This is a genomic window from Pseudomonas sp. TE31087, assembly GCF_057284075.1.
Genome location: NZ_JBXVNN010000001.1, coordinates 229,225 through 286,895 on the forward strand (window position 1 = coordinate 229,225; position 57,671 = coordinate 286,895).

The 57,671-nt window shown below is 65.4% G+C and carries 41 protein-coding genes and 2 pseudogenes (1 of these 43 running past the window's edge); 22 read left to right on the forward strand and 21 right to left on the reverse strand.

The features are described from left to right. Positions 1-58: 58 nt before the first annotated feature. The 10 genes from ACZ899_RS01010 to ccoN (ACZ899_RS01055) form a co-directional block, all read right to left on the reverse strand. A complete protein-coding gene (locus ACZ899_RS01010) occupies positions 59-586 on the reverse strand; it encodes a FixH family protein (RefSeq protein ID WP_069017296.1) in 528 nt (175 codons plus the stop codon). 15 nt (positions 587-601) lie between these two features. Continuing rightward, on the reverse strand, positions 602-2,017 hold the full coding sequence (gene ccoG / locus ACZ899_RS01015) for a cytochrome c oxidase accessory protein CcoG (RefSeq protein ID WP_234561729.1): 1,416 nt from the start codon (positions 2,015-2,017) through the stop codon (positions 602-604). 304 nt (positions 2,018-2,321) lie between these two features. Continuing rightward, on the reverse strand, positions 2,322-3,299 hold the full coding sequence (gene ccoP, locus ACZ899_RS01020; protein ID WP_203651767.1) for a cytochrome-c oxidase, cbb3-type subunit III: 978 nt from the start codon (positions 3,297-3,299) through the stop codon (positions 2,322-2,324). Next, a complete protein-coding gene (locus tag ACZ899_RS01025; RefSeq protein ID WP_186715629.1) occupies positions 3,296-3,487 on the reverse strand; it encodes a cbb3-type cytochrome oxidase subunit 3 in 192 nt (63 codons plus the stop codon). The genes ccoP (ACZ899_RS01020) and ACZ899_RS01025 overlap by 4 nt, the downstream gene beginning before the upstream one ends. A 5-nt stretch (positions 3,488-3,492) precedes the next feature. Then, entirely contained in the window at positions 3,493-4,101 is a 609-nt protein-coding gene (gene ccoO / locus ACZ899_RS01030; RefSeq protein WP_186715631.1) for a cytochrome-c oxidase, cbb3-type subunit II, read from the reverse strand. Next, the gene (ccoN, locus tag ACZ899_RS01035; protein WP_011533054.1) at positions 4,101-5,543 is read right to left on the reverse strand and encodes a cytochrome-c oxidase, cbb3-type subunit I; all 1,443 of its coding nucleotides are present in this window, start codon (positions 5,541-5,543) and stop codon (positions 4,101-4,103) included. Before ccoN (ACZ899_RS01035) ends, ccoO (ACZ899_RS01030) begins: the two co-directional genes overlap by 1 nt. Positions 5,544-6,102: 559 nt before the next feature. Continuing rightward, positions 6,103-7,044, reverse strand: a complete 942-nt coding sequence (gene ccoP, locus ACZ899_RS01040; RefSeq protein WP_234561744.1) for a cytochrome-c oxidase, cbb3-type subunit III — start codon at positions 7,042-7,044, stop codon at positions 6,103-6,105. Beyond that, a complete protein-coding gene (locus tag ACZ899_RS01045; protein WP_234561746.1) occupies positions 7,041-7,235 on the reverse strand; it encodes a cbb3-type cytochrome oxidase subunit 3 in 195 nt (64 codons plus the stop codon). The genes ccoP (ACZ899_RS01040) and ACZ899_RS01045 overlap by 4 nt, the downstream gene beginning before the upstream one ends. Positions 7,236-7,240: 5 nt before the next feature. Further along, the gene (ccoO, locus tag ACZ899_RS01050) at positions 7,241-7,849 is read right to left on the reverse strand and encodes a cytochrome-c oxidase, cbb3-type subunit II (protein ID WP_028692880.1); all 609 of its coding nucleotides are present in this window, start codon (positions 7,847-7,849) and stop codon (positions 7,241-7,243) included. A 13-nt stretch (positions 7,850-7,862) separates the two neighbouring features. Further along, positions 7,863-9,287: a cytochrome-c oxidase, cbb3-type subunit I gene (gene ccoN / locus ACZ899_RS01055; RefSeq protein ID WP_050706570.1), complete on the reverse strand. Its 1,425-nt coding sequence runs from the start codon at positions 9,285-9,287 to the stop codon at positions 7,863-7,865. A gap of 49 nt (positions 9,288-9,336) precedes the next feature. Between ccoN (ACZ899_RS01055) and ACZ899_RS01060 the strand changes: the two genes are divergently transcribed. Beyond that, positions 9,337-10,029 (forward strand): alpha/beta family hydrolase, encoded by a 693-nt coding sequence (locus tag ACZ899_RS01060; protein WP_234561748.1) that lies wholly within the window; start codon positions 9,337-9,339, stop codon positions 10,027-10,029. 102 nt (positions 10,030-10,131) lie between these two features. On the opposite strand, the gene ppnP is transcribed toward ACZ899_RS01060, so the two are convergent. Both ppnP and ACZ899_RS01070 read right to left on the reverse strand, forming a co-directional pair. Beyond that, positions 10,132-10,416 (reverse strand): pyrimidine/purine nucleoside phosphorylase, encoded by a 285-nt coding sequence (gene ppnP, locus ACZ899_RS01065; protein ID WP_038705716.1) that lies wholly within the window; start codon positions 10,414-10,416, stop codon positions 10,132-10,134. A 73-nt stretch (positions 10,417-10,489) separates the two neighbouring features. Further along, entirely contained in the window at positions 10,490-11,041 is a 552-nt protein-coding gene (locus ACZ899_RS01070; protein WP_234561750.1) for a 3'-5' exonuclease, read from the reverse strand. 188 nt (positions 11,042-11,229) lie between these two features. Here ACZ899_RS01070 and ACZ899_RS01075 point away from each other — a divergent pair, with 188 nt between their 5' ends. Continuing rightward, positions 11,230-12,030, forward strand: coding sequence for a substrate-binding periplasmic protein (locus ACZ899_RS01075; RefSeq protein WP_203651775.1), 801 nt, complete (start codon positions 11,230-11,232; stop codon positions 12,028-12,030). A gap of 187 nt (positions 12,031-12,217) precedes the next feature. Here the strand turns inward: ACZ899_RS01075 and ACZ899_RS01080 are convergent, their stop codons facing one another. Further along, complete coding sequence (locus tag ACZ899_RS01080) at positions 12,218-12,745, reverse strand: RNA polymerase factor sigma-70 (protein WP_203651777.1); 528 nt, start codon at positions 12,743-12,745, stop codon at positions 12,218-12,220. A 319-nt stretch (positions 12,746-13,064) separates the two neighbouring features. On the opposite strand from ACZ899_RS01080, the pseudogene ACZ899_RS01085 reads away from it, so the two are divergent. The 4 genes and pseudogenes from ACZ899_RS01085 to ACZ899_RS01100 form a co-directional block, all read left to right on the forward strand. Then, positions 13,065-26,014: pseudogene (locus tag ACZ899_RS01085) on the forward strand (non-ribosomal peptide synthetase). Positions 26,015-26,162: 148 nt separating this feature from the next. After that, positions 26,163-30,722 carry an RHS repeat-associated core domain-containing protein gene (locus ACZ899_RS01090; protein WP_234561755.1) on the forward strand — a complete coding sequence of 1,520 codons (4,560 nt, stop codon included), beginning with the start codon at positions 26,163-26,165 and terminating at the stop codon, positions 30,720-30,722. 11 nt (positions 30,723-30,733) lie between these two features. Beyond that, entirely contained in the window at positions 30,734-31,153 is a 420-nt protein-coding gene (locus ACZ899_RS01095; protein ID WP_203651781.1) for a hypothetical protein, read from the forward strand. An 86-nt stretch (positions 31,154-31,239) separates the two neighbouring features. Next, positions 31,240-31,374, forward strand: a pseudogene (locus ACZ899_RS01100) (IS5/IS1182 family transposase); the annotation flags it as partial. A 127-nt stretch (positions 31,375-31,501) separates the two neighbouring features. On the opposite strand, the gene dsbG reads toward ACZ899_RS01100, so the two are convergent. The 3 genes from dsbG to dsbD are packed head-to-tail and all read right to left on the reverse strand — an operon-like array spanning position 31,502 to position 34,810. Then, positions 31,502-32,260: a thiol:disulfide interchange protein DsbG gene (gene dsbG, locus ACZ899_RS01105; protein ID WP_234561757.1), complete on the reverse strand. Its 759-nt coding sequence runs from the start codon at positions 32,258-32,260 to the stop codon at positions 31,502-31,504. Between the two features lies 1 nt (position 32,261). Beyond that, positions 32,262-33,092: a TlpA family protein disulfide reductase gene (locus ACZ899_RS01110; protein ID WP_234561759.1), complete on the reverse strand. Its 831-nt coding sequence runs from the start codon at positions 33,090-33,092 to the stop codon at positions 32,262-32,264. After that, positions 33,092-34,810, reverse strand: a complete 1,719-nt coding sequence (gene dsbD / locus ACZ899_RS01115) for a protein-disulfide reductase DsbD (protein ID WP_234561761.1) — start codon at positions 34,808-34,810, stop codon at positions 33,092-33,094. The genes ACZ899_RS01110 and dsbD overlap by 1 nt, the downstream gene beginning before the upstream one ends. 291 nt (positions 34,811-35,101) lie before the next feature. On the opposite strand from dsbD, the gene ACZ899_RS01120 reads away from it, so the two are divergent. The 3 genes from ACZ899_RS01120 (at position 35,102) to ACZ899_RS01130 (ending at position 38,733) form a co-directional block, all read left to right on the forward strand. Beyond that, a complete protein-coding gene (locus ACZ899_RS01120; RefSeq protein ID WP_186732878.1) occupies positions 35,102-35,785 on the forward strand; it encodes a response regulator in 684 nt (227 codons plus the stop codon). Continuing rightward, the gene (locus ACZ899_RS01125; protein ID WP_232856752.1) at positions 35,782-37,104 is read left to right on the forward strand and encodes an ATP-binding protein; all 1,323 of its coding nucleotides are present in this window, start codon (positions 35,782-35,784) and stop codon (positions 37,102-37,104) included. The genes ACZ899_RS01120 and ACZ899_RS01125 overlap by 4 nt, the downstream gene beginning before the upstream one ends. A gap of 228 nt (positions 37,105-37,332) precedes the next feature. Next, entirely contained in the window at positions 37,333-38,733 is a 1,401-nt protein-coding gene (locus tag ACZ899_RS01130) for an aspartate aminotransferase family protein (protein ID WP_234561763.1), read from the forward strand. A gap of 178 nt (positions 38,734-38,911) precedes the next feature. On the opposite strand, the gene ACZ899_RS01135 is transcribed toward ACZ899_RS01130, so the two are convergent. Continuing rightward, positions 38,912-39,844 (reverse strand): siderophore-interacting protein, encoded by a 933-nt coding sequence (locus tag ACZ899_RS01135; protein ID WP_234561765.1) that lies wholly within the window; start codon positions 39,842-39,844, stop codon positions 38,912-38,914. A 135-nt stretch (positions 39,845-39,979) separates the two neighbouring features. On the opposite strand from ACZ899_RS01135, the gene pvdP reads away from it, so the two are divergent. Continuing rightward, complete coding sequence (gene pvdP, locus ACZ899_RS01140) at positions 39,980-41,602, forward strand: pyoverdine maturation tyrosinase PvdP (RefSeq protein WP_232856750.1); 1,623 nt, start codon at positions 39,980-39,982, stop codon at positions 41,600-41,602. Between the two features lie 92 nt (positions 41,603-41,694). On the opposite strand, the gene ACZ899_RS01145 is transcribed toward pvdP, so the two are convergent. From ACZ899_RS01145 to ACZ899_RS01155, 3 genes are read right to left on the reverse strand one after another with little or no spacing between them, the layout of a single operon-like run. Next, entirely contained in the window at positions 41,695-43,098 is a 1,404-nt protein-coding gene (locus tag ACZ899_RS01145) for an efflux transporter outer membrane subunit (protein ID WP_234561767.1), read from the reverse strand. A 3-nt stretch (positions 43,099-43,101) separates the two neighbouring features. Continuing rightward, positions 43,102-45,063, reverse strand: a complete 1,962-nt coding sequence (locus tag ACZ899_RS01150; protein ID WP_234561769.1) for a MacB family efflux pump subunit — start codon at positions 45,061-45,063, stop codon at positions 43,102-43,104. A gap of 1 nt (position 45,064) precedes the next feature. Continuing rightward, a complete protein-coding gene (locus ACZ899_RS01155) occupies positions 45,065-46,243 on the reverse strand; it encodes an efflux RND transporter periplasmic adaptor subunit (RefSeq protein ID WP_234561770.1) in 1,179 nt (392 codons plus the stop codon). A gap of 216 nt (positions 46,244-46,459) precedes the next feature. Here ACZ899_RS01155 and ACZ899_RS01160 point away from each other — a divergent pair, with 216 nt between their 5' ends. The 6 genes from ACZ899_RS01160 to ACZ899_RS01185 all read left to right on the forward strand — a co-directional run bounded on the left by ACZ899_RS01160 (position 46,460) and on the right by ACZ899_RS01185 (position 51,566). Further along, the gene (locus ACZ899_RS01160) at positions 46,460-46,936 is read left to right on the forward strand and encodes a sigma-70 family RNA polymerase sigma factor (RefSeq protein ID WP_186732870.1); all 477 of its coding nucleotides are present in this window, start codon (positions 46,460-46,462) and stop codon (positions 46,934-46,936) included. A gap of 172 nt (positions 46,937-47,108) precedes the next feature. Then, complete coding sequence (locus ACZ899_RS01165; RefSeq protein ID WP_232856744.1) at positions 47,109-47,594, forward strand: histidine kinase; 486 nt, start codon at positions 47,109-47,111, stop codon at positions 47,592-47,594. A gap of 53 nt (positions 47,595-47,647) precedes the next feature. Beyond that, positions 47,648-48,973 (forward strand): MFS transporter, encoded by a 1,326-nt coding sequence (locus ACZ899_RS01170; RefSeq protein WP_232856743.1) that lies wholly within the window; start codon positions 47,648-47,650, stop codon positions 48,971-48,973. A gap of 94 nt (positions 48,974-49,067) precedes the next feature. After that, positions 49,068-49,364: a type II toxin-antitoxin system MqsR family toxin gene (locus ACZ899_RS01175; protein ID WP_203651799.1), complete on the forward strand. Its 297-nt coding sequence runs from the start codon at positions 49,068-49,070 to the stop codon at positions 49,362-49,364. Position 49,365: 1 nt separating this feature from the next. Beyond that, the gene (locus ACZ899_RS01180) at positions 49,366-49,767 is read left to right on the forward strand and encodes a type II toxin-antitoxin system MqsA family antitoxin (RefSeq protein ID WP_203651800.1); all 402 of its coding nucleotides are present in this window, start codon (positions 49,366-49,368) and stop codon (positions 49,765-49,767) included. Between the two features lie 149 nt (positions 49,768-49,916). After that, complete coding sequence (locus ACZ899_RS01185; RefSeq protein WP_234561773.1) at positions 49,917-51,566, forward strand: hypothetical protein; 1,650 nt, start codon at positions 49,917-49,919, stop codon at positions 51,564-51,566. Positions 51,567-51,629: 63 nt separating this feature from the next. Here the strand turns inward: ACZ899_RS01185 and ACZ899_RS01190 are convergent, their stop codons facing one another. After that, entirely contained in the window at positions 51,630-53,294 is a 1,665-nt protein-coding gene (locus ACZ899_RS01190) for an electron transfer flavoprotein-ubiquinone oxidoreductase (RefSeq protein ID WP_203651802.1), read from the reverse strand. A 542-nt stretch (positions 53,295-53,836) separates the two neighbouring features. Here ACZ899_RS01190 and ACZ899_RS01195 point away from each other — a divergent pair. From ACZ899_RS01195 to ACZ899_RS01220, 6 genes are all read left to right on the forward strand, one after another. After that, positions 53,837-54,586 (forward strand): electron transfer flavoprotein subunit beta/FixA family protein, encoded by a 750-nt coding sequence (locus ACZ899_RS01195; protein ID WP_028692905.1) that lies wholly within the window; start codon positions 53,837-53,839, stop codon positions 54,584-54,586. Next, complete coding sequence (locus ACZ899_RS01200; protein WP_028692906.1) at positions 54,587-55,516, forward strand: electron transfer flavoprotein subunit alpha/FixB family protein; 930 nt, start codon at positions 54,587-54,589, stop codon at positions 55,514-55,516. A gap of 87 nt (positions 55,517-55,603) precedes the next feature. Next, positions 55,604-56,425, forward strand: coding sequence for a substrate-binding periplasmic protein (locus tag ACZ899_RS01205; protein WP_234561775.1), 822 nt, complete (start codon positions 55,604-55,606; stop codon positions 56,423-56,425). A 9-nt stretch (positions 56,426-56,434) separates the two neighbouring features. After that, positions 56,435-56,788 (forward strand): DUF4398 domain-containing protein, encoded by a 354-nt coding sequence (locus tag ACZ899_RS01210; protein WP_203651804.1) that lies wholly within the window; start codon positions 56,435-56,437, stop codon positions 56,786-56,788. Next, positions 56,785-57,594: an OmpA family protein gene (locus ACZ899_RS01215; RefSeq protein ID WP_203651805.1), complete on the forward strand. Its 810-nt coding sequence runs from the start codon at positions 56,785-56,787 to the stop codon at positions 57,592-57,594. Before ACZ899_RS01210 ends, ACZ899_RS01215 begins: the two co-directional genes overlap by 4 nt. Before the next feature lie 65 nt (positions 57,595-57,659). After that, on the forward strand, positions 57,660-57,671 hold the start of the coding sequence (locus ACZ899_RS01220) for a hypothetical protein (RefSeq protein ID WP_485627182.1). Its footprint extends 378 nt past the window's final position; 12 of the gene's 390 nt are visible here — the first part of the coding sequence; the start codon lies at positions 57,660-57,662; its stop codon lies beyond the right edge, outside the window.

A 57,671-nucleotide genomic window follows, 5' to 3' on the forward strand; every position in this document is an offset into this window, starting at 1 on the left:
TCAGGCCCAGCCCCATCGCGGGGCAAGCCCGCTCCCACGAAGTGTGGTGATATCGCCGTTACTGGTGCTCGGCACCTTGCAGCGCCTCGTCCCCCAGCTGCAAGGTCACCCCATGCTCGACCTTCTCTTCCTCGAACAGTCGCCACACATGCTCATCCTGGCTGCCCAGCAGCTCGACGAAGCGCCGCCCCTGGACCTTGTCGTCGAGCTGGCCGACATAGCGGCCCTGTTCGGCGCGGATCAGCGGCACCTTGCGGTCCTTGTCCGGCTGGGTCGGCGAGATCAGGTTCAGCTCCAGCGTCTGCGGGTCGCTGTTGCCGGTCAGGCGTACTTCCACTTCGCCGGTCAGCTCGTCCAGGTGCACGCTGGCCTTGAGGTTGAGGGTCTGGGCCAGCAGTTCGCGGTCCAGCGAGCGGTTGATGCCCTTGCCGGCCTCGTAGTAGTTGTCGTTGACCAGGTTGTCCGGGTTGCGCACGGCGATGCTGACCATGGTCAGGCTCAGGCACACCGAGGTGGCCAGGATGCCGATGATGATCCAGGGCCAGAGGTGCTTGTACCAGGGGCTGGCGGCGGTGGCTGCAGGCATTGTTGGTGTTCTCTCTCAGCGGATCTGTGGGCCGATGAAACGGCTCTTGGCTTCAACCTGGCTGGCGCTGTCGTCGGCGTCCTTGAGGATGAAGGTGATTTCGTTGGTGGTCGAGGGCAGTTGTTCCGGGGCAACCGACAACTGCACCGGCAGGTTGACGATGTCGCCGGCGCTCACGCGGATCTCACGCTGGCCTTCGAGCTTGAGGTCGGGCAGGCCGGTGGCGTCGAGCACGTAGACGTGGTCGCGCTGGTCCTTGTTCATCACCTTCAGGCTGTAGACGTTCTCGATCCGGCCCTGGGCGTTCTCGCGGTACAGCACGCGGTCCTTGGCCACGTCGAAACCGATCAGCGAACGGGTGGCGAAGGCGGTGGCCAGGGCGCCGATCATCACCAGCAGCACCAGGGCATAGCCGATCAGGCGCGGGCGCAGCATGTGGGTCTTCTGCCCGGACAGGTTGTGCTCGGTGGTGTAGCTGATCAGGCCCTTGGGATAGTTCATCTTGTCCATGATGCTGTCGCAGGCGTCGATACAGGCGGCGCAGCCGATGCACTCGATCTGCAGGCCGTCACGGATGTCGATGCCGGTGGGGCAGACCTGCACGCACATGGTGCAGTCGATGCAGTCGCCCAGGCCCTTGGCCTTGTAGTCGATGTCTTTCTTGCGCGGGCCGCGGGTCTCGCCGCGGCGCGGGTCGTAGGAGACGATCAGGGTGTCCTTGTCGAACATCACGCTTTGGAAGCGCGCGTACGGGCACATGTAGATGCACACCTGCTCGCGCAGCCAGCCGGCGTTGCCGTAGGTAGCGAGGGTGAAGAAGCCGACCCAGAAGTAGGCCCAGCCATCGGCTTGACCGGTAAAGAACTCGATGGCCAGCTCGCGGATCGGCGAGAAGTAGCCGACGAAGGTCATGCCGGTGACGAAGCCGATCAGCAGCCACAGGCCGTGCTTGGCCAGCTTGCGCAGGAACTTGTTGGCGCTCATGGGCGCCTTGTCCAGTTTCATGCGTTGGTTGCGATCACCCTCGGTGACTTTCTCGCACCACATGAACACCCAGGTCCACACGCTCTGCGGGCAGGTATAGCCGCACCAGACCCGCCCGGCGTATACGGTGATGAAGAACAGGCCGAAGGCGGCGACGATCAGGATGCCCGAGAGCAGGATGAAGTCCTGGGGCCAAATGGTGGCGCCGAAGATGTAGAACTTGCGTTCCGGCAGGTTCCACCAGACGGCCTGGTGGCCGCCCCAGTTCAGCCAGACGGTACCGAAGTACAGCAGGAACAGCACCGCGCCACCGACCATCCGCAGCCTGCGGAAGATGCCGGTGAAGGCGCGGGTGTAGATTTTTTCGCGCGAGGCGTAGAGGTCGACGGAATCCTTCCCTTTGCTGGCAGGCGGGGTGACGTCATGTACCGGAATTTGCTTGCTCATCATCAAGTCCCACGGCAGTGGAGAAATGCCGCGGCCAGTGCGTGCCGGCCGCAGTCTCGCGCGTTCTGCTAGCGCTCTGCGGCCCATGATACGCCTGAGATGGCGCGTGCGGGGCGCGCTGCGACCTTTAGTCGCGTTGGGTTCGTGGTGTGAATCGTGTTATGGCGGGTGTCAATTGATTCAGGTCATGAGGCCTGCAGGAATTGTGCTGTCAGTGCCGGCCTCTTCGCGGGTAAACCCGCTCCCACAGGTTCAGTGAAGTACCTGTGGGAGCGGGTTTACCCGCGAAGAGGCCAGGCCTGCCTTACTCGGTCTTGGCCGGTTCCGCCTGATGCGACAAGCTGTACACATAAGCGGCCAGCAAGTGCACCTTGTCATTACCCTGCATCTGCGCCTGGGCCGGCATCTGCCCCTGGCGGCCATAGCGGATGGTCTGCTGCAACTGGGCGAAGCTCGAGCCGTAGATGAATGCCTGCGGATGGGTCAGGTTAGGCGCGCCCATGGCCGGGGTGCCCTTGCCTTCAGGCCCGTGGCAGGCCACGCAGTTGGTGGCGAAGATCTGCTGGCCCTTGGCCGGGTCGGCCTTGGCGTCCTCGGGCAGCTTGCGCCCGTCAAGGTTGGTCAGCACGAAGGCCGCCACATCCGCCACGCCCTGCTCGCCGATCACCGTGGCCCAGCCCGGCATCACGCCGTGGCGACCGTTCATGATGGTGGTCTTGATGGTCTCCGGCTCACCGCCCCAGCGCCAGTCGCTGTCGGTCAGGTTGGGGAAGCCGTAGGCGCCGCGGGCGTCGGAACCGTGGCATACCGAGCAGTTGGAGGCGAACAGGCGCGCGCCCATCTTCAGGGCCTGCGGGTCCTTGGCCACATCCTCCAGCGGCATGGCGGCGAACTTGGCGAAGATCGGCCCGAAACGGGCGTCGGCCTTGGCCATTTCCTTTTCCCACTCGTGCACGCCGGTCCAGCCGGCCTGGCCGTTGGAGAACTCGGTCTTCTTGTCGTTGTCGACGTAGGCGTAGCCCGGCAGGATGCCTTTCCAGTTGCCCAGGCCGGGGTACAGCACCAGGTAGCCGAGAGCGAAGACGACGGTGCCGACGAACAGCCAGAACCACCATTTCGGCAGCGGGTTGTCGTACTCCTCGATGCCGTCGAAGGCGTGGCCGACGACTTCGTCGGTAATCTCTTCGCGCTGGCCCTTGCGGGTCGACAGCAGCAGCCAGGTCAAGGCGAAAATGGTGCCCAGGGTCAGGACGGTGACGTACAGACTCCAGAAGGTTGTCATTGTTGTTTGCTCCTAGAAGCTTTTGCTTGCTCGACGTGCCGGGTGGCGTCTGGATCGTCCGCGAACGGCAATTGCGTCGCTTCGTCGAATTCCTGCTTGCGCCGCGGGCTGAACACCCACAGCGCCAGGCCCACGAAGGCCACCAGCACCACGACGGTGCCCAGGCCGCGAATCATCCCGATATCCATCAGCGTCACCGTTTGCTTTTGATGAGGGTGCCAAGGCCTTGCAGGTACGCGACGATGGCGTCCATCTCGGTCTTGCCCTTGACCGCGTCGCGGGCGCCGGCGATGTCTTCGTCGGTATACGGCGTGCCCAGGGTGCGCAGCACTTCCATCTTCTTGGCGGTGTCCTTGCCGTCGAGCTTGTTCTCCACCAGCCACGGGTACGACGGCATCTTCGATTCCGGTACCACGTTGCGCGGGTTGTACAGGTGGGCGCGGTGCCAGTCGTCCGAGTAGCGGCCGCCGACCCGGGCCAGGTCCGGGCCGGTGCGCTTGGAGCCCCACAGGAACGGGTGGTCCCACACGCTTTCGCCGGCCACCGAGTAGTGGCCATAGCGTTCGGTCTCGGCGCGGAACGGCCGGATCATCTGCGAGTGGCAGCCCACGCAGCCTTCGCGGATGTAGATGTCGCGGCCTTCGAGCTCCAGCGCGGTACGCGGCTTCATGCCCTCGACCGGCTTGTTGGTGACGTCCTGGAAGAACAGCGGGACGATCTGGGTGAGGCCACCGACGCTGACGGCGATGACCATGAAGAAGGCCATCAGGCCGATATTCTTCTCGACTGCTTCATGCTTCATCAGTGGGCTCCCACGACGACGATCTTGGCGGCTTCCTCAGCCTGAACCGGGTTGGCGGCGCGCACGGTACGGAACACGTTGTAGGCCATCAGCAGCATGCCGGAGGCGAAGAACGCACCGCCCAGGGCGCGGACGATGAAGCCCGGGTGGCTGGCCTGCAGGGCTTCGACGAAGGAGTAGGTGAGGGTGCCGTCGTCGTTGATGGCGCGCCACATCAGGCCCTGGGTGATGCCGTTGACCCACATCGAGGCGATGTACAGCACGGTGCCGATGGTGGCCAGCCAGAAGTGCGCGTTGATCAGGCCGACGCTGTGCATCTGCTCGCGGCCGTAGAGTTTCGGGATCATGTGGTAGACCGCGCCGATGGAAATCATCGCCACCCAGCCGAGGGCGCCGGCGTGGACGTGGCCGATGGTCCAGTCGGTGTAGTGCGACAGCGAGTTGACCGTCTTGATGGCCATCATCGGGCCTTCGAAGGTGGACATGCCGTAGAACGCCAGCGACACCACCAAAAAGCGCAGGATCGGGTCGGTGCGCAGCTTATGCCAGGCGCCCGACAGGGTCATCATGCCGTTGATCATGCCGCCCCAGCTCGGCGCCAGGAGGATGATCGACATCACCATGCCCAGCGACTGCGCCCAGTCCGGCAGCGCGGTGTAGTGCAGGTGGTGCGGGCCGGCCCAGATGTACAGGGTGATCAGCGCCCAGAAGTGCACGATCGACAGGCGATAGGAGTAGATCGGGCGTTCGGCCTGCTTGGGCACGAAGTAGTACATCATCCCGAGGAAACCGGTGGTGAGGAAGAAGCCCACGGCGTTGTGCCCGTACCACCACTGGATCATCGCGTCGGTGGCGCCGGCGTAGGCCGAGTAGGACTTGAACAGGCTCACCGGCAGCGAGATGTGGTTGACGATGTGCAGCATCGCGGTGACCACGATGAAGGCGCCGTAGAACCAGTTGCCGACGTAGATGTGCTTGGTCTTGCGCTTGACGATGGTGCCGAAGAACACCAGGGCGTAGGTGACCCAGACGATGGCCAGCAGGATCGCCAGCGGCCACTCGAGCTCGGCGTATTCCTTGGTGGTGGTGAAGCCCATCGGCAGGGTGATCAGCGCGCCGACGATCACCGCCTGCCAGCCCCAGAAGGTGAAGGCAGCCATGCTGTCGGAGATCAGCCGGGTCTGGCAGGTGCGCTGCACCACGTAGTAGCTGGTGCCGAACAGGGCACAGCCACCGAAGGCGAAGATCACCAGGTTGGTGTGCAGTGGGCGCAGGCGGCCGAAGCTCGTCCATGGCAGGTCCAGGTTGAGCTGGGGCCATACCAGTTGCGAGGCGATGAAGACGCCGAGCCCCATGCCAAGGATCCCCCAGACCACCGTCATGATGGCGAACTGGCGGACGACCTTATAGTTATAAGCAGTCGGACTGATTGCAGTGCTCATTCTAAGGTTCCACGGTTTGGGTGTTCTTGTTGGTTGGTAAATCGGCGCCAGTATCGATAACCACCAGGGTTATGGCAACGCAAGGAAACCTGCGCCGACCCGTGTCCAGACCCTTTTCACCGCCGTCCCGCGGCTCTTGGGCTGGATGATTGTACACAAATAAATATTTGTAATGTGTACCGTTTTCCATGTTTTTCTGATCGTTCGGTCAAGCTTTTTAATCGGGGACGGGCACGCAAGGCGTCATCCCAAAGCCGCAGGCTCGTGAGCGTGGAGTCGATGCGTGATGTCAGGCTGTGCACCACGTCTGTTCCGGTCGCTGCGAGCGGAGCCACTGTGGCAACAAGCTTAGTTGTGTTCGGAGGGGGTGCAAGGCGGGGAGGGGAGAGGGGGAGGTCTGTAGGAGATCACCAAACCCTTTGGGGCTGCACTCTCGCACAGGGAGCGGAGTTGCAGGCTTTTACAGCGTGGGAGCGGGCTTGCCCCGCGATGGCGTCGGTTCCGGCGATGAGGTCGTCAGGTTTGGCGCCATCGCGGGGCAAGCCCGCTCCCACGAGTGTTACTTGGCAGTCACTGTTTCAGCGGCCTGCTCCTGCGACAGGCTATACACATAGGCCGCCAGCAGGTGGACCTTGTCGTTGCCCTGGATGTCGTGCTGCGCCGGCATCTGGCCCTGACGGCCATAACGGATGGTCTGCTGCAGCTGGGCGAAGCTCGAGCCGTAGATGAACGCCTGCGGGTGGGTCAGGTTCGGCGCGCCCATGGCCGGGGTGCCCTTGCCTTCAGGCCCGTGGCAGGCCACGCAGTTGGTGGCGAACAGCTCCTTGCCCTTGGCCGGGTCGGCCTTGGCATCAGCCGGCAGGGTGCGACCGTCGAGATTGGTCAGCACGAAGGCCGCCACATCGGCCACGCCCTGCTCGCCGATCACCGTGGCCCAGCCCGGCATGATGCCGTGGCGGCCGTTCATGATCGAGGCCTTGATGGTCTCCGGCTCGCCGCCCCAGCGCCAGTCGCTGTCGGTCAGGTTGGGGAAGCCGTAGGAGCCCTTGGCGTCGGAGCCGTGGCACACCGAGCAGTTGGAGGCGAACAGCCGGCTGCCCATCTTCAGCGCTTGCGGATCCTTGGCCACCTCTTCCACCGGCATGGCGGCATACTTGGCGAAGATCGGGCCGAACTTGGCGTCGGCCTTGTCCATCTCTTTCTGCCACTCGTCCACTTGGGTCCAGCCATTCTCGTAGCCGGGCAGGATGCCTTTCCAGTTGCCCAGGCCCGGGTAGAGGATCAGGTAGCCGACCGAGAACACCAGGGTGCCGACGAACAGCCAGAACCACCATTTCGGCAGCGGGTTGTCGTACTCCTCGATGCCGTCGAAGCTGTGGCCCATGGTCTGGTCGGTGGTGTCGCTGCTCTGGCCCTTGCGGGTGGCGAGCAGCAGCCAGGTCAGGCCGATCAGGCTGCCGATGGTCAGTACGCTGATGTACGTACTCCAGAAGGTGGTCATTGCCGGGTACTCCTCATTGCAGCAGGTTCCTGCCCGGCGGGGGGCAGGCGGTCGTCGACGAAGGGCAGCAGGCGCGCTTCGGCGAAATCACGGTCGCGGCGACGGTTGAACACCCAGAGCGACAGGCCGATGAAGGCGATCATCACCACCAGGGTGCCCAGGCCGCGGATCATGCCGATGTCTATTTCCATCGCACTCACCTCTTGTTCTTGATCGCGGTGCCGAGCACCTGCAGGTAGGCGACCAGCGCGTCCATCTCGGTCTTGCCCTTGACCGCGTCCTTGGCGCCGGCGATGTCGTCGTCGCTGTAGGGCACGCCGAGGCCGCGCAGGACGCGCATCTTGACGTCGGTGTGGCTGTTGTCGACCTGCGCGGCCACCAGCCACGGATACGACGGCATCTTCGACTCCGGCACCACGTTGCGCGGGTTGTACAGGTGCGCGCGGTGCCAGTCGTCCGAGTAGCGGCCGCCGACCCGGGCCAGGTCCGGGCCGGTACGCTTGGAGCCCCACAGGAACGGGTGGTCCCACACGCTCTCGCCGGCCACCGAGTAGTGGCCGTAGCGCTCGGTCTCGGCGCGGAACGGCCGGACCATCTGCGAGTGGCAGCCCACGCAACCTTCGCGGATGTAGATGTCGCGGCCTTCGAGCTGCAGGGCGGTGTAGGGCTTCATGCCCTCGACCGGCTTGTTGGTGACGTCCTGGAAGAACAGCGGGACGATCTGGGTCAGGCCGCCGATGCTGACGGCGAACACCATCAGCAGGGCCATCAGGCCTATGTTTTTCTCAACGACTTCATGGTTCATCAGGCTCTACTCCTCAAGCCAGCTGGGCGTTGGCGGTGGCTTGCTCGGCGGCCGGGGCGCGCACGGTGCGCCAGGTGTTCCAGGCCATCAGGAACATGCCGCTGAGGAAGATCACGCCGCCGACGAAGCGCACGACGAAGCCTGGGTGGCTGGCCACCAGGGTTTCGACGAACGAGTAGGTCAGCGTGCCGTCGCTGTTGACCGCGCGCCACATCAGGCCCTGGGCGATGCCGTTGACCCACATCGAGGCGATGTAGAGCACGGTGCCGATGGTGGCCAGCCAGAAGTGCGCGTTGATCAGCCCGAGGCTGTACATGCGCTCCTTGCCGAACACTTTCGGGATGGTGTGGTACAGCGCGCCGATCGAGATCATCGCCACCCAGCCGAGGGCGCCGGCGTGGACGTGGCCGATGGTCCAGTCGGTGTAGTGGGACAGGGCGTTGACCGTCTTGATGGCCATCATCGGGCCTTCGAAGGTGGACATGCCGTAGAACGCCAGAGAGACGACCAGGAAGCGCAGGATCGGGTCGCTGCGCAGCTTATGCCAGGCGCCCGAGAGGGTCATCATGCCGTTGATCATGCCACCCCAGCTCGGGGCCAGCAGGATCAGCGACATGATCATGCCCAGCGACTGCGCCCAGTCCGGCAGCGCGGTGTAGTGCAGGTGGTGCGGGCCGGCCCAGATGTACAGGGTGATCAGCGCCCAGAAGTGCACGATCGACAGGCGATACGAGTACACCGGACGTTCGGCCTGCTTGGGCACGTAGTAGTACATCATCCCCAGGAAGCCGGCGGTCAGGAAGAAGCCCACGGCGTTATGGCCGTACCACCACTGCACCATGGCATCGGTGGCGCCGGCATACAGCGAGTAGGACTTGGTCAGGCTGACCGGCACTTCCAGGTTGTTGACGATGTGCAGGATCGCCACGGTGAGGATGAAGGCGCCGAAGAACCAGTTGCCCACGTAGATGTGCTTGGTGTTGCGCTTCATCAGCGTGCCGAAGAACACCACGGCATAGGCCACCCAGACGATGGTGATCAGGATGTCGATCGGCCATTCCAGTTCGGCGTATTCCTTGGTGCTGGTGTAGCCCAGCGGCAGGCTGATCGCCGCCAGCAGGATCACCAGCTGCCAGCCCCAGAAGGTAAACGCGGCCAGGCGTGGCGCGAACAGGGTGGTCTGGCAGGTGCGTTGCACCGAATAATAGGAGGTGGCGAACAGGGCACAGCCGCCGAAGGCGAAGATCACCGCGTTGGTGTGCAAGGGTCGCAGGCGGCCGAAGCTGGTCCACGGCAGGTCGAGGTTGAAGGCGGGCCAGGCGAGCTGGGCGGCAATGAAGACGCCGAGCCCCATCCCGACGATGCCCCACACCACCGTCATGATGGCGAATTGGCGGACCACCTGGTAGTTGTAGGCGGTACTGCTGGTTGTGTTCATGTATGGGTTCCCATCCACGGTTATAGGCAGGCTAAACAGCGAGGCAAGCATGATTAATGGGCAAAGTGCCGGTATTGACGGGGATCAATGGGCGAAGATCGGAAATGTCCCAGGCTTGCGCTGCGATCCTCCGAAAATGGCGGAGGATCGCGGCATTTCCAGCTGCCTGATCCTGGCCCATGGCGCCGGTGCGCCAATGGACAGCGGGTTCATGGAGGACATGGCGCAAAGGCTGGCGGGGCAAGGGGTAGGGGTGGTGCGCTTCGAGTTTCCGTACATGGCCGAGCGGCGCCTGAACGGTGGCAAGCGACCGCCCAATCCGCAGAAGGTGTTGCTCGAATGCTGGCGGAATGTATACGACCAGCTGCGACCATTGGTCGCAGGGCGGTTGGCCGTTGGCGGCAAGTCCATGGGCGGGCGCATGGCCAGCCTGCTGGCGGATGAACTGGGCGCCGATGCGCTGGTCTGCCTGGGGTATCCGTTCTATGCCGTGGGCAAGCCTGAGAAGCCACGGGTGGAGCACCTGGCCGGGCTACGCACGCGCACGCTGATCGTGCAGGGCGAGCGGGATGCCCTGGGCAATCGTGAGGCGGTGCAAGGATATGAGCTATCGCCGGCGATCGAGGTGAGCTGGCTGGTGGCGGCCGATCATGACCTCAAGCCGTTGAAGGCGTCGGGGTTCAGCCATGAGCAGCACATGCAGGCGGCGGCGCAGCGGGTGGCGGCTTTCCTGAAAGATTGATGCAGCCTTCTTCGCGGGTAAACCCGCTCCCACAGGGACGGTGCAATGCTCGAACCCTGTGGGAGCGGGTTTACCCGCGAAGAGGCCGGTGCAGGCTATCGCTTAGTCGCGGTACTCGCACAGGTAAGCGGTATCCACGGCGACCTTCAGCTGGAACTTGCTGTCGGCGGCCACGTTGAACTTGTCGCCAGCATTGAAGGTTTCCCAGTTGTCGCTGCCCGGTAGCTTCACGCTCAGGGCGCCGGAGACCACGTGCATGATCTCGCGCTTGGCGGTGCCGAACTCGTATTCGCCCGGGGCCATCACGCCCACGGTGGCCGGACCTTCCTTGCCTTCGAAGGCGATCGACTTGACGGTGCCATCGAAGTACTCATTGACCTTGAACATCGGGCGACTCCTGAAAAAGGACTGAAAAAAGGGCTGGCCAGTATGCCCAAGGCCCGCCCCTGCGTCATCTGTTTCAGGCGCTGCCCGGCGGCAGGCTCAGGGGCAGCAGGCGTGCGGTGTTGCGGGCGTCTTCCAGGGCCCGGTGCTGTTGCCCGGAAAACTGCAGGCCGGCCAGTTGCAGGGCGCTGTTCAGGCCTGCCGGGCGCTGCAGGTGGCGGGCCTTGGCGAAGCGTTGCTTGAGGTTGATGTGCGGCAGTTGCTCGAGCAGGCTGCGCACATGGTGCGCCTGCCATTCCTGCAGCAGCTGCTTGCGATCGTAGTCGCCCCAGCTGACCCAGGCCTGCAAGTGTGCCTGGTGATGGCCCAGCCAGCGTTCGAACGCGGCCCAGACCTCGGGGAAGGGCGCAGCCGCATCGACCTCGGCCTGGCCGATGTGGGTCAGCTCGCAGCAGAAGGGGGTCAGCTGCGGCCGCCGCCGGGGCCGTACGAAGCGCTGGAAGTGGTCGACCTCGCGCCCATCGCGGGTGACCAGGCTTGCGCCGATTTCAATGATTTCCATCTCCGTGACCGGCCAGCCGCCGTCGTCGGTGGTGGCTTCCAGGTCGATCACCAACCAATGGCCCATGCCAGGCTCCCTATCAATGCAGAAAAGCCTGCGCGCTCGCCGGGGCGCGTGCGCAGGCCAGTAGAGCGTAGCCAAACTCGAGGCCCACGACATCCCCTGGCACTTTGGCATATTCGGCGGTTGTGCCTGTGCGGGAAAACGCCTAGCTTAGGCGCATTCAGGCCTTTACCCGTGATGAGTGTCCCGACTTGACTCCACTGCCCAATGCCAAGCTGTCGTCCGCCCTGTTGCTGTTCGCGACGGTTTTGCTGAGTGCTGCGGCGCAGGCCGAGGTGGTGCGGGAAGTGAAGATCGGGGCGGCGCATTTCCCGCCCTACACCGTGCGCCCGGAGCAGGGTGCCGATACCGGCCTGCTGCCGCAGCTGGTGGAATCGCTCAATCGCTCGCAGTCCCTGTATCGTTTCGTCCTGGTGCCCACCTCGATTCCCCGGCGTTTCGGCGATTTCCAGCAGGGCCGCACCGACATGGCGATCTTCGAGAATCCGCAGTGGGGTTGGCAGGAGATCGAGCACAAGGCGGTGGACATGGGCCTGGAGGATGCCGAGATCTTCGTCAGCCGCCAGCAGGCCGGGCGTGACCAGCATTACTTCGACGACCTCGAGGGCAAGCGCCTGGCGCTGTTCAATGGCTACCACTACGCCTTCGCCGATTTCAACGCGGACCCGGCCTGGCTGAAGAAGCGCTACCGCGCCACGCTGACCTATTCCCACGACAGCAACCTGAACATGGTCGAGCGCGGGCGTGCCGACATTGCCCTGGTCACCCGCTCGTACCTGAGCGACTTCCTCCAGCGCAACCCGGACAGCGCCGGCCAGTTGCTGGCGTCGCAACGGGTCGATCAGGTCTACCATCACTACGCGCTGCTGCGCCCGGGTGCGGCCATCAGCCCCGAGGCCTTCGCCAGCCTGTTGCGCCAGCTGCGGGAAAATGGCGAACTGCTGCGCATCTTCAAGCCCTACAAGATCACCGTCGAAGCGCCGCACGACTAAATTTCGGCGAAGTTGCCGCGTATTCAGTAATGAGCGTGCAGGATTCTGCAGTGCCCGAGGCAAACGCGTGCTCCTGTGGGAGCGGCTTCAGCCGCGAACACCGGCGCAGCCGGTGCCAGGCGCCGCGTTGGATTCTTCGCGGGTAAACCCGCTCCCACAGGGTCCAGCAGAATCGATGGAGAACAGCTCAGCCCAGGCGACTGCTCTTGCGGCAATGGATCAGCGCATCGCGGATCATGAAGTTGACCAGCGTCGGCGACACCCCCAGCTCCTTGGCGATGTCCTTCTGTGGCACGCCATGCAGGCGGTACATCTCGAAGGCGTAGCGGGTGCGCTTGGGCAGTTCGTCGAGGGCGTCGGCGATGTGCTCCAGGGCGGCGAGATTGATGTGGGTGGCTTCAGGCGAGGCGTTCTGGATGACCACGTTCATCCCTTCCTCTTCGCTGCCGGTGTATTTCAGCTCCATGGCCTGCTTGCGGTAGTGATCGATGGCCAGGTTGCGCACGATCTGGAACAGGTAGCTGAGCTGGGCCTTGAATGAAGAGGTGATCTGCGGGGCGGCGCTGAGCCTGAAGAAGGCGTCCTGCACCACATCCTCGGCGCGGGAGCGGCAACCGGTGATGCGCGCCGCGATCTTCACCAGGATGCTGCGGTTGTCGACGAATGCCTGGAGTAATGGTGAATCGCACTTACTTGTGGATAGTTGTTCCGCCATGGAAATCACCTTGTCTCGAAGAGGAGTGGGAGCGCACCCCTGAGGGAGGCTTCCTACGACGTGCGACAAACTATTCGTAATGATAATGATTGTCAAATACGAAAGTTAATGAGTTTTGATCCATTTTAGTTCTAAGCTCCAGGCTGTGAACGGCTTCACTCCATCCCTCTGCGCCCGGCCTTCCCGGGCCGTCCGACGGGCCTAATTTCTTCCCAGGCCCATCCGTTCCCCTGTGTACATCTCGGCTGCCGAACACTGCCCGCCTGTCGTGCGCGGGCCAGTCAGGCGCGACTCACCCAGACACTGGCAGGAACATTCCATGACGGACGCCTTCGAACTCCCGCACTCGCTGGTCCAGGCCCTGGCGCAGCGCGCCGCCCAGACCCCTGAGCGCATTGCCTTGCGCTTCCTGGCCGACGCGCCCGGCGAGCAGGCGGTGCTCAGCTACCGGGACCTCGACCAGCGCGCGCGGACCATCGCCGCGGCGTTGCAGGCCCGGGCCGGGTTCGGCGAGCGCGCCGTGCTGCTGTTCCCCAGCGGCCCGGACTATGTCGCGGCCTTCTTCGGCTGCCTGTATGCCGGGGTGATCGCCGTGCCGGCGTATCCGCCGGAGTCTTCGCGTCAGCATCACCAGGAGCGCCTGCTGTCGATCATCGACGACGCCGAGCCGCGCCTGCTGCTGACGGTAGAAGCGCTGTGTGACAGTTTGCAGGGCCTCGAAGCCCTGGCAGGGGCCAACGCCCCGGGCCTGCTGGCCGTGGATCGTCTGGACCCGCAGTTGGCCGGGCAGTGGCGCGAGCCTGAGCTCAAAGGCAATGACATCGCCTTCCTGCAGTACACCTCCGGCTCCACCGCGCTGCCCAAGGGCGTGCAGGTCAGCCATGGCAACCTGGTGGCCAACGAGCAACTGATCCGCCAGGGCTTCGGCATCGACCTGAACCCGGACGACGTGATCGTCAGCTGGCTGCCGCTGTACCACGACATGGGCCTGATCGGCGGCCTGTTGCAGCCGATCTTCAGTGGCGTGCCCTGCGTGCTGATGTCGCCGGGCTACTTCCTCGCCCGGCCGCTGCGCTGGCTGCAGGCGATCAGCGAATACGGCGGCACCATCAGCGGCGGCCCGGACTTCGCCTACCGCCTGTGCAGCGAGCGGGTCAGCGAGGCCGCAATCGCCGGCCTGGACCTGAGCCGCTGGCGCGTGGCCTATTCCGGTTCCGAGCCGATCCGCCAGGACAGCCTCGACACCTTCGCCGAAAAATTTGCCGCCTGTGGCTTCGACGCCAGCAGTTTCTTCGCCAGCTACGGCCTGGCCGAGGCCACCCTGTTCGTCAGCGGCAGCCGCCGTGGCCAGGGCATCGGCGCCCTGGAACTGGATGCCGAGGCCTTCGCCGCCAACCGTGCCGAGCTGGGCAAGGGCAGCGTGCTGATGAGCTGCGGCTATCCGCAGCCGGGCCACGCGGTGCGCATCGTCGAGCCGCAACAGCTGCAGGTGCTGGCTGACAACCAGGTGGGCGAGATCTGGGCCGGCGGCCCGAGCATCGCCCTGGGCTACTGGCGCAACCCCGAGGCCAGCGCCCGCACTTTCGTCGAGATGGACGGCCAGACCTGGCTGCGCACCGGCGACCTGGGCTTCATGCGCGATGGCGAGGTGTTCGTCACCGGGCGCCTGAAGGACATGCTCATCGTCCGTGGTCAGAACATCTACCCGCAGGACCTGGAAAAGACCCTGGAGCGTGAGGTCGAGGTGCTGCGCAGGGGCCGGGTGGCGGTATTCGCCGTCGACGACCAGGGCGAGGAAGGCATCGGCGTGGCGGTGGAGATCAGCCGCAACGTGCAGAAGGCGCACACGCCCGAGGCGCTGATCAACACCCTGCGCCGGGTCATCGCCGACGCCTGCCGCCAGGCGCCGGCCGTGGTCCTGCTGCTCAACCCCGGCGCGCTGCCCAAGACCTCCAGCGGCAAGCTGCAGCGCTCGGCCTGCCGCCTGCGCATGAACGACGGCAGCCTGGATATCTATGCGCGGTTCCCGACGGCGCAAACGGAGCAAGGTAATGGCGTGGCGGGTGACGACCTGCAGGTACGGATCGCCGGTATCTGGCGTGAGCTGCTCAAGGTCGAATCGGTGGCGGCGGACGATCACTTCCTGCTGCTGGGCGGCAACTCCATCGCCGCCACCCAGGTGACCGCGCGCCTGGGCGACGAGCTGGGCCTGCAACTGAGCCTGCGCACCCTGTTCGAAGCGCCGACCCTGGCCGAGTACAGCGCCGCCGTGGCGGCCATTGTCGCCGAAGGCGGCAGCGCAGCCGGCGTGATCCGCAACCAGGACCGCGACCAGGCATTGCCGCAGTCCCTGGCGCAGAATCGCCTGTGGCTGTTGTGGCAACTGGAGCCGCAGTCCGCCGCCTACAACATCCCCGCCGGCCTGCACCTGCGCGGCGAGCTGGACGAAGCGGCGCTTCAGGCAAGCTTCCAGGCCCTGGTCGCCCGCCATGAATCCTTGCGCACGCTGTTCGACGAGGTTGACGGCCAGGCCGTGCAGCGCATCCTGCCGGACCAGTCGTTCAGCCTGCGTCATCTGGACCTCGAAGGGCTGTCGCCCGCCGAGGTGGCCGCGCGCCGCGAGGACGAGGCGCAGCAGCCGTTCGACCTGCGCCAGGGCCCGCTGCTGCGGGTGACCTTGGCCCGCCTGGACGACGAAGAGCACCAGCTGTGGGTGACCCTGCACCACATCGTCGCTGACGGCTGGTCGCTGAATATCCTGCTGGATGAGTTCGCCCGCCTGTACGCCGCCCAGGGTCAGGCCGTGCAACTGCCTGAACTGACACTGGGCTACGCCGACTACGGCCAGTGGCAGCGCCATTGGCTGGCCGACGGCGAGAGCGCCCGTCAGCTCGACTACTGGAAGAACACGCTGGGTGATGAACTGCCGGTGCTCGACCTGTGCACCGACCAGCCCCGCGCCAGCCAACAGCACACCCGCGCCGCGCGCCACAGCCTCAAGGTGCCAGCGGCGCTGACCAGCGCCCTCAAGGACCTGGCCCGCGACCAGCAGGCCAGCCTGTTCATGGTCCTGCTGGCCGGCTGGCAGGCCCTGCTGCACCGCTACAGCGGCCAGGGCGACATCCGCGTCGGCGTGCCCAACGCCAATCGTCCGCGCCTGGAAACCCAGGGCATGGTCGGCTTCTTCATCAACACCCAGGTGCTGCGCGCCGAGCTCGACGGCCGCCTGCCGTTCGCCGGGCTGCTGGCCCAGGCGCGCCAGGCCACCCTGGAGGCCCAGGCCCATCAGGACCTGCCGTTCGAACAACTGCTCGAAGCGCTGCCGCAGGCCCGTGAACAGGGCCTGTTCCAGGTCATGTTCAACCACCAGCAGCGCGACCTGTCGGCCCTGCGCCGCCTCCCCGGGCTGCTGGCCGAAGAGTTGCCGTGGCACAGCCGCGAGGCCAAGTTCGACCTGCAGCTGCACAGCGAGGAAGACCACCAGGGCCGCCTGACGCTGGCCTTCGACTACGCCGCCGGGTTGTTCGAGGCGGCCACCGTCAAGCGCCTGGCCAGCCATCTGCTGGCCTTGCTCGAGCAGGTCTGCGCCGAGCCGCAACTGGCCCTCGGTGAGGTGCGCCTGCTCGATGAACAAGGCCGCGCGCAACTGCTCGGTTGGGGGCAGGCACCGATGGCGAGCGCGCCGCGGCTGCTGGTCGAGCAACTCAATGAACAGGCCCGCCTGACCCCCGAGCACACCGCGCTGGTGTGGGAGGGCGGCCAGCTCAGCCATGCCGAGTTGCACCAGCAGGCCAACCGCCTGGCCCACTACCTGCGCGACAAGGGCGTCGGCCCGGACACCTGCGTGGCCATTGCCCTCGAGCGTTCGCCGCAGTTGCTGGTCGGTCTGCTGGCCATTCTCAAGGCCGGCGCCGCCTATGTGCCGCTGGACACCGACTACCCGGCCGAGCGCCTGGCCTACATGCTGGCCGACTGCAAGGCCGGCCTGCTGCTCAGCCACGCCAGCCTGCTCGACAAGCTGCCGCAGGTGGACGGCGTCAGCGCCATCGCCCTTGATCAGCTGCACCTGGACAGCTGGCCGAGCCAGGCCCCGGGCCTGCACCTGCACGGCGACAACCTTGCCTACGTGATCTACACCTCCGGCTCCACCGGCCAGCCCAAGGGCGTGGGCAACACCCACGCGGCCTTGGCCGAACGCTTGCAGTGGATGCAGCAAACCTACGCGCTGGACGCCAGCGACGTGCTGATGCAGAAGGCACCGATCAGCTTCGACGTGTCGGTGTGGGAGTGCTTCTGGCCGCTGGTCACCGGTTGCCAGCTGGTGCTGGCCGGCCCCGGCGAGCACCGTGACCCGCAGCGCATCGCCCAGCTGATCCAGCAACACGGGGTGACCACGCTGCACTTCGTGCCGCCGCTGTTGCAGGTGTTTGTCCAGGAGCCGCTGGCCGCTGGCTGCACCAGCCTGCGCCGGCTGTTCTCCGGTGGCGAGGCGCTGTCCGCGGCCTTGCGTGACCGCGTGCTGCAACTGCTGCCGCAAGTGCAACTGCACAACCGCTACGGCCCGACCGAAACCGCCATCAACGTCACTCATTGGCACTGCCAGGCAAGTGATCGCGAACGCTCGCCGATCGGCCGCCCGCTGGGCAACGTGCTGTGCCGGGTGCTGGACGACGAGTTTGAGCTGAGCGCGCCTGGCGTGCCCGGCGAGCTGTGCCTGGGAGGCGCGGGCCTGGCCCGTGGCTACCTCGGCCGCCCGGGGCTGACCGCCGAACGTTTCGTGCCTCAGCCCGATGGCGACGGCGCGCGCCTGTACCGCAGTGGCGACCGCGCCCGCTGGCATGTGCAGAGCCAGGCCCTGGAGTACCTGGGCCGCCTCGACCAGCAGGTGAAGGTGCGCGGTTTCCGCGTCGAGCCCGAGGAAGTGCAGGCGGTGCTGCTGGCCCAGCCGGGTGTTGCCCAGGCCCTGGTGCTGATTCACCAGGACGCCGTTGGCGCCCAGCTGGTGGGGTACTACAGTGGCATCGAGCAGAGCGACGCGCTGCTGGTCGCGCTGGCCGAGCGCCTGCCGGCCTACATGGTGCCGGCGCAGCTCATCCACCTGGCGCAGATGCCCCTGGGGCCGAGCGGCAAGGTCGACCGCAAGGCGCTGCCGGCGCCAGTCTGGCAGCAACGTGAACACGTCGAGCCGCAGAGCGCGCTGCAGCAGCAGGTCGCGGCGATCTGGCGCGAAGTGCTGAACCTGCCGCAGGTCGGCCTGCAGGACGATTTCTTCGCCCTCGGCGGCCACTCGCTGCTGGCCACCCAGATCGTCTCGCGCACCCGCCAGGCGCTGGATGTCGAGCTGCCGCTCAAGGCCCTGTTCGACGCCAGCGAACTGGGCGCGTTCTGCGCCGAAATCGCCCGCCTGCAGGGCAGCGGCGAGCGTAACCGGCAAGGCGTCATCGCCCGTGTCGACCGCCGCCAGGCCGTGCCACTGTCGTACTCGCAGCAGCGCATGTGGTTCCTCTGGCAGATGGACCCGCACAGCCCCGCCTACAACGTCGGCGGCATGGCCCGCTTCCAGGGACCGCTGCATGTGGACGCCTTCGAGCGTGCCCTGCAGGCGCTGATCGTGCGCCATGAAACCCTGCGCACCACCTTCCCCAGCATCGACGGCAAGCCGTACCAGTGCGTTGCCGACGACAGCCACCTGCAACTGCACTGGCACGACTTCAGCGCGCTGGCCGACGAAGCCCGCCAGCAACGCCTGCAGCAACTGGCCGACGACCAGGCGCACCAGCCGTTCGACCTGGAGCGCGGCCCGCTGCTGCGCGCCTGTCTGGTCAAGGCCGGCGAGCGCGAGCACTACTTCGTCCTGACCCTGCACCACATCGTCACCGAAGGCTGGGCCATGGACATCTTCGCCCGTGAACTGGGCGAGCTGTACGAGGCCTTCGTCGACGAGCGCGAGTCGCCGCTGGCGCCGCTGCCGGTGCAGTACCTCGACTACAGCGTCTGGCAGCGCCAGTGGCTGGAAGGCGGCGAGGGCGCCCGTCAGCTGGCCTACTGGAAAGACCGTCTGGGCGAGGAGCATCCGGTGCTGGCGCTGCCGGCCGACCGTCCGCGCCCGGCAGTGCAGAGCCACCGCGGCGAGCTCTACCGCTTCGACCTGGATCCGGCGCTGGTCAAGCGCGTGCATGCCTTCAACAGCCAGCGCGGCCTGACCCTGTTCATGACCATGACCGCCACCCTGGCCGCGCTGCTGCACCGCTACAGCGGCCAGCGCGACCTGCGCATCGGCGCGCCGGTGGCCAACCGCATCCGTCCGGAAAGCGAAGGGCTGATCGGCGCCTTCCTCAACACCCAGGTGCTGCGCTGCGAGCTGGACGGGCAGATGAGCGCCGGCGCGTTGCTCGACCAGTTGCGCCAGACCATCATCGACGGCCAGTCGCATCAGGACCTGCCGTTCGAGCAACTGGTCGAGGCCCTGCAGCCGCCGCGTTCGAGCGCCTACAACCCGCTGTTCCAGGTGATGTGCAACGTGCAGCGCTGGGCCTTCCAGCAGAGCCGTGAGCTGGTGGGCATGCAGGTGGACTACCTGGTCAACGACGCCAGCGCCACCAAGTTCGACCTGTACCTGGAGGTCACCGACCTCGATGGCCGCCTGGGCTGCTGCTTCACCTACAGCCGCGACCTGTTCGACGAACCGCGTATCGCCCGCATGGCCGAGCACTGGCAGCAACTGCTGGTGGCGTTGATCGACGACCCGCAACAGCGCCTGTGCGAACTGCCGATGCTGGCCGAGGCCGAACAGCAGGTGCTGATCGGTCAGCTCCAGGGCGAGCAGGACTTCGAGCTGAACCAGACGCTGCACGGGTTGTTCGCCGCCCAGGCCGAGCGTACCCCGCATGCCCTGGCCCTGACCTTTGCCGGCAAGCACCTGAGCTATGCCGAGCTCGACCAGCAGGCCAACCGCCTGGCCCGCGCCCTGCGCGAGCGCGGCGTAGGCCCGCAGGTGCGGGTGGGCCTGGCGCTGGAGCGCTCGCTGGAGATGGTGGGTGGGCCTGCTGGCCATTCTCAAGGCCGGTGGCGCCTACGTGCCGCTGGATCCGGAATACCCGCTCGACCGCCTGCGCTACATGATCGAGGACAGCCGCCTTGGCCTGCTGATCGGCCAGCGGGCGCTGCTCGACACCCTGGGCGAACTGCCGCCAGGTGTCGCGCGCTGGAGCCTGGAGGACGATGCCGCGAGCCTGTCCGCCTACAGCGACGCCGCCCTGGACAACCTCAACCTGACGCAGCACCAGGCTTATCTGATCTACACCTCCGGCTCCACCGGCAAGCCCAAGGGCGTGGTGGTCAGCCACGGTGAAATCGCCATGCACTGCAAGGCGGTGATCGCCGAGTTCGGCATGCGCAGCGACGACTGCGAGCTGCATTTCTATTCGATCAACTTCGACGCCGCCAGCGAACGCCTGCTGGTACCGCTGCTGTGCGGCGCCCGCGTGGTGCTGCGCGCCCAGGGCCAATGGGGCGCCGAGGAAATCTGCCAGCTGGTACGTGAACAGCAGGTCAGCGTGCTCGGCTTCACCCCGAGCTACGGCAGCCAGCTGGCCCAGTACCTGGCCGGGCAGGGCGAGCAGTTGCCGGTGCGCCTGGTGATCACCGGTGGCGAGGCGCTGACCGGCGAACACCTGCTGCGCATCCGCCAGGCTTTTGCCCCGCAACAGTTCTTCAACGCCTATGGCCCGACCGAGACCGTGGTCATGCCGCTGGCGTGCCTGGCGCCGGACACGCTGCCCGTCGATGCCGGCAGCGTGCCGATCGGCCGGGTGATCGGCGCCCGCACCGCCTATATCCTCGACGACGACCTGGCCCTGTTGCCGCAGGGTGGCATCGGTGAGCTGTACGTGGGCGGCGCGGGCCTGGCCCAGGGGTATCACGACCGCCCAGGCCTGAGCGCCGAGCGCTTCGTCGCCGACCCGTTCAGCCATGACGGTGGCCGCCTGTATCGCACCGGCGACCTGGTGCGCCTGCGCGCCGATGGCCTGGTGGAATATGTCGGGCGTGCCGACCAGCAGGTGAAGATCCGCGGCTTCCGTATCGAGCTGGGCGAGATCGAGAGCCGCCTGCAGGAGCACGCCGACGTCGAGGAGGCGGTGGTCCTGGCCCTCGACCTGCCGGGCGGCAAGCAGCTGGTGGGCTACCTGGTGTGCCCGCAGGCCGGCGCCGACGCCGAGGCCCAGGCCCTGCTGCGCGAGGCGGTCAAGGCCGATGCCCGCCAGCATCTGCCGGACTACATGGTGCCGGCGCACCTGGTGCTGCTCGACAGCTTGCCACTGATGGGCAACGGCAAGCTCGACCGCCGCGCGCTGCCGGCGCCGGACCTGGAGCAGGCGCGCCAGCACTACCAGGCCCCGGCCAACGAGCTGGAAAGCCAGCTGGCGCAGGCCTGGCGCGAAGTGCTCAACCAGTCGCGCATCGGCGTGCAGGACAATTTCTTCGAACTGGGCGGCGACTCGATCCTGTCGATCCAGGTAGTCAGCCGGGCCCGCCAGCTGGGGTTGCAGTTCACCCCGCGCGACCTGTTCCAGCACCAGACCATCCAGACCCTGGCGGCCGTGGTGACCCGCAGCGAGGCGCCGAGCAGCATCGAGCAGGGCGCGCGCGAGGGCCACAGCGGCCTGACGCCGATCCAGCACTGGTTCTTCGACAGCGAAGTGCCGCAACCGCAGCACTGGAACCAGGCGGTGCTGCTGCAGGTGCGCCAGCCGCTGCAGGCCGAGACGCTGGAGCAGGCCCTGGCCGCGCTGGTCGAACACCACGACAGCCTGCGCCTGCGCTTCGGCCAGGCCAGCGGCCGCTGGCAGGCCGAGTACGCCCAGCCGAGCACCCAGCCGTTGCTGTGGACCGCGACCGTGAGTGATTTCGAGGACTGCCAGGCACTCTATACCGATGTGCAGCGCAGCCTCGACCTTGCCGAGGGGCCGCTGCTGCGCGCCTTGCTGGTCAGCGACGAGCAGGGCGCCCAGCGCCTGTTGCTGGCGATCCATCACCTGGTGGTCGATGGCGTGTCCTGGCGCGTCCTGCTGGAAGACCTGCAGGCGCTGTACCGCGGTGAAACGCTGGCCGCCAAGACCCATGCCATGGGCGATTGGGCGGCGCGCCTGGCCAGCTATGCCGGCAGTGATTCACTGCGCGACGAGCTGGACTGGTGGCAAGCGCAACTGGGCAACGCCCGTCGCGAACTGCCCTGTGACCATCCCCAGGGCGGCAACCTGCACCGCCATGCCCGCAGCATCGCCATCGAGCTGGACGTCGAGCAGACCCGCCAGCTGCTGCAACAGGCGCCGGCGGCCTACCACACCCAGGTCAACGACCTGCTGCTGACCGCCCTGGCGCGCACCCTGTGCCAGTGGAGCGGCGACCAACAGGTGTTGGTGCAACTGGAGGGCCATGGCCGCGACGGCTTGTTCGAGGACATGGACCTGACCCGCAGCGTCGGCTGGTTCACCAATGCCTACCCGCTGAGCTTGAGCCCGGAGATGGGCGAGGGCGAATCGGCCCGTGCCGGCTCGATCAAGCGCATCAAGGAGCAGTTGCGCCAGGTGCCGCACAAGGGGTTGGGTTATGGCGTGCTGCGCTACCTGGCCGACGAGGCCGGGCGCGAACGCATGGCCGCGCTGCCCCAGGCGCGCATCACCTTCAACTACCTGGGCCAGTTCGACCAGCAGTTCGACCAGGCGGCGTTGTTCCAGCCGCTGGACGCTCCCGCAGGCCTGGCCCATGACCTCGACGCGCCGCTGCCGAACTGGCTGAGCGTCGATGGCCAGGTATACGGCGGCGCGCTGCAACTCCGCTGGAGCTTCAGCGCCGAGCGCTACGACGAAGCGACCATTGCCCGCCTGGCCGAAGCCTACCGCCAGGAGCTGCTGGCCCTGGTCGGCCACTGCCTGGCGGACGGCAACGGCAGCTTCACGCCGTCGGACTTCCCGCTGGCGCAACTGACCCAGGAGCAGATCGACGCGCTGCCGATCCCGGCCGCCGAGATCGAGGACGTCTACCCGCTGACGCCGATGCAGGAAGGCCTGCTGCTGCACACCCTGCTCGAGCCGGGCACCGGCATCTACTACATGCAGGACCGCTACCGCATCAACAGCGCCCTCGACCCCGAGCGCTTCGCCCAGGCCTGGCAGGCCGTGGTGGCGCGCCACGAGGCGTTGCGCGCATCGTTCAGCTGGAACGCCGGCGAAGCGATGCTGCAGATCATCCACAAGCCCGGCAAGACCCCGGTGGACTACCAGGACTGGCGCGGCCTCGACGAGACCGCCCAGGAGGAGCGTCTGCAGGCTCTGCACAAACAGGAGCGCGAGGCCGGCTTCGAACTGCTGCGCGAAGCGCCGTTCCACCTGCGCCTGGTGCGCGTCGACGACGCGCGCTACTGGTTCATGATGAGCAACCACCACATCCTCATCGATGCCTGGTGCCGCTCGCTGCTGATGAACGACTTCTTCGAGATCTACCAGGCCCTGGGCGAAGGGCGCCAGGCCCAGCTGCCGGTGCCGCCGCGCTACCGCGACTACATCGGCTGGCTGCAGCGCCAGGACCTCGACGAGGCGCGCCAGTGGTGGCAGGCCAACCTGGCCGGCTTCGAACGGGCCACGGCGATCCCCAGCGATCGGCCGCTGCGCCACGATCACGCCGGTGACGGCATGGTGGTGGGTGATTGCTACACCCGCCTCGAGGTGAGCGAGGGCGCTCGCCTACGCGAACTGGCCCAGGCCCACCAGCTGACGGTCAATACCTTCGCCCAGGCGGCCTGGGCCCTGACCCTGGCCCGTTACAGCGGCGACCGCGACGTGGTGTTCGGCGTCACCGTGGCCGGGCGCCCGGTGAGCCTGCCGCAGATGCAGCGCACGGTCGGCCTGTTCATCAACAGCATCGCCCTGCGCGTGCAGATGCCGCAGCCCGGCGAGCGGCGCAGCGTGCGTGACTGGCTGCAAGGCCTGCTCGACCGCAACATGCAGTTGCGCGAGTACGAGTACCTGCCGCTGGTGGCGATCCAGGAATGCAGCGAACTGCCCAAGGGCCAGCCGCTGTTCGACAGCCTGTTCGTGTTCGAGAACGCCCCGGTGGAAACCGCCGTGCTCGACCATGCCCAGCACCTGGATGCCAGTTCCGACTCGGGCCGCACCCACACCAACTTCCCGCTGACTGCGGTGTGCTACCCGGGCGACGACCTGGGCCTGCACCTGTCGTTCGACCAGCGTTACTTCGACTACCCGACCGTCGAGCGCCTGCTCGCCGAGTTCAAGCGCCTGCTGCTGGCGCTGGTCGAAGGCTTCGACGGCGAGGTGGATGAACTGGCATTGCTGGGCGCCGACGAGCAGCGCTTCCTGCTCGACGACTGCAACCGCACCGAGCACAGCTACGCCCTGGAGCAGAGCTACGTCGAGCTGTTCGAGGCGCGGGTCGCCGCGCACCCGCAGCGCACCGTCGCCCGTTGCCTGGAGGCGTCCTACGACTATGCCGGGCTGAACGTGGCGGCCAACCGCCTCGGCCATGCCCTGGTCGCGGCCGGCGTGGCCATCGACCAACCGGTGGCGCTGCTGGCTGAGCGCGGCCTGGCGCTGCTGGGCATGATCGTCGGCAGCTTCAAGGCCGGCGCCGGCTACCTGCCGCTGGACCCGGGCCTGCCGTCGGCGCGCCTGCAACGCATCGTCGAGCTCAGCCGCACGCCGGTGCTGGTGTGCAGCGCGGCCTGCGCCGAGCAGGCGCGCCAATTGCTCGACGAAGTGGCGGGCGCTGCACGGCCGAAGCTGCTGGTCTGGGAAGAGCTGCAGGCGAGCAACGTGGCCAGCCACAATCCGGGCATCCACAGCGCGCCGGACAACCTCGCCTACGTGATCTACACCTCCGGCTCCACCGGCCTGCCCAAGGGCGTGATGGTCGAGCAGCGCGGCATGCTCAACAACCAGCTGAGCAAGGTGCCGTACCTGGCCCTGGACGAGCAGGACGTGATCGCCCAGACCGCCTCGCAGAGCTTCGACATCTCGGTGTGGCAGTTCCTCGCCGCGCCGCTGTTCGGGGCCAAGGTGCAGATCGTGCCGAACGCCATCGCCCATGACCCGCAGGGCCTGCTGAGCCATGTGCAGGCCACCGGCATCACCGTGCTGGAGAGCGTGCCGTCGCTGATCCAGGGCATGCTGGCCAACGACCACCAGGCCCTCGATGGCCTGCGCTGGATGCTGCCGACCGGCGAGGCCATGCCGCCCGAGCTGGCCGCCCAGTGGCTGCAGCGCTACCCGGCCATCGGCCTGGTCAACGCCTATGGCCCGGCGGAGTGTTCGGATGACGTGGCGTTCTTCCGCGTCGATGCCGCCTCGACCCAGGGCAGCTACCTGCCGATCGGCACGCCGACCGACAACAACCGCCTGTACCTGCTCGGCGAGGACCAGACCCTGGTGCCGCTGGGCGCGGTGGGCGAGCTGTGCGTCGCCGGTACCGGCGTGGGCCGTGGCTATGTCGGCGATCCGCTGCGCACCGCCCAGGCTTTCATTCCGCATCCGTACGGTGCACCGGGCGAGCGCCTGTACCGCACCGGCGACCTGGCCCGCCGCCGTCCCGATGGCGTGCTGGAGTACGTCGGGCGTATCGACCACCAGGTGAAGATCCGCGGCTACCGCATCGAACTGGGCGAGATCGAGGCACGCCTGCACGAGCAAGCCGAGCTGCGTGATGCCGCGGTGGGCGTGCAGGAAGGCGTCAACGGCAAGCACCTGGTCGGCTACCTGGTGGCGCACCAGGGCGTCGCCGCCGACGCCGCGCTGCTCGACCAGCTCAAGCAGCGCCTGCGCGCCGAGCTGCCGGAGTACATGGTGCCGCTGCACTGGGGCTGGTTCGACAGCCTGCCGCACAACGCCAACGGCAAGCTCGACCGCAAGGCGCTGCCGGCCATCGAGATCGGTGGCCAGCACAGCCAGGCTTACCTGGCGCCGCGCGACGAGCTGGAGCAGACCCTCGCCGGCATCTGGGCCGATGTGCTCAAGGCCGAACGGGGTGGGCGTGCGCGACAACTTCTTCGAGCTGGGCGGGCATTCGCTGCTGGCGACACAGATCGCCTCGCGGGTGCAGAAGGCCCTGCAGTTGAACGTGCCGCTGCGGGCGATGTTCGAGTGCAGCACGGTGGAAGAGCTGGCGGACTATGTGCGCGGGCTGCAGGACAGCGCGCTGGATGACGCCAAGGTCGATCGGTTGAGCGACCTGATGGCGGAGCTGGAGGCGTTGTAACTGCATTGCCTTCAGCGCGGGGCGTGCCTGTTCCCACAGGATCAGGCAGGCCCCGCGCTGACGCGCCGATGTGGCGTATGGCCACCCTGTAATCCTCACCCTTGCCGGTGCTACGCTGCACACAGTGCGCAAGGATTTCACGGGTTTCATGGACGATAGCCTGCATGCCGCCCGCATGGGCGATCTCATACTTCATCCCCCGCTGATGGCCGAGCTGGTCAGTGGCCTGGTCGAGGCCGCCGTCTATGCGGCGGCGGTCGCCGCGGTCGGTGCCGCCATTGGTGGCGCGGTGGTCGCGGTGGTCGGTACCGGCGGTGCCGCCGCCGTGCTCACGCCGTTGATCGCCGGGGTCATGGTCAGTGCTGCCGCCATGCTGCCGGCCGGTGAAGACAAGAGCATTGGCGACCATATCAGCGACTTCAGCAACTGGGTCGGCAATTCGCTGTTTCCGCCCGAGCCGTACGGCTCGATCAGCAGTGGCTCGCACAATACCCGCATCAACGGCATCCTCGCGGCGCGCGCCGCCGGGGTGAGTGGTGGCCCGGTCGAGGCGCCGGGCCCAGCCGATGAACCGTCGATCCTCGAAAACATCGGGGCCTACGCCATGGTCGGCGCCTCGATGGTATTGCCGGTGATCGGCTTGGCGCAGGAGATCAACAGCATCTTCAACCCGCCGGTGACCACGCCGGCCGCGCCCGGATCGATTCCCAAGCCCGAGGACAAGGCGGTCTGCAGCAAGCATCCTCCAATGCCCGAACAGTTCGTTGCCCAAGGCTCGGACAAGGTGTTCATCAATGGCCAGCCGGCAGCGCGGGTCGGAGACAAGACCACCTGCGACGGGCCGATCGGCATGACCTATTCGCCCAATGTGCGCATCGGTGGCGGCACCACCACCGTGCGCGACATCCACGACGGCAAGAGCGCTGCGGCGAAAATCATTGGTCTGATTGCCGGGATGCTCATCAGTCGCCGGGGCATGCTCAAGGGTCGCCGCTGCGGGGTGGGCAACCCGGTGGCTCCAGCCATGGGCAGCAAATTCCAGGATGGCCCCGAGGATGTGGATTTCAAACTCGCGGCGCTGGTCCCGATCACTTGGGCGCGGCGCTATGACAGCAACGACCGACGTAGCGATGGCCTGTTCGGCATAGGTTGGAGTGTGCCCTACGAAGTGCGCCTGGAGCGTGTCGCGCACCCTGAGGGGGGCGAGTTGTGGATCTACGTCGATGATGAGGGCGCCAGGCTGGAGCTCGGGCGTCTGCAGGTCGGCAGTGCCTTCGTCAGCATTCTCGATGGCCTGGCGTTTTTTCATCAGGACAACGGCTTCACCATCGTCGAGGACATCAACAGCGGGTTGTACCAGGTGTTCCATACCGATCCATTGGACAGTCGGCGGTCGCGCCTGGTCAAGGTCGGTGATCGTAACCTCAATTGCCTGGAGCTGTTCTACGACGAACAAGGCCGATTGCAGTTCCTCGGCGACAGCTCGGCCCGGATCTTCATCGAACTGCGCTTTGCCGACGGGCAACCGCGCCGGGTAGCCGAGATACACAGATTGTACTTGCGGGCCGGTCGGGCCTTTGCCGTCGAGCAGCGCGAATGCCTGGTGCAGTATCGCTACACCTCGGCAGGGCAATTGGAGGTTGTCGCCGATGCCGAAGGGCAATTGCTGAGGCAGTTTACCTACACCGACCAAGGGTTGCTGGCCAGCCATACGCTGCCCATGGGGGCTACGCGGTACTACGAGTGGGCCCGCTTCACGCCACCGCCGGCGCGCCAACCGTGCAGTCTGGATGGCACGCCTTACGCCATGCCCGCGCTGTTGGAGCTACAGCCCGAGCATGAATGGCGCGTGGTTCGGCACTGGGGCAGCGACGGCGAGGACTATCGCTTCATCTATGACCTGGAGCATGGCCATACCCAGGTCATCGATGGCCTGGGGCGTGAGGAGCACTATCACTGGGGCGCGCTGAACGAGGTCCACACCTACATCGATGCGCTGGGATATTGCTGGCGGCACGACTATGTCGATGGCCTGTTGCGGCGCACCCTCGATCCACAAGGTGGCGAGTGGTCCTATAGCTACGATGCGCTCGGGCGCGTGGTTGCCACTGCCGACCCGTTGGGGCGTCGTGAAAGCATCGGTTACACCGAACATTGGGCCTTGCCCACCCGTATCGTCGACGGAGCAGGGCATGAGCGTCGTTATACCTATGATGCTCGGGGCAACCTGTTGTCCGAGGTCGATCCGCTCGGGCAACTGACACGTTACGACCACGATCGTCAGGGACGTATGGTGCGTATTGTCGATGCCATAGGCAAGGAACGTTCGTTCAAGTGGAACGGGCGTGGCCAGCTGACTGCCTCACGCGATTGCTCGGGGCAACAGACTCACTATCGTTACGACCTGCGTGGGCACCTGAGCGAGGTGCACAATGCCGAGGGCGGCGCCACGCGCTATCGTTTCAATGTGCGTGGCCATCTGCAGCAGCGCGAATTGGCCGATGGCCGGGTCGAGCACTATCAGATCGATGCTGCCGGTCAGTTGGCCCGCCATGTCGACCCAGCGCAGCGCATGACCCAATGGCAATATGACGGCAGCGGTCGGCTGCTGCAGCGTACTGATGCACTGGGGCACACTGTGCGGTTGCACTGGGATGCCTACGGCCGCTTGCAGCAGTTGGAAAACGAGAACGGCGAGCACTATCGCTTCCAGTGGGATGCGCTAGACCGGTTGGTTGGTCAGCGTAACCTCGATGGTGGCGGTTTCAGTCTGCTTTATGATGCCCTGGATGCGATCACCCAACGCACCGTGCATCCATGCCGCGAAGCGGAGCCCGTGTTGCCGGGCAGCCCGGATGAGCCCGAAGTGTTTGCACAGGTTCACCACCATGAACACGATGCGGTCGGTCGTCTGCTGTGCAAGCGGACCGACGATGGCGAGACGACCTACCGCTACGATGCTGCTGACAATCTGCTGGCGATCCATTTCACTCACCGTAGTGGGCAGGTCCAGCAGTTGGACTTCACCTACGACGCCATGGGGCGATTGCTGAGCGAAAGCCAGGGTCCAGGGCAACTCGGTTACACCTATGATCCCCTAGGTAACTTGCAGACCTTGACGCTGCCTGACTCCCGCCGGATCAACTACCTGTGCTATGGCAGCGGACATCTGCACCAGATCAATCTCGACGGGCGGGTGATCAGCGACTTCGAGCGCGATGCGTTACACGACGAGGTCTTGCGCAGCCAGGGTGCATTGCTTACCAGAACCCGTTATGACAGTACGCGGCGCCTGCTGCGCAAGGCTGTGGAATATCAGGATGGCGAGCGCACCCGCATGCCCTTGCTGCAGAAGGACTATGAGTACGATGCGGCGGACAACCTTGTCGGCGAGGTACTGACCCAGACCCAGCGCGCTGGTAGCGGGCTGGGGGTGGAGCTTGAGCATCTGGTCGGTCGTTTCCAGGCCGGTGCCGGTGGGCGTGGCAGCTACCAGGGGCGCATTGGTTATGACTACGGGCCCACCGAGCGAATCCATGGCGCGTCACGCCAGTTGCCTCAGCAACAGCCGATGGTCGAGCACTTTGGCTACGACCTTGCCGGCAACCTGCTGGAGGGATATCAGGTCAACGGTCGGGTACGGCACAACCGGGTCAAGGTGTTCCAAGATAGACGCTATCGCTACGACCGCTTTGGTCGGCTCGAGGAGAAGCGCTCCGGCAATCGTCTGCTCCAGCGCTTTGAATACGATGCAGAGCATCGGCTGGTCTGTATCCGCCAGCGGCGTGGGCCGCTTCGCGAACGGATCGAGTTTGCTTACGACCCCTTGGGCAGGCGCATCGACAAACGAGTCTACCGTGACGACCTGGACGCGCCGGTCAGTCGAACCGAGTTTCAGTGGCAAGGCCTGCGTCTGTTGCGAGAAGTTCAGGACGGCAAACCGAGTCTCTATCTGTACGCAGACGCGGCGGGACATGAGCCGCTGGCCAGGGTAGATGGGGTGCCTGGGCATGAGCAGGTTTTCCACTTCCATTCGAATCTGGTCGGCCTGGTAGAGCAACTGACCGACGAACACGGGATAACTGCCTGGCAAGGGCAGCACCAGGTATGGGGCAACAACTGCGAGGAATGGCATGCGCCGGAGCAGGTCAGTCGGCAGAATGTGCGTTTTCAGGGGCAGTATCTGGATCGGGAAACTGGGCTGCACTACAACACATTCAGATTTTATGACCCGGATATCGGGCGATTTACCCAGCAAGACCCGATAGGCTTGAGGGGTGGGATCAACCTCTATCAATATGCGCCCAATCCTCTGTCATGGATCGATCCGTTAGGCTTGGAGGTGGTGCGTGTTTATCATTACACGAGCAAGGAAGGTTATAAGGGAATCATGGGGACAGGCGTGATTAATCAAAGTGACCCTGGCGCCAGGGGGCGAGGCGCTATTCAAGGCAAGCCCAAAGGTGTCTACGTGACGACACTAACGCCTGAGGAAATGGAGAGCACCAATGTAAGAGGTAAAATGGGGCTGACCAAAGAGAAAAGTACCCATTTTGTTTCATTTGAAGTTGATAGCGGGAAAGTTAAAAAAGTGGATCGGCAGAATGCTTATCTAAGGCTCTACATACAAGAAGATATTCAGCTCCGGGACGCTAATAGAAGACTTCGTGCTGATGTCAGTCACGGTGCTTCCGGATGCAAGCTATAGGAGACAGTGGGATGGCTGATTGGTCGGGTGTCATGTATGGCTTCTATACCGATACGTCGCTGGAACTGGGGCTCGCGGCATTGATGGAAAAAGCAGCACGTCTGGGGTTTCAGTCACAGCAGGAGTGCATTCGGGGAGAGGAGTTTGTTCTTTTCTATAAAGATGAGGGGATGCTGAAGGCCCACCTTGAGCAAGGTTACAACCTGGGGGCGACGGGCGAGGGGTGCTTTGGCGTTGAGGCAAAGCCAGCAGCGTTGAACGGGATCGCTACGCTATTCGAGTTTGAAGGTGATTCGGATTTCGAACCCTACGATATCAATTTGCGCTTCAATCGAATTTTTTACTATGTATTGGTGTTGCCGGACAGTGTCGATGAATCAGATTTCTGCCGGCGTATACACACTATGTTTTCCGAGACCTTGATGGATTGAGCCACGCTCAAGGTCGAGGGTGAAGCGGGCGTATCAATGAGCCTGAAAAGGACGGCTCCGGCCTGGCGACCGTAACTCCTTGTCCACGACTGTTTGGTTGGCTGAAGGAGAACCGCCGCCTGGATACACGCTACTGCAAGCTGGCGGAAAGCTCTGCTGCAATGGTCATGCGGGCTTGCTGGCGGCGGTGTCTACGACATGACTTTGCGTACAGTGCCTAAGCGAACGCAAAGCGCTCTGCGACCCGTCAGGATCGCTGGGCTTGAAGCGCTATCTGCTGGTTGGTTACGACAGCCATGTCGAGGTATTCGCCAAAGGCTATCGTTGCACCTTCAGATAGACTGCGGTTTAACGCTTGCCGAGTATCTTCCCCAGCATCTCCGGCCGCGGCGCGCCTTGCTGGTTCTGCAACTGCCCCTGCTCATCCTGATAGAAGATCGCCGGGGTTGCGGCCAGGCCCAGTTCTTCCATCAGCGCCAGATTCGCCTCGAGCTTCTTCTGTACCGCTTCCGGCACCTTGTCCAGCGCCTTGAGCGTGCTGGCCTTGCCGGCCTTCTCATGTTCCTGCAAGGCCTTGGCAGGGTCCTTGGCGGCGAGCAGCGCGGCGGACTTGCCCGGGCTGTCCTCGCGGATGATGCCGACCATGATGTGTCGCAGTTGCACCTTGCCCGACTCGACCCAGGGCCGGGCCTGCTGCCAGAACATGTTGCAGTAGGGGCAGTTGGGATCGCTGAACAGGTAGACGGTGCGTGGTGCGTCCACCTTGCCGTCCTGGATCCAGGCGGATTTTTCCATCTTCGCCCAGACAGCCTTGCTCATCGGTGCGTACACCAGTTTTTCCAGTGGTTCGGCGCTGAGATCTTTGCCTTGCTCGTCGAACAGGCTGCCCACCAGCACATGCTTGCCGTCGGGCGTCAGGTACAGGGCGATGCCATTGTTGTGGTACTCGGCGGCATAGCCGCGCAGGCCGTTGGGAGCGTCGAAGCTACCCTTGATCACGGCGCCCTTGGCCTGCAGTTGCTGGATCGGCTTGGGGAGCTCTTCGGCGTGCAACAGCGGGGCGGCGAGCAAGGTGAGGGTCAGGGGCAGCAGCGCATTCAGTCGCATGTCAGTTTCCTTGTGGGGCGGGCGCCTCGGCGCGTTCGAAGGGTTCCAGGGCGTGGCGCAGGCTGGCGCGCGACAGTTCGCCCAGGTGGCTGCCGACCAGCCGCCCTTCGGCGTTGTAGAACAGGGTGGTGGGCAGGGCCATGGAGCCGACCTTGCGGGCCAGCTCGCCGGTGCCGTCGAACAGCACGTGGGACAGGGTCAGGCCGGTGGTGGCCATGAAGGTGCTGACGTTCTCCGGGGTTTCTCCCTGGTTGACGAACAGGAAGGTCACGTGGGGGTAGTCGTCCTCGGCCTGTTGCAGCACCGGCATCTCGCGGCGGCAGGGCGGGCACCAGGTGGCCCAGATGTTGATCACCAGCGGCCGTCCACGGTAACTGTGCAGGGCCACCGCCTGGCCACGGTTGTCGCGCAGGCTCATGTCCGGCAGTTCGGTACCCTTGCTGTAGAGGTGGCTGGCCAGGCTGCCGAGGCCCCAGAACAGCGCGCCGCTGAACAACGCCCAGCCCAGTGGGCGGCGCAGACCGGGGCGCCGCCAGCCCTGCCACAGGGTGCCGAGGACGATGCCCAGCAGGCCGCCCCAGAGCAGGAAGCCACCGTCGCGGATGTCGATGACCTGCAGCGGGTCGTCGCGGTACATCGGCCAGTAGGCCAGGACGAAGCCCAGGCGGGCGAACAGCAATCCCAGCAAGAACAGGTTGAACAGCGCCGACTCCGGGTTCTCGCCGCCGCGCCTGGCCACTCGCCAGCCGACCAGGCTGGCGATGCCCAGCGCCGCGAGCAGCAGCAGGTGGTTCAGGGCCATGGTCAGCGGCCCGAGGGTGACGGTCAGCATCAGCCTTGGCTCCTGGTCTGGGCCCAGTGTTGCAGGAAGCCGGCGGCATCGATCTCGCCGGTGATGCGGCGGGCGCGGCGCTCGTCGCCTTCCGGGCCGATCCAGATCAGGCTGGGCGGGCCTGGCACCTGGTAACGCTGCAGCAACTCGCGGCTGGCTGGGGAGTCGGCGGTCACATCCAGGCGCAGCAGGTGCACGCCGGCCAGGCTGGCCTGGACATCGCCACGGCCGAACACCTGCTTTTCCATGACCTTGCACGACACGCACCAGTCGGCATAGTAGTCCACCAGCACCCACTGGCCTCGGGCCTTGGCAGCGTCGAGTTCACGTTGCAGGTCGGCCGGCGCGCTCACGGTGACGAAGGCGTCGTGGGCGTTGGCCGAGGATGCCGCCGTGCTCTTGCCGGCGAAGGGCTGCAGGGGTTGCCACAGGTCGTTGCCCCCTGCCGCGGCGCCCACCAGCAGCAGGCCACCCCACAGGGCGCCGAGCAGGGGAATGGCGCGCAAGGCGGGCAGGCGCTGCAGGGCCGGCCAGGCGGCCCAGCCCAGGGCGATCAGCCAGGCGCCGGCCAGGGCCAGCACCAGGGTTTGCGCCAGCAGGCCACGCACGGTGTACAGGGCCATGGCCAGGAACACGAAGCCGAACAAGCCCTTGACCAGGTTCATCCAGGCACCCGGGCGTGGCAGGTAGCGGTTGCCCAGGGTCACCAGCAACAGCAGGGGCACGCCCATGCCCAGCCCGAGGGTGAACAGCACCAGCGCGCCTTGCAGCACGTCGCCGCTCTGGGCGATGAACAGCAGGGCGCCGGCCAGCGGCGCGGTCATGCACGGGCCCAGCAGCAGGCCCGACAGGGCGCCCAGCAGTGCCGCACCGTACAGGTTGCCGCCACGGGTGCCTTGTCCGGCGCGGTCCAGGCGGTCGCGCAGGGCGGCCGGCAATTGCAGTTCGAAGGCGCCGAACATCGGCAGGGCCAGGAGCACGAACAGGCCGGCCAGGCTGCCCAGCAACCAGGGCTGTTGCAACCAGGCCTGCAGGCTTGCGCCCAGCAGCGCGGCGATCACGCCGAGGGCGGCGTAGACCAGTGCCATGCTCAGCACATAGACGCCGGCCAGCCACCAGCCGCGCCGGGCACTGGCGCCATTGCCCATGACCAATCCGGCGAGGATCGGCAGCATAGGCAGCGAGCACGGGGTGAAGGCCAGCAGCAGGCCCAGGCCGAAGAATGCCAGCAGGCTCCAGGCCAGGCTGTCCTGTTGCAGGGTACCGGCCAGGGCCTGGTCGCTGGCCTGGTCGGCAGCGGCGGGTGGCGCAGCGCTGCCGCCCAGGGCGATTGGCGTGGTCTGCGGCGGGTAGCACAGGCCGGCGTCGGCGCAGCCTTGCCAGCCCAGGCGCAGCTCACCGCTGGCGTTGGCCGGGAGCAATAGCTCAAGCTCGGTGCGGTAGACCGCGCTGTCGCCGAAGAACTCGTCATGGTGGTTTTCGGCCTGGGGCAGCGACGGGTGCTGCTCGGGAGGCAGGCCGTCGAACTTCAGGCGCTTCTGGTAGAGGTAGTAACCGTCCTTGATCTGGAAATGCAGGCGCATCTGGCCGTTTTCCAGGCGGTCATGGGTCAGGACGAAGGCCTCGTTGACCGGCAGGAAGTCCGGCTTTACCGCAAAGGGGTTGGCCTGGAGAGGGCCGGCGAGCAGGAATGTCAGGAAGAGCAGGAGAACACGCATGTCGACGCCTTGGCAGAGCTTTGAAGAGGGCCATGCTGGCCTTGGCTTATTAACTGAAGGTTAAGTTGGTCTTAGGACCAGGCCTTTCAAGGTGTTCGCCATGAGCGTTGTAGTGCCTGTGAGACCGAGCGCCGCCCGCGCGGCGCTCGGTCTCACAGGCGTAGCAAGGGCTGCGTCTGGCCCCTGTTCGCCTCGATGCTATCAGCCCGACGAACATCTCCAAACCCGTTCATAATCCCCCCTTAATCGCCACCCTGTGCAATGCCAGCTTCCCCACCCAGGAGATCCCTTATGCACGTTCTGCTCTGCGAGGACGACGACCTGATCGCCAGCGGCATCTGCGCCGGCCTTTCGGCCCAGGGCCTGACCGTGGACCGGGTGGCCAGCGCCTCGCAGGCCCGGCAGATGCTCGGGACCGCGAAGTTCGACGTGATGATCCTCGACCTGGGTCTACCCGACGAGGACGGCCTCAAGCTGCTGCGCCGCCTGCGCCAGCAGGGCGAGACCCTGCCGGTGCTGGTGCTCACTGCACGCGACGCGGTCACCGACCGGGTCGACGGCCTGCAGGCTGGCGCCGACGACTACCTGCTCAAGCCCTTCGACCTGCGCGAACTGGCCGCGCGCCTGCACACCCTGCTGCGTCGTGTGGCCGGGCGGGCGGTGAATGTCATCGAGCACGGCCCGCTGCGCTACGACCCCAGCAGTTGCGCGGCCACCCTGGCCGGCCAGGCGGTGGACCTGTCGCGCCGTGAGCAGGCATTGCTTCAGGCCTTGCTGCAGAACCCGGGGCGCGTGCTGTCCAGCGAACAGCTCAAGGACTGCGTCTACGGTTTCAGCGACGAGGTCGAAAGCAACGCGCTGAACGTGCATATCCATCACCTGCGGCGCAAACTGGGCAACAGCATCGTCGAGACCGTACGCGGCCTTGGCTACCGCCTGGGGCCGGCCCAGGCGCCGGAGGAGAGCGCGTCATGAGCCTGCGGGTTCGCCTTTCACTGATTCTCGGCAGTGTGTTCATCGTCATCTGGGTGCTGGCGGCGGCATGGATGCTGCGCGACCTGCGCCAGCAGATGATGTTTTCCCTCGACCAGCGCCTGGTGGCGTCGGCGCGCATGGTCGCGGGGCTGATCGACCAGTTGCCGCAACCGTTGACTGCCAAGGGCCAGGACGCGCACTTTTCCGCCGACCAGTTCAGCGTGCCGGACGGCATGGCCTGCCAGGTCAGCTCGCTGCGCGGCGAAATCCTCGCCAGCAACCACAAGCACGATGGCACCATGGACGACGAGCGCAGCGGCTTCCGTGACCAGACCATCGACGGCGCTTCCTGGCGTACCTTCACCTACAACCATGGCGATGTGCGCATCACCACCGCTGACCGTCACCAGGAGCGCGAGGCGCTCAATCAGTCGATTCTGCTGGCGGCCTCGGCGCCGGTGTTGATGGCCTTGCTGGGCAGCCTCGGGCTGTTGTGGATCGGCCTGGGCAAGGGGCTGGAACCACTCAATCGCATGCGTGACGCCTTGCGCAGGCGTCGCGCCGACAGCGTCGAGCCCTTGCAGGTGGCCGGCTTGCCCAGCGAGCTGCAACCGCTGCTCGACACCCAGAACCAGCTGTTCCTGCGCATCGCCCAGACCATCGAGCGCGAACGCCGCCTGACCGACGACGCTGCCCACGAACTGCGCAGCCCGCTGACCGCTATCAAGACCCACCTGCAAGTGGCGCGGATGACCGATGGCGCCGTGCGCGAACAAGCGCTGGAGCACGCCGAGCAGGGCACCGACCGCATGCACCGCACCCTGGAGCAGTTGCTGATGCTGGCGCGGGTCGAGGGCAGCCTGTCGTTCGACGATGGCGTGCAGTGCAGTGCCGAGCAGGTCGCCCGGCAGGCCATCGAGGACGCCGGCGGCGGTGACAACCGGCGCATCCACCTGCGTTTGCCCGAGGCGGCGGCCAAGGTCTACCTGAGCATGCCGGCGCCGTTGGCGGTGGCGGCGCTGCGCAACCTGCTGGACAACGCCCTGCGCCATGGCGGCGATGCCGCCGTGGAACTGGAGGTACAGGCACAGGACGGGCAGGTGGACTTCCTGGTGCGCGATCATGGACCGGGGATTGCCCAGGAAGATCTCGAGCACCTGACCGAACGTTTCTGGCGTAACGGCCAAAGCGGTGGCTGCGGCCTGGGGCTGGCGATCGTCCAGGCCATCGTCCAGCGCTGCGCTGGCAGCCTGCGATTCGACAGCCGGGCCGATGGTTTGCGGGTGAGCCTGCAGGTACCGGCGCGTTCGGGGAGTTGAGTTCGGCGTTGTACCCATCGCGGGGCAAGCCCGCTCCCACGCAGCTTGGCGCATGAGTCTGTGGGAGCGGGCTTGCCCCGCGATGCAGGTCGTACATTCACAACAAATCCCACGACAACCGCTAAATCCGCACCTCGCTGAAGCGTTTTTCAAACGATAAGAACCCGACACACATCCGGTTACAGGGCGCGTGGCGGGCACATTCGCTTGCTTGCGAGGGATTTTCCGATGTCGACCGCTTCCAGCCTTGCCCAGGTGCTGCCGGCCACCACGCCGCGCCCCCTGTACGAATTCGAGGATTCGCCCCTGCTGTTGCGCCAGCAGCAGCAGGAGTCTAACGCCCGCAGCTACCCGCGGCGCATCCCCCTAGCGCTCAAACGCGCCCGTGGCCTGTACGTCGAGGACGTCGAGGGCCGCCAGTTCATCGACTGCCTGGCCGGCGCTGGTACCCTGGCCCTGGGGCACAACCATCCGGTGGTGATCGACGCGATCCAGCGCGTGCTGGCCGATGAGTTGCCGCTGCACACCCTGGACCTGACCACGCCGGTCAAGGATCAGTTCGTCCAGGACCTGTTCGGTCTGCTGCCTGAAGGTTTGCGCGGGGAGGCGAAGATCCAGTTCTGCGGCCCGACCGGTACCGACGCGGTCGAAGCGGCGCTCAAACTGGTGCGCACGGTCACCGGGCGCAGCACCGTGCTGGCGTTCCAGGGGGCCTACCATGGCATGACCCAGGGCGCGCTGAGCCTGATGGGCAGCCTGGGGCCGAAAAAACCGCTCGGCGCGCTGCTGAACAATGGCGTGCAGTTCCTGCCGTATCCCTATGACTACCGCTGCCCGTTCGGCCTCGGTGGCGAGGCGGGCGTGCGCGCCAACCTGCACTACCTGGAAAACCTGCTGTGCGATCCGGAGGCCGGCGTGGCGCTGCCGGCGGCGGTGATCGTCGAGGTGGTGCAGGGCGAAGGCGGCGTGATTCCCGCCGATATCGAATGGCTGCGCGGGCTGCGTCGGATCACCGAGCAGGCCGGGGTGGCGCTGATCGTCGACGAGATCCAGAGCGGTTTCGCCCGTACCGGCAAGATGTTCGCCTTCGAGCACGCCGGCATCGTGCCCGACGTGGTCACCCTGTCCAAGGCCATCGGAGGCAGCCTGCCACTGGCGGTGATGGTCTATCGCGACTGGCTCGACCAATGGTCGCCGGGCGCCCATGCCGGCACCTTCCGTGGCAACCAGATGGCCATGGCCGCAGGCTCCGCGGTGATGAAGTACCTGGTGGAGCACCGCCTGTGCGAGCACGCCGAAGCCATGGGCCAGCGCCTGCGCGGGCACCTTCAGCGGTTGCAGCAGGACTATCCGCAGCTCGGCGACATCCGTGGCCGTGGCTTGATGCTGGGGGTGGAGCTGGTGGATCCGGCGGGCAAGCACGACGTCCAGGGCCATCCGCCGGCCTGCCGCAAGCTGGCGCCGAAGGTGCAGCGCGAATGCCTGCGCCGTGGCCTGATCCTCGAACTGGGTGGTCGCCATGGTGCGGTGGTACGCTTCCTGCCGCCGCTGATCATCAGCGCCGAGCAGATTGATGAAGTGGCGGCAAGGTTCGCCGAGGCCGTCGCGGCGGCGGTATTGGCTGGCTGAGGCCTTCCCATGGAGCAAATCGTAACTTGCTGACTTGACTGGAACAGCGTGGGAGCGGGCTTGCCCCGCGATCACCGGCAAAGCCGGTGGCATAAACCGCATCGCGGGGCAAGCCCGCTCCCACGTTGGTGATGCTTACTCTTCTGTTCCGTAAGTGATCTTCTACAGGGCGCATCTATCAGTCGAAGGTACGCCCGGCGCGCCAATAACCCATCAGCGTCAGGCTTTCCCTCGGCAAGCCGCGCTCCTTGATCAGGTGTCGGCGGATATCCATCACAGTCCCCGATTCCCCGGCGATCCAGGCATGGAAGTCGCCATGCTCGCCGCTGGCCTGTTCCCACAGGATACGCTCGTCTATATCCACGTCCTCCAGCTCGACCGTCGACGCACCGCGCACCGCCGGCAGGCTGGCCAGCTCGCGCACGGCGTGCTGCATGCCCTGGCCGTGCTCGCTGCGCAGCAGGTCGCGCGGCAGCCAGTGCAGGCGGGTGGCCGGGCTGTGGCGCAGGTCGAGGCAGTCGGCCTCCAGCGGCACTTCGATGAATGCCTCCACCAGCAGTTCCGGCGCGCTCGCGGCCAACTGCTCGAGGATGCCGGCGATGGCCGGCAGGGCGGTTTCATCACCGATCAGCAGGATGCGCCGGGCACTGTGCGGTGGTTTCCACTCGTAGCCGCCGGGGTCATCGCTATAGGCAAGGTTGGGGGCGACCATCTGCAGGCGGTCACCCGGGCGGGCGTGGGTGGCCCAAGCCGAGGCCGGGCCATTGACGCCGTGCAGGACGAAGTCCACATCCACCTCGAGGGCATCGCGGCGCAGGGCGCGAATGGTGTAGGTGCGCATGGGTGGCATGTCCTGCGCTGCCAGCTCGCGCCGGGCCTGTTGCCATTGCTCGTGCTTGGGCAGGCTCGGCGGCGCTCCGGCGGGCGTCGGGAATAGCAGCTTGACGCGTTGGTCGGGGGCCAGGGTGGTCATCTGCGCCACGTCCTCGCCGGTGAAGATGAAGCGGCTCAGCGAAGGACTCAAGGGTTCGATGGCCTTGAGGTCGAGGTCGAAGACCCGGTAGGGCGTGGCCTTGACCGGTTGGGTCAGGCGATCGAGCAGGGAGGTCATGGCTATGCCTCTGTCAGCGGGAGATACCCAACAGACGAGCGCGCCGGTTGGTTAATTAGAAGGCTAAATTTCCCCGGTCCGCCTACGTCCTAGCTTGGATAGAAGTCGCGGCACGCGAAGACGGATTGAGGCGCAATGACAATTTCCCGACGAGGATTCATCGCTGGCCTGGCTGTGGCGGGCGCCACAGGCACGGCGGCCTATTACGCGCACAAGCAACTGACCCACGACCCTGAAGACGATATCGTCACGCCCGGCGAAGCCAGCGTGGAGCTGGCCGACTATGCCGGGCAGGTCCTGGCGGACCAGCTGCGCGGCGTTTGGGAGATTCGCTTCGACGGTGCCGAGCGTGGCCTGGACGGCCTGCCCGTGCAGGGGGTCGAGATGTTCCTCGACGTTGCCACCAAGGGCCGTGGCCTGCGCGGATATGTCGATACCGGCGAGGGGCTGCGTGGCGTCGCGGAGCCTGCCTACCGTGTGCTCGGTGACCTGGTCGGTGCCAGCAGCGCCGAGGTGCGTTGGCGCCTGGTCAACCAGCACGGCGGGCCGGGTTATGAGTGCGTGGCCAGCCTCGACGAGGTCTGGGCCGAGTTCGCCAACGCCGGCAGCGGCACGTTGAGCGGCCGCGTGCAGCGCCTGGACCGGCCACTGACCCTGCCGCTGCCCGATAGCCGTTTTGTCGCGGTCAAGCGGCTGTTCCCCGAGGCCCGCGAGCGTCTGCCGTATACCCCCGAAATGCGCGAGTGGGTGATCGGCGCTGAACATCGCCTGTTCCACCAGCTCTGGCACGCCACCCGCGACAAGTGGCACAAACTGCCGGAGAAAAAGCAGGATGCCCTGCGTGGCCTGGGCTGGCAGCCGGGGCCACGGGACCGTGAGCGCGACGCCCGTGGCCCGCGCAAGCACCGCAATGGCTCCGGTATCGATTTCCTGTTCATGCACCGGCACATGTTGATGTATGCCCGCACTTTGCAGGACCTGCCTTCCTGGCAGCGCTTCCCGCTGCCGCAGCCGAGCGTCGAGTTCGATCGGGCAGGTTTCGCCCGCTACTTCGACAACCACGACGGCTGCTGCGTGCCGCCAGGCTGGCAGGCCCCGGGCGATGACGCCTATGGGCAGTGGGTCGGGGCGATCAAGGCAGGGGAAACCTATTGCAGCAATTTCCAGGTGTGGGAGTCGCAGTACCAGGACCCGGTGTACCTGTCGAAACTGACCCTGGGCGCCTTCGGCTCGGAACTGGAGATGAACCTGCACGACTGGCTGCACATGTGCTGGGCATCGGTGCCGCGCGACCCCAACAATGGCGCGCCGGTACCGTTCGCCCGTGACCAGGCGGATTTCGCTGCGCGCTGGTTCGAGCCTGAGAACGACTTCCTCGGTGATCCGTTCTCATCCCATGTGCACCCAGTGTTCTGGGGCTTCCATGGCTGGATCGACGACCGTATCGACGACTGGTTCCGTGCTCATGAGCGCCACCATCCCGGTCAGGTGCGACGTCTGGAAGTCAATGGCGTGCCGTGGTTCGCCCCGGGGCGCTGGGTGGAGGTCGACGACCCCTGGCTGGGGCCGGACACGCATGGCTGCAGCACGCAGCCAGGCATGCGTCTGGGCAAGTCGGTGGAGATGGATGTGGAGACCATGAAGCTGGCCTTGCGCATCACCTTCGGCGCCGACGACAAGATCGAAAACCTGTTGCGCAAGGTGCCGCAACGGCCTTGGTATGCGCGGCACCTGTCAATGAAGAATATTGTCTCCTGAAGCGCCCCTCTAGGAGCGGGCTTGCCCCGCGAAAGCGCCAGACCTGAAAGCATCGTTGTCTGGTCTGGCGCTTTCGCGGGGCAAGCCCGCTCCTACAGGTTTTGCGGCGCCTGCCAGCCTCCGCCCAGTGCCTTGTACAACGCCACGCTCCCGCGCAACTGCTCCAGGCGCAGCTGCGCCTGCTGGTCCTGGGCCAGGTACAGCGTGCGCTGGGTCTCGAGTACGGTGAGCAGGGTCTCGGCACCGGCGGCGTAGCGTTGCTGGGCCAGGTCGAAGGCGATGCGCGCCTGTTCCACTTCCTGGTCCTGCCAGCGGCGCTGGCGCTCCACGCCGGCGATGGCATTCAGGGCTTTCTCCACATCCGAGAACCCGGCCAGGATGCTGGCGCGGTACAGCTCCAGCAACTCCTGCTGTTCGGCGCTGGCCACGTCCCGGGCGGCACTCAGCCGACCGTTGTTGAAGATCGGCGCGGTGAGGCCGGCGGTGAGGGTGTAGTAGGGGCTGTCGAAGATGTTGGGCAAGGTCCGGGCGCCACTGCCCAGGTCCGCTCCCAGTATCAGGCGCGGCAGCATCGCCGCCCGGGCCACCTGGATATTGGCGCTGGCCGCCGCCAGGCGGGCCTCGGCGGCGGCGATGTCCGGGCGGCGGCCGAGCAGTTCGCTGGGCACGCCGCTGCCGATGGCCGGCCACTGCACGTTGCCGATGGTTTCGCGGGTCGCGGGCAGCGCCTGCACCGGATCGCCCAGTAGGGTGGCAAGGACGATGCGATTGTCCTGGCGGCGCTGTTCGAGCAGCGGCAGCTGGCGCTCCTGGGCGGCTACCAGGCTGCGCTGCTGGGCCAGTTCCAGGCGGGTGGCCGAGCCCGAGCGTTCGCGGGCTTCGACCAGGCCCAGCACATCGCGGGCGTTGTCCAGGTTCAAGCGGGCGATGCGCAGTTGCTCGTCGAATGCCAGGCCCTGCAGGTAGCTGTCGGCCACGGCGCTGACCAGGGTCAGTTCCACGGTCTGGCGGTCGAAGCGGCTGGCGTCGAGGCTGCGCAGGGCGCTGTCGCGGGTGGCGCGCAGGCCGCCCCAGAAGTCGATCTCGTAGCTGGCGCTCAGGCGGGTGCCGAACGAGGTGCTGGTGCGTTCGCTGCTGCTGGCGTCGAGCTGGCTGTTGCCGTCGCCGCGCAACAGGCGCTGGCGGCTGCCGTTCAGACCCAGCTTCACCTCGGGCAACAGCGGTGCACCGGCGATCACCGCGCTGGCCTGCGCTTTGCGCACCCGCGCGGCGGCCGCCGCCAGGTCGTGACTGTTCAGGCGGGCGCGTTCGACCAGACGGTCCAGCTCGGCGCTGGCAAAGGCGCGCCACCATTGGCTGTCGGGCAGGGACTGGGCCGTGGTTGGCCCTTGCCAGGCGGGGGGTGTGTCGATGTTCGCCGCCGGTGGGGGCGGGCTGCTGCAGGCGGCCAGGCAAAGGCTCAGGGTCAACAGGCTGATGCGGCTGGGGATCGTCATGAACTATTCGCTGGTAAGGGCCTTGACCGGGTCGAGGCGGGCGGCCTTGCGGGCCGGCATGAAACCGAACACCACGCCGGTGATCACGGCGCAGGCGAAGGCGCCGAGGATGGCGGGCAGGGCGAAGGCCACGGCGATGTCGGCCAGCAGCAGGCTGGCGCCGATGGCCAGGGCCAGGACAATGCCGGTCACCCCGCCGACCATCGACAGCATCACCGCCTCGGTGAGGAACTGGCGCAGGATGTCGCGCTGGCGTGCGCCGGTGGCCATGCGGATGCCGATCTCGCGGGTGCGTTCGCGCACGGTCATGAGCATGATGTTCATCACGCCGATGCCGCCGACCAGCAGCGAGATCGCGGCGATCGCCCCGAGCATCAGCGACAGGCTGTTCTGGGTGCGGGCCTCGGCCTGGATCAGTGCGGCGTCGTTGGTCAGGACGAAATCGTACTTGCCCTGGTGACGCTGCAACATGAGGCGTTCGATCGCCTGCTCGGTTTCCTTCACGCGGCTGGAATCCTGGGCGGCGATGGTGACGTACTCCGGATCGCGGCTGCCAAACAGGCGGATGGAGGCGGCGGAGTAGGGCACCACCACGCGCTCGTCGCTGTCTTCGCTGCCGGAGCTGGCGCCCTTGCCCTGAAGCACACCGATCACCTGGAACGGCACGTTGCCGATCAGCAGGTACTGGCCGAGCGGGTTGCTCCCCACGCCAAACATCTTCTCGCGCACCTTCTGGCCGATCACGGCCACGGCGGCGGCGTTGGCTTCGTCGGCCTCGCTGTAGAAGCTGCCTTCGACCACCGGCCAGTTGAAGATCTCGGGGAACCCGGTGTTGTTGCCGCCGACATAGAACTGCTCGCCCTTGTTGCCGTGGCGCACCATGAGCTTGTCGCCGATGACCGGCATGACGCGCTTGACCTGCGGCAGTTCGCCGATGGCGTCGACATCGTCAAGGGTGACGATGCCCATCAGTTCCTCGGAGGAGTGCTTGCCGTTGAGGTAGAGGATATTCGAGCCGAAGGCGGCCATCTGCGCCATGACCTGGCGCTTGCTGCCTTCGCCGACCGCCAGCATCACCACCACCGAGGCCACCCCGATGATGATGCCGAGCAGGGTAAGGGCGGTACGGAAGCGGTTGATCCACATCACCCGCCAGGCGGCCTGCAGGGACTCGACCAGCTCGCCCTTCCAGGCGCCGCGCTGGGTGGCGCCGAAGTCCAGGCGCTGGCGCAGGTCGTCGGCCTGCACATGCCGGGACGGTGCATCGACCGAGGACGGGGTGGCCGAATCGCTGACCACCTCGCCGTCGCGCACCTCGATGATCCGCTGGGCGCGGGCCGCGACTTCACGGTCATGGGTGATGAGGATGATCACATGGCCCTGGCTGGCCAGTTCGTCGAGCAGGGTCATCACCTCGGCGCCGCTTTGGCTGTCGAGTGCGCCGGTGGGCTCGTCGGCGAGGATGATGTGCCCGCCGTTCATCAGCGCGCGGGCGATCGACACCCGCTGCTGCTGGCCGCCGGACAACTGGTGCGGACGGTTGCCGGTGCGGCTGGCCAGGCCCAGGCGCTCGAGCAGGGCGTGGGCGCGGGCATGGCGTTCGGCGGGCTGAGTGCCGGCGTAGATGGCCGGCATCTCGACGTTCTCCTGGGCCGAGCCGGAGGGGATCAGGTGATAGCCCTGGAACACGAAGCCGAAGGCTTCGCGGCGCAGCCAGGCCAGCTCGTCGCTGTCCAGCTCGGCCACGTCCCGACCGGCAAAGCGGTAGCTGCCCGAGGTGGGGCGGTCGAGGCAGCCGAGGATGTTCATCAGGGTCGACTTGCCGGAGCCCGAGGCGCCGACGATGGCGACGAATTCTCCGGGGTGGATGCTCAGGCTGATGCCGCGCAGCACCTCGACCCTGGGCGAATCGACACCGCCGTAGACCTTGCGGATGTCGCACAGCTCGATCAGGGGCGTGGACATATCAACCCCCACTGGTGGCGGGTAGGCCGATGACCAGGCGCTCACCTTCGTTCAGGCCCTCGAGTATCTGCACCCGCAGGCGGTCACTCAAGCCGGTGCGGACCTGGCGCGCCTCGATCTGGCCCTTGTTGTTCAGCACCTGTGCCATACGCACACCGTCGCCGGGGGTGTCGTCGAGCGCGGCCAGGGGTGCGCTGAGCACCTGGCTGGCCTGGCCGGCGACGAAGAACACCTGGGTGGTCATCTCCGCCATCAGGGCCCCGTCGGGGTTGTCCACGTCCAGCAGCACGGTGTACTGGACCACCTTGGTGCCAGTGGTGCCGGCCGTGGCGCTGGCCGGGCTGCCCCCGCCCTGGCTGGATTGGTCCAGCGGCTTGGGCGGCACCGGCAGGATCTGCCGGACGGTGCTGGTCCAGCGCCGCTTGCCGCCGGCCAGGGTGTTGAAGTAGGCGGTCATGCCCGGTTTGACCTTGCCGATGTCGGCTTCGGACACCTGGGCCCATACGGTCATCGGCGACAGCTTGGCGATGCGCAGGATCAACGGTGTCTGCTGCTGGGCGTTGAGGGTCTGGCCCTCGCGGGCGTCCACCGCCACCACGGTGCCGCTCATGGGCGCATAGATCCGCGTGTAGCCCAGCTCCGCTTCGTCGCTGCGAAGGCTGGCCTGGGCCTGGCGGATCTGCGCCAGGTACATGTCGATGCGGGCCTGGGTCACCTTCAACTGCGCCGCGGCCGTTTGCAGGTCTTCCTGGCGGCTGGCGCCGGTGGCGGCCAGATCCTGCTGGCGCTTGTACTGCTGCTGGGCGAGCAGGTACTGCGCCCGTTGTTCGGCCAGCTGGGCCTTGAGGTTCTCGATCGAGAAGCGTCCGGCATCGAGCTTGGCTTGTTGTGTTGACGGATCGATTTCAACCAGCAGTTGGCCCTGACGCACCTCGTCGCCGGCTTCCACATGCAGCTTGCGGATCTGCCCCGAGGCCTGGGCGCCGACATCGACATAGCGGCGTGGTTGCAGGGTGCCCAGGGCAGTGACGCTGCTCTCGATATCGGCGCGGGTCACTGGCACGGTGCTGACCGGTGCGCCGCCCAGAGGCAGCGCCTGCCAGGCCATCAGGCTGCCGAGGCCGGCCAGGCCCAAGGCGCCGATCAGCACTCGGCGGCGGGTATTGGATGTGCGTGTCATGCGGGCTTCCAGCCGGAGATAGTGGCCGAGTGCCGCGACGGGGCATGCGCTCGGGGGTCCCAGTTAAACGAATGATCTTGATGACGATTTAGCGCAGCGCGGGGGTGGTCTGCGTGTTGCTGCGAATAATTATAATTTGTAAGATCGCACGCTGACATCATCCAGAACACTGCCCCTGACTACCAACGCTTGAGCAGGGAGACGCCAGGTGCCGTCGTGGAACATTACTATCGCGAATTGGTGAGCTTCCTGTCCGCCCGACTCGGTAATCGCCAGGCGGCCGAAGACGTCGCCCACGATGCCTACATCCGGGTGTTGGAGCGCACGGAGGGCGAGCATATCGAGCATCCACGCGCCTTCCTTTATCGCACGGCCATGAATCTCGTGGTCGATCATCATCGTCGACATCTGGTGCGTCAGGCCGAGCCGCTGGAGGTACTGGACAGCGATGAGCGCTGGCATACCCCTGCGCTGACGCAGAGCATGCAGCTCGACCAGCGCCTGGCGCTGATGCAGCAAGCCCTGGGCGAACTGAGCGGGCCTTGCCGCGACAGCTTCCTGCTGCGCAAGCTCGATGGCCTGTCGCATCAGCAGATCGCCGAGCGCCTGGGTATTTCCCGCAGCCTGGTGGAAAAGCATATTGTCAATGCCATGAAGCATTGCCGCGTGCGCATGCGCCAGTGGGAGTCCTGAGCGAGCCGTCCGTGGAATGTGAAAATTCCGTGAGTTGGCGACTTGATTTCTCCCGGGTTCACGACAACTATCAATAAAGACCCCCCGCTCAGGCGTCCCGTCTGACGTTGCCGTTGCCGGCGCAGTATGGTCATGGAGCCACCGTCACCACCCAACTGCCCAGGTTCGGACGATGCCTAACAAATCCATGCGCATCCTCATCGCCGATGAGCACCCCGGCCAGCGCCTGCAGCTGGAGAAGATGCTCAATGGCCTGGGTTATTACCGGATCGCCCCGGTGGAGAGTTTCGACGACCTGCAGCGCCTGGTGCACAGTGCCCTGGAACCCTTCAACCTGCTGGTGGGCAACATCGAGCTGGCCAGCCATGCCGGGGTCGACCTGGCGCGTTTCTGCCGGGTCAGCTCGCAGATCCAGCACGCGCTGCTGTACCACTCGCCACACCTGAAAGTGCCCGCTGTACCGCCCAACGATCGCCACGCCGTCAGCATCAGCCTGCCCCATGCCCCCGACAGCGAGGCACTGGAATCCTTCATGGCAATCATCGATATGCCGGTGCTGGTCGGGCAGTTGCCGCTGCCGCCGGGGCTGGCGGGGGCGTCGAACCATGCCCGGCGGCGCACCAACCTCGCGCAGACGGTGTTCTGTCGTAACCCCTGAGCAGGGGGTGGATTTGCTATCCTCTGGCCTTTTGCCTCGTTGCGGAAGCTGCCATGACTGCCATCGATACCACCCGCCCGCCACGGTTCAGCCGTCGCGATCACCGGACCCTGGGGCTGGCCGCGCTGGGTGGCGCCCTGGAAATCTACGATTTCATCATCTTCGTGTTCTTCGCGCTGACCCTCAGCCAGCTGTTCTTCCCGCCTGAAATGCCGGAGTGGCTGCGCCTGCTGCAGAGCTTCGGGATCTTCGTCACCGGCTACCTGGCCAGGCCGCTGGGTGGCATCCTCATGGCCCATTTCGCCGACCACCTGGGGCGCAAGCGGGTGTTCAGCCTGAGCATCCTGATGATGGCGCTGCCGTGCCTGCTGATCGGGGTGATGCCGACCTACGCCGACATTGGCTACGCCGCGCCGCTGATCCTGCTGGCCCTGCGCATCCTGCAGGGTGCGGCGGTTGGCGGTGAGGTACCCAGCGCCTGGACCTTCGTCGCCGAACATGCGCCGTCTGGTCGTCGCGGTTATGCGCTGGGCTTCCTGCAGGCCGGGCTGACCTTCGGCTACCTGCTCGGTGCGCTGACCGCGACCTTGCTGGCGCAGCTGTTCACGCCCCAGGAGATCCTCGATTACGCCTGGCGCTATCCTTTCCTGCTTGGCGGCGTGTTTGGCGTGATCGGTGTCTGGCTGCGTCGCTGGCTGAGTGAAACCCCGGTGTTCCTGGCCCTGCGGGCGCAGCAGGAGCAACCGGTGGCCTTCCCCCTGCGACGGGTGCTGGGCACTCATCGACGGGCCTTGATTCCAGCGGCGCTGCTGACCTGTGTGCTGACCTCGGCGGTAGTGGTGCTGGTGGTGATTACCCCGACCGTGATGCAACAGCGGTTCGGCATGACAGCCGGGCACACCTTCGCCCTGAGCAGCGTGGGTATCGTCTTCCTCAATATTGGCTGCGTGCTGGCCGGCTTGCTGGTGGACCGTATCGGTGCCTGGCGGGCGCTGATGCTCTACTGCCTGCTGCTGCCGTTGGGCATCGGCGCCTTGTACGCCAGCCTGGTGGGCCAGTGGGGGCAGCTCTGGGCGGCCTATGCATTGGCTGGCCTGTCCTGTGGCGTGGTAGGGGTGGTGCCGTCGGTGATGGTCGGGCTGTTCCCGGCCGAGATCCGGGTGTCGGGCATCTCCTTCACCTACAACGTCGCCTACGCCCTGTGGGCCAGCACCACGCCGCTGGCGCTGATTGCCCTGATGCCCTGGAGCCCATGGGTGTGTGTCGGTTTTTGTCTGGTCATGGGCATGGTCGGATTGCTGACGGCGCTTTATTTCGGACGCCGCGAGCCGTTGGAGTTCGCTGCGCAGCCGCTGGCGCTCATGTGCGGTGACAAATGAGGCGGTAATGACTGCTGGGCAGTGAGGCAGACTTCCGGGTGGGGGTTATTAAAATAACCTATTGGCCAAGAATAACCTTAAAGGTTAATTTCTCATGGAAAAGAGAACGCCGCACTGCCCGCTGGAAAGGGTGCGAATGTTGATGAGCCAGGGCCGGGTCAGGCCCACCCGGACAGCTATCCAGGACTGTGATGCGCTCGGGCTGAGCCCTCGCCAGATGCTTGAAGTCGTTCGAGGCTTGTCGGCACACGATTTCTACAAAAGCATGACGACCTATCACGATCATCGGATCTGGCAGGATGTCTATCGTCCCCGAACCGTCTTTGGCGATCTCTACATCAAGCTGACGGTGGTCGATGACGTGCTGATCGTGTCATTCAAGGAGCGTTGAAATGAAGTGTCCCGTGTGTGGTGGTGCTGAGCTGGTCGCCCAGGCTCAGGACATGCCTTATCGATACAATGGCCATTCGACGGTGATCCGTGATGTCTTCGGCGATTATTGCCCTGTTTGCGGCGAGGCGGTGCTGAGCATGGCTGAAGCTGAGCGCCTCGGTGATCTGATGCTGGCCTTCAAGCGACAGGTCAATGCCGCCGCTGTCGACCCTGCCTTCATTGCCAGCGTTCGGCGCAAATTCGACCTCGATCAGCGTGAGGCGGGCGAAATCTTTGGCGGCGGGGTCAATGCCTTTTCCCGTTACGAGAACGGCAAGACCCAACCACCGGTCGCACTGATCAAGCTGTTCAAGCTCCTGGATCGTCATCCGGAACTGTTCGAGGAAGTCAGGACTGCCTGATGCGTCCAGGCAGTCAACAGGTCCTACAGGCAGGGTAGGGATTTTGAGCGTCGGCAGCTCTGCACCCCTACAGCGCCTTCGAGGTTGTGCACGTAATTTCGACTGATCGTTGACGGACCCTTCCGTTCATACAGTCAGGAGAAATATGCATGTCCAGTTTTAACATCACCTGGATGACGCGGGCCCAGCTGCCTGCGTTTCCGCCACAGATGAGCTTTTCGGCTGCCAATCCCGCCAGCACGAAACCGGATGATCAGGCCAGGACTCCGGTTATCCGCTGGGGCCGTAGCCTGGCCTGCGTGCTGGAGTCCCGTCACCACCACGACCAGGCCTGGGTGGTAGTCTACGGTGATGGCAAGCAATTGACCGGCGTACACCCGCTGCATGACTTTCGCCATATCAGCCGTATCCAGCTGGCCGCCAACAGCCATGCCGTACTGTTGACCGACAGTGCGCAGCGCCAGCAAACGGTCGAATTCATCCAGCTGAAGGAACTGGATGGCAGTGGTGGTGCCGGGGACCCCGTGAACGGCCTACCCAGCGGTATCCCGTTCATGCTTACCAATGGTCGTGATTACCTGATGGCGGACGAGGAGGGCGTGTGCCTCGCCGTGAACCCGGATCCCAAGGCCATGCAATGGCTCTACAGGGACGGGCAACTGGTCAATGTCACCACCGGGCAGGCCTTGGGGCTCGGGATCTGCGGCAAGGCGAGCGCAGCCTCGGGAGATCGCTGGCGGCTGTCTTCCAAGGGCGAGCTTCTCTATGGCGATGGCACCCGTACCTTGTGCAGTGCTCCGATTTCGGGTGAGGTCTGGCTGCAGCGACGAAGCGAGGTGCTGCCTTCCGACGCCTGGCGGGTGCAACTGCCCCAGCTCCCCCGCCGGGGGCAGGCGCCGAGCATGGTCGTAGACAAACTGAGCGTGTGCCTCGCTGTCTCTGCCGACTACAGTGCCGGAACAGGCGATACCCTTTCGTTCTCGATCAACGGCAGCGAGCACCGCCAGCCGTTGGCCGGCAACTTCGAGCGTGGGGCGCACTTCAAGGTCGAGGTCGACCTGGCCAAGATGTTCCAGCGCAGCGTGATCTATGCCGATGAGCTGCGCTCGGTCGAGATCTACCAGGCAAGTGCCGGGGGGTACGGTCCGGCCTGGAAGATGCAGTCGCTGGACCTGAAGGTCAATGACCAACTGAACAACCGCGTGGTAGGGAGTGACAACCGCTGGATCGAGGCCAGGGACGGCGTGGCATGGCAAGGCCGGGTGAACTGGCTGGACTGGCGCAAGGCCGATATCTCGGCGCCCCTGGACTTTGCCGGCTACACCTACCCGGTGCAGTTGCAGCAATGGCTGATCGACGTGCTGAAATGGCGCAGCTATCAGCCTGAAACCCTCGATGGCGTCTGCCAGCTGATCGGCGAGGAGCGCGGCCAGATACTGGCGTATGAGCTCAAGAGCGGCAGACTGACCTATCTGCGCCCCAATACTGCCCAGGATGCCTACACCTGGGTCTATACCCCGCAAAAAAGCATTCTGGTCAAATTCTGGGACCAGTCCCTGGACCGTACGCGCTATACCCGGCACAGCCAGCTTGGCGGTGGCCAGCCGGTGGTGTGCGCCGGAGAAATGCGCATCGACCGCAAGACCACCAGCAATGCGGTGAGCGACATCCTTGGTCTGGTCAATGATGCCTCCGGACACTACAAGCCCGATGGCGGGCAGTGCCTGGGGCATGTCCTGGAACGGCTCGAACAACTGGGGCTGGACACCACGCACACCGTGGTTTCGTACAAGGGATAGCGACCATGAAAAAGCCCCCGGGTCTCACGACCAGGGGGCTTTTGCTTGCCGCCAGGGCAGGGCTTACATGTTCGGGTAGTTCGGCCCGCCGGCGCCTTCAGGGGTGACCCAGGTGATGTTCTGGGCCGGATCCTTGATGTCGCAGGTCTTGCAGTGCACGCAGTTCTGCGCGTTGATCTGGAAGCGCTTGTTGCCGTCTTCCTGGGTGACCACTTCGTACACGCCGGCCGGGCAGTAGCGCTGTGCCGGTTCGTCGTACAGCGGCAGGTTGCTGGCGATCGGGATGTTCGGGTCGGTCAGCTTCAGGTGGCAGGGTTGTTCCTCTTCATGGTTGGTGCTGGAGAGGAATACCGAGCTGAGCTTGTCGAAGCTGAGCTTGCCGTCCGGTTTCGGGTAGTCGATCTTCTGCGAGTCCGCCGCGAGCTTGAGGCAGGCGTAGTCCGGCTTGGTGTCATGCAGGGTGAACGGCAGCTTGCCGCCGAACCAGTTCTGGTCGATGTAGTTGAACGCACCACCGAGCAACGGGCCGAACTTGTGCAGCGCCGGGCCGAAGTTGCGGCTGGCGAACAGCTCTTCATGCAGCCAGCTGGCCTTGAAGGCGCTGACATAGCCGTTGAGCTGGTCACCGCCTTCGCTGCCGGCGATCAATGCGTCGGCCACGGCTTCGGCGGCGAGCATGCCGGACTTCATCGCGGTGTGGCTGCCCTTGATCTTGGAGAAGTTCAGGGTGCCCAGGTCGCAGCCGATCAGCGCGCCGCCATTGAAGACCATCTTCGGCAGCGAGTTCAGGCCGCCCTTGCAGATGGCGCGGGCGCCGTAGCTGATGCGCTTGCCGCCTTCGAGGTACTGGGCCATCACCGGGTGGTGCTTCAGGCGCTGGAACTCGTCGAACGGTGACAGGTACGCGTTGGAGTAGGACAGGTCGACGATCAGGCCGACCACCACCTGGTTGTTTTCCAGGTGATAAAGGAAGGAGCCGCCGGTGTTCTCGGCGCTCATCACGTCCAGCGGCCAGCCGGCGGTATGCACCACCAGGCCCTGCTCGTGCTTGGCCGGGTCGATTTCCCAGATTTCCTTGAGACCGATGCCGTAGTGCTGGACGTCGGACTCGTTGTCCAGGTCGAAGCGCTTGATCAGCTGCTTGCCGATATGGCCACGGCAGCCTTCGGCGAACAGGGTGTACTTGGCGCGCAGCTCCATGCCCGGGGTGTACAGGCCTTCTTTTGGCTGGCCTTCGCGGTCGACACCCAGGTCGCCGGTGACGATGCCACGCACCACGCCGTTTTCATCGAACAGTGCCTCTTGCGCGGCGAAGCCCGGGTAGATCTCGACGCCCAGGTTCTCGGCCTGCTGGGCCAGCCAGCGGCACAGGTTGCCCAGGGAGATGATGTAGTTGCCGTGGTTGTGCATGGTCTTGGGCACGAACAGGTCGGGGACCTTGGTCGAGCTGTCGGCACTTTTCAGCACATAGATGTCGTCGCGCTTCACTTCGGTGTTCAGCGGCGCGCCGAGTTCTTTCCAGTCGGGGAACAGTTCGTTCAGGGCGCGTGGTTCGAACACCGCGCCGGAGAGGATGTGGGCGCCGACTTCGGAGCCTTTCTCGACCACGCAGACGCTGATCTCGCTACCGGCTTCGGCGGCCTTCTGCTTCAGGCGGCAGGCGGCGGACAGGCCCGCCGGGCCTGCGCCGACGATGACCACGTCGAATTCCATGTATTCGCGTTCCACAGGTTCTCTCCTACTCAAGGCTCATCGCGTTGCTTGTCTTTTATGGGTGTTCACGGTCACGTGCGGCGTGCAGAGGCTGTAGCTTCGCAGGTGATGGACTACACCGTTTTGTCTTGGCCGCGCATTATATCTACACCACTTGGCGGGTCCAATACAAACGTTTGTTTGAATTTGCCGGAGGCCCGTAGAATCGCAGGTAGGCGGCTGGAGGCTGGCCAATTTGCCGTATTGACCGGATTGGGTGTTACGGTCAAGATACGAGCGCTTTCGCGTTCGCCGTAGGCTGACCGTCGGGCGCAGGTGCACCCCTAAAGACCAGGCGTGGAGCAGGGTTTACGGGCCGAATCAGGTTTTGTAGTGGAGTCTACACGCCACGACAGAAAATGACCCGCGGGTTTTGTCCCTGAAGGTCGCAACAAGACTGATCGGTCAACTGAACTTTGTCGGCGTCGGAACGTTTTTAGAGGTGCCCTTGTACCCACGCGCATTCGCCGGGCCGTCCCCAGGCGATCTTCTTTTCACCGGAGAGTAACGAGGAATCCATGAAGGTTCTTGTAGCTGTCAAACGAGTGGTCGACTACAACGTCAAGGTTCGCGTCAAGGCGGACAACTCCGGCGTCGACCTTGCAAACGTCAAGATGTCCATGAACCCCTTCTGCGAAATCGCCGTGGAAGAAGCCGTCCGCCTGAAAGAGAAGGGCGTGGCGAGCGAAATCGTCGTTGTCTCCATCGGCCCGACCGCCGCCCAGGAGCAACTGCGTACCGCCCTGGCCCTGGGCGCCGACCGTGCCATCCTGGTCGAGGCCGCTGACGAACTGAACTCCCTGGCCGTGGCCAAGGCGCTGAAAGCCGTTGTCGACAAGGAGCAGCCGCAGCTGGTCATCCTCGGCAAGCAGGCCATCGACAGCGACAACAACCAGACCGGCCAGATGCTGGCCGCGCTGACCGGCTTCGCCCAGGGCACCTTCGCCTCCAAGGTCGAAGTCGCAGGCGACAAGGTCAACGTCACCCGTGAAATCGATGGCGGCCTGCAGACCGTTGCGCTGAATCTGCCAGCCATCGTCACCACCGACCTGCGCCTGAACGAGCCGCGCTACGCGTCGCTGCCGAACATCATGAAGGCCAAGAAGAAGCCGCTGGAGACCATCACTCCAGACGCGCTGGGCGTGTCCATCGCCTCCACCAACAAGACCCTCAAGGTCGAAGCGCCTGCCGCCCGCAGCGCCGGTATCAAGGTCAAGTCGGTGGCCGAACTGGTCGAGAAGCTGAAGAACGAAGCGAAGGTAATCTAAATGACTATCCTGGTTGTCGCTGAACACGAGAACGGTGCCGTAGCCCCGGCCACCCTGAACACTGTCGCCGCTGCCGCCAAGATCGGTGGTGATATCCACGTGCTGGTCGCCGGCCAGAACGTCGGTGGCGTCGCCGAGTCCGCCGCCAAGATCGCCGGCGTGGCCAAGGTGCTGGTCGCCGATAACGCCGCCTACGCCCATGCCCTGCCGGAAAACGTCGCGCCGCTGCTGGTCGAGCTGGCCAAGGGTTACAGCCACGTGCTGGCCCCGGCCACCACCAACGGCAAGAACATCCTGCCGCGCGTTGCCGCGCTGCTGGACGTCGACCAGATCTCCGAGATCATCGCCGTTGAATCCGCCGACACTTTCAAGCGTCCGATCTATGCCGGTAACGCCATTGCCACCGTGCAATCGAGCGCTGCGGTCAAGGTCATCACCGTGCGTACCACCGGCTTCGACGCCGTGGCCGCCGAAGGTGGTTCGGCCGCTGTCGAAGCCGTCGCTGCCGCCCACGACGCCGGCAAGTCGGCCTTCGTTGGCGAAGAGCTGGCCAAGTCCGACCGTCCTGAGCTGACCGCCGCCAAGATCGTCGTTTCCGGTGGTCGCGGCATGGGCAACGGTGACAACTTCAAGCACCTGTACGCCCTGGCCGACAAGCTCGGCGCCGCCGTCGGCGCCTCGCGCGCCGCGGTCGACGCAGGCTTCGTGCCGAACGACATGCAGGTCGGCCAGACCGGCAAGATCGTCGCGCCACAGCTGTACATCGCCGTCGGTATCTCCGGCGCGATCCAGCACCTGGCCGGCATGAAGGACTCGAAAGTGATCGTCGCGATCAACAAGGACGAGGAGGCGCCGATCTTCCAGGTCGCCGACTACGGCCTGGTCGCCGATCTGTTCGAAGCGGTTCCGGAGCTGGAAAAGCTGGTCTGATCCGCCTGCTTCACTTATAAAGAACCCGGCCCGCCCTTGGCGGTCCGGGTTTTTTCATGGATTTTTTCAGGGGCGGGGAGAGGTTGCATGGCGTTTCGCTGGAGCAAGGGGGGGCTGGCCTGCGCGCTGGCGCTGCTGTCGACGCAGGCCTTGGCGCTGGGCAAGTGCGAGCGCCTGGTGGCCACCGGCAGCCCGGATGCGCCGCCGTACTCCTGGCAGGATCCGCAAGACCCGAAACACCTGATCGGCGCCAATGTCGACCTGCTGCGCCAGGTGGCTGCCGAGCTTGGGGTGAAGGTCGAGGTGCTGCACGCCGGCAAGCGCGAGCAGGCTCTGGAGGAGGTGCGCAGCGGGCGCATGGACCTGTTGCTCGACACGCCGATGCAGGTCACCCAGCTGACCAGTCTGGATTACATCCATCCGGCCTTGCAGCTCAACGAATACCTGGTCTGGACCCGCCATGACGCCACCCTGGTGTTCGATGGCCCGGCTGACCTTGCCCAGTACCGCGGCGCTCTGTCCGAGAAGGCCCGCCTGACCCCGGCCTTCGATGCCTTTGCCAGGACCCAGCTCAAGCTGGAGCCGGCGCAGAACCTGACGCAGGCCTTCCAGAAGCTGGTGCTCGGCCAGGTCGACTATGTGCTGGCTGGGCGCTACTCGGGCATGGCCATGGCGCAGAGCCTGGGCGTGGGCAACGACCTCATCGCCCGGGGTTTGCCGGTGGATCGTCCGGGGCTGTACCTGGCGGTCTCGCACAACTCGGCGTGCAACGACAGCTGGTTGCGCGGACAACTGGCGAAAAAACTGACAGAATTGCCGATCTCCGGGGCGAGCGAAGCTGTGCTGCAGCGCAATGTCGAGCGTTGGAAGGCGCAGATGCAGGCGTCGCAGGGTGCCCCCAAACAGTAGGAAGCGTGAGTGAGAATCCAACCCTTGATGCTTGCCCTGGCCGTGCTCGGCCTGGTCGGCTGTGCCAACGACCCGGCACCCAATGAACAGCTGCGCCTGTCGGAACAGGCCTTGGAGCAGGCCAAGGCGGTCGGCGCCAATGAGCAGGTGCCGGAGTTCAAGTTGGCCGAAGACAAGCTGGCCCGGGCCAAGAGCAACATGCTCGGCGAAAGCCACCGCGATGCGCGCATGCGCGCCGAGCAGGCCGAGCTCGATGCGCGCCTGGCCGAGGCGCGGGTGCTGAACCAGAAGAGCGAGGAGCAGCTGCAGGCGATGCAGTCGCGGATCAAGCGCCTGCGTAAGCAACTGGAGGTGCAGCCATGAAGTCTCTCAAGCCCATGGCGGCCCTGGCCTTGCTGGCCCTGGTCGGTCTGCAGGGCTGCGCCAGCCAGCGCAGCGAGTCGGCACTGGACGATGCCAGTGCTGCGTTCCAGAAGGTCAAGGACGATTCCGACGTGCTGCGTAGCGCGCCTCGCGATGTGATCCGCGCCGGCGAGTCGTTGGCGCGCGCGGAGCGCCTGGCGGGCTATGTCGGCACCGGCAGCGATGTTCGTCATTACGCCTACCTGAGTCAGCGCTACAGCGAGATTGCCAGCGAGCATGCCAAGCTGGCGTTGAACCAGGAGCGCCTGGCCAAGCTCGACCTGGAGCGCCAGCGCCTGCAGTTGGCGCTGCGCGAGGCCAAGCTGGCCAGCGTCCAGCAGCAGGGCAAGTTCGTCGAAGCGCAGATTGTCGCGCTGGCGTCGGAGCAGACCGATCGCGGTCTGGTCATGACCCTGGGCGATGTGCTGTTCGATACCGGCCAGGCTGATCTGAAGAACTCGGCCAGCCGTACTGTATTGAAGCTGGTGCAGTTCCTTCAGCTCAATCCACGGCGCGTGGTGCGGATCGAGGGTTATACCGATAGCACCGGTGCGGCGGAGGAGAACCTGAAACTGTCCCGTGATCGTGCACAGTCGGTGGCCGATATGCTGGTTGATCTGGGGGTGGACGAGAAGCGGATCCAGGTCGAGGGTTATGGTGACCAGTACCCGGTTGAGGCCAATGCTTCGGAGCGGGGCAGGGCGCAGAATCGTCGGGTCGAGATCGTCTTCTCCGATGACAAGGGTAAGCTCGCGCCAGCGCGTTGAATTCTGTTTTGATTTCGAGCAAGCCCGTTCCTGCAAGAAGTTATACATAACTTGTAGAAGCGGGCTTGCACACGATA

Coding starts and splice junctions, on each gene's coding strand:
- ACZ899_RS01195 (WP_028692905.1), top strand. CDS start 53,837: ATGAAGGTTCTTGTAGCTGTCAAACGAGTGGTCGACTACAACGTCAAG.
- ACZ899_RS01095 (WP_203651781.1), top strand. CDS start 30,734: ATGGCTGATTGGTCGGGTGTCATGTATGGCTTCTATACCGATACGTCG.
- ACZ899_RS01125 (WP_232856752.1), top strand. CDS start 35,782: ATGAGCCTGCGGGTTCGCCTTTCACTGATTCTCGGCAGTGTGTTCATC.
- ACZ899_RS01180 (WP_203651800.1), top strand. CDS start 49,366: ATGAAGTGTCCCGTGTGTGGTGGTGCTGAGCTGGTCGCCCAGGCTCAG.
- ccoP (WP_234561744.1), bottom strand. CDS start 7,044: ATGACCACCTTCTGGAGTACGTACATCAGCGTACTGACCATCGGCAGC.
- pvdP (WP_232856750.1), top strand. CDS start 39,980: ATGACAATTTCCCGACGAGGATTCATCGCTGGCCTGGCTGTGGCGGGC.
- ccoO (WP_028692880.1), bottom strand. CDS start 7,849: ATGAACCATGAAGTCGTTGAGAAAAACATAGGCCTGATGGCCCTGCTG.
- ACZ899_RS01090 (WP_234561755.1), top strand. CDS start 26,163: ATGGACGATAGCCTGCATGCCGCCCGCATGGGCGATCTCATACTTCAT.
- ACZ899_RS01060 (WP_234561748.1), top strand. CDS start 9,337: ATGATTAATGGGCAAAGTGCCGGTATTGACGGGGATCAATGGGCGAAG.
- ccoN (WP_011533054.1), bottom strand. CDS start 5,543: ATGAGCACTGCAATCAGTCCGACTGCTTATAACTATAAGGTCGTCCGC.
- ccoO (WP_186715631.1), bottom strand. CDS start 4,101: ATGAAGCATGAAGCAGTCGAGAAGAATATCGGCCTGATGGCCTTCTTC.
- ACZ899_RS01205 (WP_234561775.1), top strand. CDS start 55,604: ATGGCGTTTCGCTGGAGCAAGGGGGGGCTGGCCTGCGCGCTGGCGCTG.
- dsbD (WP_234561761.1), bottom strand. CDS start 34,810: ATGCGTGTTCTCCTGCTCTTCCTGACATTCCTGCTCGCCGGCCCTCTC.
- ACZ899_RS01145 (WP_234561767.1), bottom strand. CDS start 43,098: ATGACGATCCCCAGCCGCATCAGCCTGTTGACCCTGAGCCTTTGCCTG.
- ACZ899_RS01185 (WP_234561773.1), top strand. CDS start 49,917: ATGTCCAGTTTTAACATCACCTGGATGACGCGGGCCCAGCTGCCTGCG.
- ACZ899_RS01135 (WP_234561765.1), bottom strand. CDS start 39,844: ATGACCTCCCTGCTCGATCGCCTGACCCAACCGGTCAAGGCCACGCCC.
- ACZ899_RS01130 (WP_234561763.1), top strand. CDS start 37,333: ATGTCGACCGCTTCCAGCCTTGCCCAGGTGCTGCCGGCCACCACGCCG.
- ccoN (WP_050706570.1), bottom strand. CDS start 9,287: ATGAACACAACCAGCAGTACCGCCTACAACTACCAGGTGGTCCGCCAA.
- ACZ899_RS01200 (WP_028692906.1), top strand. CDS start 54,587: ATGACTATCCTGGTTGTCGCTGAACACGAGAACGGTGCCGTAGCCCCG.
- ppnP (WP_038705716.1), bottom strand. CDS start 10,416: ATGTTCAAGGTCAATGAGTACTTCGATGGCACCGTCAAGTCGATCGCC.
- ACZ899_RS01150 (WP_234561769.1), bottom strand. CDS start 45,063: ATGTCCACGCCCCTGATCGAGCTGTGCGACATCCGCAAGGTCTACGGC.
- ACZ899_RS01110 (WP_234561759.1), bottom strand. CDS start 33,092: ATGCTGACCGTCACCCTCGGGCCGCTGACCATGGCCCTGAACCACCTG.
- ACZ899_RS01165 (WP_232856744.1), top strand. CDS start 47,109: ATGCCTAACAAATCCATGCGCATCCTCATCGCCGATGAGCACCCCGGC.
- ACZ899_RS01155 (WP_234561770.1), bottom strand. CDS start 46,243: ATGACACGCACATCCAATACCCGCCGCCGAGTGCTGATCGGCGCCTTG.
- ccoP (WP_203651767.1), bottom strand. CDS start 3,299: ATGACAACCTTCTGGAGTCTGTACGTCACCGTCCTGACCCTGGGCACC.
- ACZ899_RS01170 (WP_232856743.1), top strand. CDS start 47,648: ATGACTGCCATCGATACCACCCGCCCGCCACGGTTCAGCCGTCGCGAT.
- ACZ899_RS01070 (WP_234561750.1), bottom strand. CDS start 11,041: ATGGGCCATTGGTTGGTGATCGACCTGGAAGCCACCACCGACGACGGC.
- ACZ899_RS01045 (WP_234561746.1), bottom strand. CDS start 7,235: ATGGAAATAGACATCGGCATGATCCGCGGCCTGGGCACCCTGGTGGTG.
- ACZ899_RS01120 (WP_186732878.1), top strand. CDS start 35,102: ATGCACGTTCTGCTCTGCGAGGACGACGACCTGATCGCCAGCGGCATC.
- ACZ899_RS01080 (WP_203651777.1), bottom strand. CDS start 12,745: ATGGCGGAACAACTATCCACAAGTAAGTGCGATTCACCATTACTCCAG.
- ccoG (WP_234561729.1), bottom strand. CDS start 2,017: ATGAGCAAGCAAATTCCGGTACATGACGTCACCCCGCCTGCCAGCAAA.
- ACZ899_RS01010 (WP_069017296.1), bottom strand. CDS start 586: ATGCCTGCAGCCACCGCCGCCAGCCCCTGGTACAAGCACCTCTGGCCC.
- ACZ899_RS01025 (WP_186715629.1), bottom strand. CDS start 3,487: ATGGATATCGGGATGATTCGCGGCCTGGGCACCGTCGTGGTGCTGGTG.
- ACZ899_RS01175 (WP_203651799.1), top strand. CDS start 49,068: ATGGAAAAGAGAACGCCGCACTGCCCGCTGGAAAGGGTGCGAATGTTG.
- dsbG (WP_234561757.1), bottom strand. CDS start 32,260: ATGCGACTGAATGCGCTGCTGCCCCTGACCCTCACCTTGCTCGCCGCC.
- ACZ899_RS01215 (WP_203651805.1), top strand. CDS start 56,785: ATGAAGTCTCTCAAGCCCATGGCGGCCCTGGCCTTGCTGGCCCTGGTC.